Raw genomic sequence first — 56,951 nt, 5'->3', positions numbered from 1 at the left:
ATCAGCAGTTTTCGACGAAGCAGAGGATCGGTACAGAAGTCGAACATCAGATCAACCAACTCGCCGTCGTTGGGCATGTCTTTACTGATGTTCGGATGCGGCCAATCAGTGCCCCAGAGGACGCGATCTGGAGCAATCTCAATCAGTCTCTCTGCGAAAGGAGTGGCATCATTGAATGGTCGGCGGCCCGCTGATACTCGCTCTGCGCCACATACCTTCACCCACGCCAGCGGGTTTTCCATCAGTTGCTGTAACGCAAGGAAGGACTGCTGCTCAATGCCATCCTGAGCTTTAACCCTACCCATATGATCGATGATGAAAGGTACGGGTATACGGCTCAGTCTGTCCGCATAGGTAAGAATGTCTTGTGCATCAAGGTGCAGGACGACATGCCATCCCAAATCAGCAAGTCGATCCACAGTGCTGTCAAAGACGTCCAGATCTGGCGCGCCACCAAGATGTGCAACGAAGTTGAATCGCACGCCGCGAACGCCGCCAGCATCCATCTCAGCAAGTTGCTCGTCGGTTTCACTACCATCAACGATTGCTACGCCTCGATACCTACCTTCACTTCGCGCGATAGCATCCAGCATTGCGCGATTATCACTGCCGTGGCAGCTGGCCTGAACAATCACACCTCGAGTGAACCCCAAGTGGTCGTGCAATGACCGCAAAGTTTCAAAGGGAGCGTCAGGTGGTGTGTAGCTACGATCTTCGGCATAAGGAAATTCAGCCGCAGGGCCAAATACATGGCAGTGAGCATCCCAAGCACCCACAGGAAGTATCTGCGTGGGTTTTGTAGGATTAGAGTCAGGTGCGAGGCAGGTTTTCATCTCGTGTCCTTTAGTCATTGTTAGTGGAAGCGATAGCCCCGATGGTGGCCGTCTCTACGCACTACAACAACCGGATGCAGGCTCTAGCAGTTATGCTCATTTTGCATGCATATCTTCAGGCTATGCAGATCTCGCGAACCAATAGCATTGTCTGTTCTGCCAGACGAGACAGCGGACGCTGCTCATATGTGGCTATAAATAGGTGTGTCTGAATCGATGGGTCAACGATTTGGGCAGCTTTCAAACCTTCCATTTTTCCGTCGGAATTTGCCAAGGCCGAGCGAAAAAGTACGCCGTATCCCATGTCTAGATTGATGAGTTCCAGTAGGGACGGGATGCTATCGATCTCCAGACAAACGTTCAGATGCACGTCATGCCGAGACGCTTCACTTTCGATGAGACGGCGTATGGAGTGAGGTTCGCTAGGAGTGATCAAGGGGTAGTGCCCCAAGTCTTTCATGGCTACCTGGGAGGAGAGATTAGAGTGCTGGCTACCGATGAGCATCAGCGGCTCTGAGTGGATGTGCTCATATTGTAGTTGTGCGCTGTGACCGGGATTGAAGAGCAAAGCAAAATCCAGGCGACCCAGCAGCAACCATTCACGCATCGAATGTGTGAGACCTTCCTTGATCCCTAATATGCAGTTGGGAAAACGCTCACGAAAGGTAGAGACCAGGGCCACGGTGTGACGTCGGGAAATACTAGGGGGGAGTCCGATGACGACTTTGCCAGACAATGTATCGCGTTGTTCGCGCAGATCTTCACGAGCCACTTGCACCTGTCGCAAGATGCCTTTGCCATGATCGAACAAGCGTTGCCCGGAAGTGGTCAGCAAGACCCCCCGGCCATTTCGCAGTAGCAGATGCTCCTGCAGTTCGACCTCAAGCTGCCTGACTTGGCGGCTGACGACCGATTGAGAAATGTTCAGTACAGCGGCAGCTTTGGTGAAGCTTCCGAACTCGGCCACCCTGACGAAACATTCGAGCTGTTTTAGATCCATGAGTGCGACTCTGGGAAAAGGCTATGTTACCGCTTTTCCTCTATAGTGCTTTCCCGAGCAATTGGACTGCCATACAACGTGTCTATCAGGTTTAACCAGTCGAATGGCTCAAGGTTTGGGTAATCAATATCGGCATCAAGCATGGCATCGACAAGCCCTAGCTGAGCGCTGACGATGGCTTGGCTCATGTTAGGAACAACGTCAACATCGCGAGCGGTTTTTGCCACTTCCTTCATTTCCTCTGAACGACGCCGACCGTGCTCTGCTACGCGGCTTATCAAGTAGTTGGGGAGTGCACCATCCCAACCCATCTGCGGAAAACTCTGGTGCAATGATGCCAGCACCTCGTCTTCAGCATGGTATTGGCGAGCGGTGCTCAAGCATTCGGTGGTTAGTGCTTCCAGGCCTTTGATCATGATGCTCCGACACATCTTAATCGCCGACGCTACGCCAATCACCTCAGCCACTACCCGCACGTTCATTCCGAGCCCACTTAATCGTTCGGCAACCAGGTTAGCGTGTTGGCCACCTAACAGAATCGGTGTTTTCAAGCGTTGTGGTGGAACCGGCGCCATGACTGCCGCATCGATGTAATCAACGCCATACTGTTGCATCGCTGTAGCTGCCGCACGCTTAGTAGAGGGGGCGACGGAGTTGATATCGATGAACAGTTGACCACGCCTCATCAGTGGCGCCGCGTTCAGTGCGACCTCGAGTGCGTTATCCGCTGTGACTGCTGAAATGATCCACTCGCCAAGCGCTATTGCTTGAGCCGCACTCTCGCATAGCTGAACGCCACACCTGAGAGCGCGCTCCTGCAGTGCTGCTCGTTTGGTGGGGTCTTCAAGGAGTCGATCATAGGCGAAGATCTTCACGTCCAGCGCGGCAAGATCCTGGCCCAGAATGGCACCTGCTTCGCCGAATCCGATCAGAGAAAAGGTAGTGCTCATTAGGGTTTCACCGTGTTTTGCCAGACATCCCCAGGAATGAGCACGTTGCCTTCGAACAATAAACGTGTCGTGCGTACCAGCCCGCAACCGGATAACTGACCGTCACTCAAACGCAGCTCGACCGTAAACTCTCCGGTTGGATGCTCGACAGACAGCCGTATTCGTTCACCCGTGTCCACTTGGGCCAAACTGCTCGCTACTGTCCCTTTAACCTGGCAGGCCGAGGCGACACTGACAGCGCCGAACACCCCAATCGATGTGTGACAGCGGTGAGGAATGAAGGTACGACTGCAAATTGCGCCTCCATTGCGGGGTGCTGCTATCAGAGACATTTTCGGTACCGTGCGCTCGCGGACATCCCCAAGATTCATCAAGGGGCCAGCCTGCAGCCGGATCGATTCCAACAACGCTTTGAGGTCGATGTTGGCGTCCAGTTGCGCAGGGGTTTCATCGCCCGTGCACCCCACATCAGTAGCCCTGATCAGCACTACAGGCATACCATTGTCGATACACGTCACTTCAATGCCATCGAAGCGGTCAATGGCATTTCCGGTAGGCAAGAGCGCTCCGCAACTGGAGCCGGCAATGTCTTCGAACTCGACAATCAATGGAGCGCTGGTGCCCGGAACGCCATCAATGCGGGTATCACCAGCGTACTCGACGATGCGACCTGGTGTAGGAACGTTAGCCACAGCAATCTGGCCAGTATTCATCATGAAAATCCGCACGGTCGTCAGCGATTCGTCTGCGCTGATCAGCTCCCGCTCAAGTGAAAAGGGGCCGACACCTGCGAGGATGTTTCCACAATTCTGGCCGTAATCCACTTGAGCGTGTTCGACTGAAACCTGAGCAAACAGATAATCGACATCAGCGTCTGGGCGATTTGAACGACTGATAATGGCGACTTTACTGGTCAGCGAGTTCGCACCACCGATGCCATCTATCTGGCGCGCATCGGGTGATCCCATAACGGCCAGTAATACTTGATCACGCAGCTTGCCTTCGGGCGGCAGGTCGTCGGCCAGAAAGTAAGCGCCCTTGGATGTTCCTCCACGCATCATAAGACACGGAATTCGGGTCTGGCGCATGAAAGTCATCCTTGCACGTCAGTGAGGCTGTCGTAATAAGTGAGGCCCCGGTCGATAAGCTTTTGACGCATCTCGTAGATATCGAGGCCCAACTCGCCAGCAGCCAGGCGAACGCGTTTCTCCTCTTCGATGCGAGCGCGTTTTCGGCTTGTTTCAAACACGCCGGGTAGTTCTTCGCGGCGAACAATGACCACGCCGTCATCGTCAGCGACTACGACATCCCCGGGCTCGACCAACTGGCCAGCGCAGATGATGGGCACGTTGACTGAACCCAGCGTTTCCTTGACGGTGCCTTGGGCATGAACCGCCCGCGACCATACCTTGAAGCCCATGTCCCTCAGCGTTCGGGTATCGCGTACCCCCGCGTCAATAATCAGGGCGCGTACCCCTCGGGCCATCAACGAGGTGGCGAGTAAGTCGCCGAAGTAGCCATCGGTGCAGGGCGACGATGTCGCGACCACGAGGATGTCGTCCGGTTGGCATTGTTCGACTGCCACGTGAAACATCCAGTTGTCGCCCGGCGCGACCAGCACGGTCACCGCCGTTCCGCTGATGCTCTGGTTCTGCTGAATGGGACGAATGGCAGAATTCAACAGACCTTTACGCCCTTGCGCTTCATGCACGGTAGCCACGCCAAGGCGATCCAGTTCGTCGATCAACGCCGCGTCAGCACGCGGGATGTTGCGCACGACAATGCCGGTTTTTCCGATCAGTGTGCTCATGCCAGGTTCTCCGTCACCCGTGGGAAGATGCTTTGATAGCCCTCGGCATAAACGATGTTGCGGGTGGAGGCGATACCCACATTGCGCTTTGCCTGAACGCCGCGTTGCAGTGCGACGCGTGTGTAGTATTCCCAAAGATGCTCTTGGCCTGCCATGCACTGGATGGCGGCGTATTTCTTGTCCCAGACCTCGGTGATATCCAACAGTACATCCGGGCGCCATTCGCATTGCTCAGGCTGATGGGGTTCGAAGCTGTAAACGGGAGGGGCACCCACAATTTTTTCGCCAGGCTTGTAGCCCTCAGCTTGGGCGATGATGCGCGCTTCCTGGGTCAGGTTCATCGCTAACGGGTGATCGTAGTTGTACGGATCTTTAATCGAGTGGCTGAGGACGAACTCCGGCTGTACTCGACGAAACACATCGGCCAGGCGGAACAGCGTCTCTTTGTCGGCACGCATCGGGTAATCACCGATGTCGAAGAATTCCACGCTCGCGCCAAGGATCTCCGCTGCGTCTTCAGCCTCGCTGCGACGCGCGGTTTTGACCTTGTCTTCAGACATCTCGCCTTTGCGCCAGAGCTTGGCCGACTCACCTCTTTCTCCGTAGGAAAGGCACACGATGTGAACGGCGTGACCTTGTTGGGCGTGCAGGGCGATGGCACCACCTGCGCGCCAGACGAAATCGGCAGAGTGGGCGCTGACTACAAGTGCAGTTTTTGTTTTATTGATCATGGGAGGGCTCTTCTTGCGGCTGTTTGATAGAGCCCACATTCGCATTTGAGGTGAGTGATGAATAATGCGTTTGGCGGAAGGAGGTATGCGTTTTACTTATCGGGATGGGTTCTGCATGCTGTACGGTCAGTTCCTAAAAAGCCGACAGTTGAATATGCAAAGTCCTGAGTTGCCCAATCTGATGCAGGTTCGAGCATTCCTTCGTGTTGTCGAACACGGCAGTGTATCTAGGGCCTCCGCCGTGCTTTTCCGGGCTCAGCCCGTTGTGACTCGCGCCATCCTGTCCTTGGAGAAGCGCCTCGGCGTGGCGTTGTTTGAACGCAACGTCAATGGTATGCGTCTGACCGATTATGGTGAGAGAGCACTGCCTCGGGCTCGTCGGGCCATGGATGAGTTGCTCGCCTTACCGCCTTTATTCGGGCAGGCGTTGGGTCAGGCCGCCGAGCCGCTTTACTTATTTCAGACCAGGCGGCTGGAAGCGTTTGCGAAGCTCTGCGAAACCCACCATATGCAAACGACCGCCAGCATCCTGGAGGTCACCCAGCCAGCGATCAGCGCCGCTATCAAAATACTTGAGCAGGGTAGCGGCTGCAGCCTGTTTGAACGCACCCCCCACGGCTTGCTGCCGACTCGTCTATGCCTGGCAATGTTGGTGCGGGTACGCCGAGCCCTGAATGAGCTGCGTCACATCGATGCGGACATCGCTGCGCAGGGTGGTTCCCTTCAAGGCGTCGTGCATGTAGGGGCCCTGCCTCTTGGGCGCACGGGGATATTGCCTGAAGCCATAGTGCGCCTGACCCTGGAACACCCTCATGTACGAATCGTCACCAACGAAAGTCCGTTCGACTTGTTGGCCAGCGAACTGCGCGCAGGCGATGTGGATTTTGTGCTGGGCGCTCTACGTCCGTCGGCCTACGCCAGCGACCTGCATGGCGAGGCGTTGCTGCAGGAAGAAATGGCGATCCTTGTACGCCACGACCACCCTTGGTTGAAACGGAAGCCAGTCTATGAAGACTTGAGTGCCGCCCGCTGGATCCTGCCTCGTGCCGGTTCCCCGGCGCGACAACTGCTGGAAGCATTTTTTTTTCACATCGGTATCGCCGCACCCAGCCCCGTGATTGAAACGGGCGACCTCGCAATTTTGCGCGGTGTGTTGCTTCGCTCAGACATGCTCGCCGCTGTTTCAGCACACCAGTTGGAGTACGAAATGCTCAGCGGTGATCTTGTTCAGCTGCCGCTTTCCCTAAGCCATACCACGCGGCCAATTGGTTTTATCTCAAGGACGGGAGCGCTTCAATCACCGGCTGCGCAGGCGTTGATGGACAAGATTCGGGAGGTGGTAGGGGAGACAGCGACGAGAATGATACAGTCGACCTGACGCAGATTGGCTGCGGCTTGGCGCCACCATTCGTCAGCAAAGTGCCTTAACTCTTATTGACAGCCAAGCTGTCTGGGCAAATACTCGATTCAATATTCATATAGATGACTAGATAACAAGGTGAATAAAGTCGATGAATTCTCTATCCAGTGATGTTCGCCTGCCGCTTTATCAACGCCTGCGTGACCACTTGGCTGAGCAAATCGCCAACAATCGCTGGCGCCCGGGAGAGGCCATTCCCACCGAAGCGGCGCTTTCAGCGGAGTACCAACTGTCCACTGGCACCGTCCGCAAAGCAGTCGACGCATTGGTCAGTGAGGGCATTCTGGAGCGTCAGCAAGGCCGAGGAACTTTCATTCGCCGTCCTCAGTTTCAATCGTCGCTGTTCCGTTTCTTCCGTTTTCAAACCGCTGCCGGCGAACGCCAGGTGCCGGAGAGTCGCATCCTGTCCATAGAGCCGGTGTCCGCGCCCTCGGCGGTAGCCCAGGCGTTGGGGCTGCCACTCGACGCGCCGGTGATTCGCATTGTTCGTGTGCGTCTGCTCGATGTTCAGCCGGTGCTCGCCGAAGAAATCTGGTTGCCGCGCAACCGCTTTCAACCGCTATTGGAGATCGACCTGAGTCGCGAAGGGCCGCTGTTGTATCCGATCTACGAAGAGGTCTGCGGTCAGGTCGTCGCCTCGGCCGAAGAAACGCTTACTGCTGAATCGGTGAATGACGTGCACGCGCGATTACTGCAACTCCCGATCAACAGCCCGGTGGTGGTGATCGAGAGGCTGGCGCGTGATTACGCCGGCACGCCGCTGGAGTGGCGTCGTTCTCGTGGGCATGCCGAGCACTTCCGTTACAGCGTGGATATTCGCTAACCCGTGCCAGGGTAGCGGATCGTCAAGCGGTGAGGCGCTCGCCGCTGGTTTCAGCGTCTTGTTTTTCATGACTGGCCCCGTAGCGGTGCGGTTCGCTCTCGGCTGCCTCACGTTCCACTTATAAGGATAAGAATCATGTTTAGCTGGTATCGCCAAGTCACTCCTCGGGAGCGCAAAACGTTTTGGGCCTGCTTCGGCGGATGGTCGCTCGACGCGCTGGAAGTACAAATGTTTGGCTTGGCGATTCCGGCTTTGATCGCCGCGTTTGCCCTTACCAAGGGAGACGCGGGGCTGATCAGCGGAGTGACTCTGGTCACTTCAGCCATCGGTGGCTGGGTAGGGGGGACGTTATCCGACCGCTACGGCCGAGTGCGTACGCTGCAGTGGATGATTTTGTGGTTCTCCTTTTTTACTTTTCTCTCCGCGTTTGTGAGCGGCTTCAACCAGCTCTTGATCGTCAAGGCGCTCCAGGGTTTCGGCATCGGCGGCGAGTGGGCAGCAGGTGCAGTATTGATGGCCGAAACCATCAATCCGCAGTATCGCGGCAAAGTGATGGGCACCGTACAAAGTGCCTGGGCCGTGGGTTGGGGGCTGGCCGTCGGAGTGTTCACACTGATTTATTCTTTAGTGCCGCAGGACATGGCTTGGCGGGTGATGTTCCTGGTCGGATTGCTACCGTCGTTCCTCATCATCTGGGTACGTCGCAATGTCGAGGAGCCCGACAGCTTTCAGCGTCTGCAAAAAGAAAACGCCATCCCGCAAAGTTTTTTCAAATCCTTGGCCGGCATCTTCCGTCCCGAGTTGATCCGCGTGACGCTGTTTGGCGGTCTGTTGGGCTTGGGTGCGCATGGCGGTTACCACGCGGTGATGACCTGGCTACCGACGTTCCTCAAGACTGAGCGCAATCTGTCCGTACTGAACTCGGGCGGCTACCTGGCGGTGATCATCTTCGCGTTCTGGTGTGGGTGCGTGGTCAGCGGCTTTTTGATCGACCGTATTGGTCGTCGCAAAAACATCGTGCTGTTCGCGCTGTGCTGTGTCGTCACGGTGCAGTGTTACGTGTTCCTGCCGCTGACCAATACCCAGATGCTGTTCCTGGGGTTCCCGCTAGGTTTTTTCGCGGCCGGTATTCCCGCGAGCCTTGGCGCACTGTTCAACGAGCTGTACCCGGCGGATGTACGCGGTGCCGGTGTCGGTTTCTGCTACAACTTTGGCCGGGTGCTCTCTGCAGTATTCCCGTTCCTGGTCGGTCACATGAGCGACTCCATGTCCTTGGGTTCGGCGATTGGCATCGACGCAGGGATTGCCTACGGCGTGGCGGTGATCGCGGCACTTTGTCTGCCGGAAACCCGTGGACGCGGTCTCGAAGCTTCGAGTGCATCGATGCCAGCAACGATCAACGGCAACGAAAGTGCGCGGGCCTGATGCCCTTTACCTTCTATAGATGAACGCTATGACTGACACCTGTTCTACGCCGATCACTGGCATCGACTCCCATGCTCATGTGTTTAGCCGTGATCTAAATCTGGTCGGTGCACGGCGCTATACCCCTGATTACGACGCCACGCTTGAGCAGTATCTGACGCACCTGCACGCTCATGGTCTGAGTCATGGCGTACTGGTGCAACCGAGCTTTCTCGGCACCGACAATAGCTACTTGCTGGCGGCGTTGAGGCAAGCGCCGGGTCAGTTGCGAGGCGTGGTCGTGCTGGAACCAGGCATCAGTCGCGCCATGTTGAATGACATGAATCACCTGGGCGTGGTTGGCGTTCGCTTGAACCTGATGGGTAAGGCATTACCTGATTTTCGTCAAAGTGCCTGGAAAGCGTTTTTCAGCCACATTGCTGATCTGGACTGGCATGTCGAGTTGCATCGGGAGGTAAAGGATCTGCCGGGACTGATCCATCAATTGACGCCGTATGGTTTGAAGTTGGTGATTGACCACTTTGGTCGGCCAGATGCCAATTCGGGCGTCGATCAGCCCGGGTTTTGCGAGTTACTGGAGTTGGGATCGAAAGGTTCGATCTGGATCAAGGTATCGGGAATCTATCGTTTAGGAGGTACGCCGCAACAGAACATCCATTTCGCTCGAATGGCATTACCGCTGCTGGAACAAAGTTTCGGCCTTCGCCAGTTGGTGTGGGGCAGCGACTGGCCGCATACGCAGCATGAGCAAAGCATTGGTTTCAGCACCGTAGTCGATCAGTTGCAAGCTCTGGAGTGTTCGACGCAGGTTAGCTATTCATTGCTGGTGCAAGCCCCTAGAAGGTTATTCGGTTTTGCAACAGGCGAAAGCTGAAATTTACGCCTGCATTTGCAGATGACCATTTATCTCACCCATTTAACGTTATCGCGTGCGCCGACCGGCATTACGGTTTCAAACTTCTCTTTCAAATATGAGTGCAGTTTGAGCGCCAGCCCAACCGAGATCCTTTCATGACTCCCTTAGATATAGACCTCTTACTGACCGCATTGGTGAGCGTTCTGGTGCTGGTGGCGCTCATCGTGTCGCGTCTCAAAATGCACCCGCTCCTGGCCTTGTTAGTCGTTTCCGTTGGCGTTGGCTTTGCAACCAGTATGGAGCCGGAAAACATCGTCTCCCACTTGATGACCGGCGCCGGGAAGACACTGGGGGCAGTGGGGGTCGTAATTGCGCTTGGAGCGATGCTAGGCAAAATTCTTGCTGACGCAGGCGTCACAGAGCAGGTCGCCGAGGTCATCCTCAAGCGAACATCGGATCGGATGATTCCTTGGGCCATGATGATGGTTGCATTTGTAATTGGCATTCCCATGTTTTTCGAGGTGGGCTTAGTGATCATGCTGCCGCTGATATTCAGCGTGGCGCGAAAGCTGGAAAGCCAGGCACGCTTCAAAGGTTCAGCGTATGTGTATGTGGGTGTTCCGGTGATTGCGGCACTTGCAGCCATGCACGGGATGGTACCGCCGCACCCTGGCCCCTTGACGGCCATCGCCGCGCTCAAAACCTCGGTTGGGCCCACAATGCTCTATGGCTTCATTGCGGCTATTCCTGCAATGATTTTAGGCGGCCCGCTTTATGGTGCATTCATTTCGCCGCGCATGAGCACTCGGCCCGATCAGGTTTTGCTGGATCAGTTTACCCTGGCTGAAAAAGCCGACGATCAACCAAGCGCTAGCGTATGGCTAGGCGTGCTGGCAGCCTTGCTACCGGCAATCCTGATGCTGATTCATGCCGTCGCTGAGATGGTATTACCCAAGGGCAATGCGTTCCTGAAATTGGCTAGTTTCTTGGGAAATCCCCTGATAGCCATGCTCCTGGGCGTGCTGTTCGCAGGGGCAAGTCTGGTACTCGCGCGGGGCGGCGATGCGGGGCAGTTGCGCGATTCTCTGGGCAAGAGCCTCAAGCCAATCGCCTCAATCATCATGATCATCGCCGGCGGTGGTGCCTTTCAGGAGCTGCTGACCAGCGCCAAGGTGGGCGATGCCATTGTGCACCTGACCCAGCAGTCTGCGTTCCCTCCGCTGATCTTGGGTTGGTTGATCGCGATGTTGCTCTCGGTATCTACCGGTTCTGCCACTGTAGGTATCGTTGGTGCTGCTGGCTTGCTGGCGCCGCTTGCAGGTGCTGATCCCAGCCTCAACCTGCCTCTGCTTGCCTTGTCCATAGGCTGCGGCTCGCTGTTCTTCAACTATGCGAACCATGCGGGCTTCTGGATGGTGAAGGAATCCTTCGGCATGACTATGGGCGAAGCCACCAAGACCATTTCGGTGGTTCAATCCATCGTAGCCGTGGTCGGTTTGATTGTGGTGTTGATGTTGAATGCAGCTCTCACGGTGATTTGAGTCAGGATCTGTTCGCAGGTAGTTACTCTGCCCGAGCGAGTTAGCCGAGGGTGGGGGATAGAGTTACGTTTAAGGTCTATAAAAACCCTCACACTGGTGAAGTCGTCGAAACCAAGGTGGCAACCACAATCAACTGAAAGAATGGAAAGCTGAGTACGGTTTCACCACCGTTGAGTCCTGCCTGACCAAGTGATTTTGGTTTGAATACAAAAGGGCCCAATTGGGCTCTTTTTAGTGTGCAATACACCTACGCGCTTGCTATGAAACGCCGCAATGCTCTAATGATATCGAGTGCTGCCTGGTCAGTAATGCGTCCAGGATTCTGGTCGAACATGTGTGGAGCCCCCGGGTACACATGATGCTCTAAGGCTACGCCTGACCGAGAAAGTCTTAATGCAAAGGTGACGTCTTCCTCCAGGAATAAATCCAGAGCACCTACCGATATATAAGTCGGTGGCAAATCCCTCAGGTCTGCCTGCATCGCAGGTGAAAACAATCCTACTCTCTCATCATCAAGTTCATAGTTTCCGCGAAGGCAACTCCAGCAGAATTGGTTGGCGTTGGGCTGCCAGCCAATTGTGCCCGTGATGCTGTTCTTGTGAAGTGAGTCCTCTATGCCCGAGCGGTAATCCAGCATCGGATAGATTAGGACTTGGCCTGCGATGGGGTATACACCTCTGTCTCGAGCAAGGATAGACAGGGCAGCTGCCAAACCACCACCAGCACTGTGCCCCATTACGACCAATTTGCGAGTGTCGATATTGAGGGCGTGCCGATTCTCGAATAACCAGCCAAGAGCCGTGTGGCAGTCTTCGAGGGGAATAGGGAAGGGATGTTCGGGCGCAAGGCGGTAGTCTACAGCGACTATGACCGCCTTCAGCTCCTCAGCCAGATCGGCCAAATAGTCATCTGCCATTTCAGGTTGCCCGAGTACAAAACCGCCTCCGTGGATGTAAAGGATTACAGGAAGAGCTTTGCGCTCCGCTACGACATCAGGCCGGTGAAAGCAAAGGCGCAAACCCTCCCCGTCGTGAGTGGTCGTCCAAAAGATTTCACACCGCGCTAGTTCTGACGATTTGAACGTCGCATGGACACGTTTTCTGATGGCAGGCAGCGTATCCAGCGTCCACGTTTCCTCGCCAGGAGTCAAAAAGCTTCGGAAAGCGGGATCAAGCAGCTCATGTGGTTTCAACGTTCCGCCCCTTTTTTTCATGTGAGGAGGCGCCTCAAATCGAAGCGCCCTTCACGATGAACTACAACAAGATGGAGCTACAACCAGGCTTTGATTTGCGCACAAACGGCTGGCGTTGAGATGCCATATCGGTCGTGCAGAGTCGGTAGTGCGCCAGCGTCCAGGAATGCGTCGGGTAAAGCGATTTGCCGGAAGGTAGGCGTCACTCCATTACGCAGAAGTAGGCCGGCAACAGCCTCGCCGAGTCCACCGATAATTGAGCTGTTCTCGGCGGTTACTACCAGGCGTCCGGACTTGCGGGCCTCGGCCAGGATGGTCTGCTCATCCAGCGGCTTGATGGTTGGGACGTGCAGCACTGCAACATCGATACCGTCTGCCTGGAGCTGCTTTGCCGCTTCCAATGAACGCATCGTCATTAGCCCCGTAGAGATGATCAGGACATCGTTACCAGTGCGCAGAGTCTTGGCTTTGCCAATCTCGAATTTGTAGCCGTACTCGTCCAGCACCAACGGGACATTGCCACGCAGTAAGCGCATGTAGACCGGGCCTTGATGCGCAGCAATGGCGGGCACGGCCTGCTCGATTTCCAGTGCGTCGCACGGATCGACGATCATCAGGTTTGGCATAGCGCGGAAGATCGCCAGGTCATCAGTGGCCTGGTGGCTTGGGCCGTAACCGGTGGTTAATCCGGGCAAGCCGCAGACAATCTTGACGTTAAGGTTTTCCTCAGCGATGGCCATGCAAATGAAGTCATACGCACGGCGCGATGCAAACACCGCATAGGTAGTGGCGAACGGTACGAAACCTTCCCGAGCCATACCTGCAGCGGCGCTCATCAGCAACTGTTCGGCCATGCCCATTTGGTAAAAGCGATCCGGGTGAGCCTTGGCAAAGATGTGCAGGTCGGTGTACTTGGACAGGTCAGCGGAAAGGCCGACGATATCTGGGCGCTGATCCGCCAATACAGCCAATGCGTGTCCGAACGGGGCCGACTTAGTCGCTTGGCCTTCAGAGGCAATCGAAGCGATCATCGCCGAGGTGGTCAGGCGTTTTTTGATTGGCTCGCCAGTTGAAGTCGGCGTGTTAGCGGCGTTGCTCATTGGTCTTTTCCTTCTTCAAGGTTGCTCAGTGCCAGATCCCATTCGTGCTCTTCCACGCGGATGAAGTGGGTTTTCTCGCGGTTTTCCAGGAACGGCACGCCTTTGCCCATTTTTGTGTCGCAGATAATCACGCGGGGTTGGGCGGCTGGATGATTGCGCGCGGTATCGAAAGCGGCGACGAGCGCATCAAGGTCATTGCCATCGACGCGCTGAGTGAACCAGCCAAACGCCTGCCAGCGATCAACGATGGGTTCGAACGAGAGGATTTCGCTGGAGTAACCATCGGCTTGCTGGTTGTTGACGTCGACGATGGCGATCAGGTTGTCGAGTTTCCAGTGCGAAGCCGACATCACAGCTTCCCAGGTCGAGCCTTCATTCAACTCGCCGTCTGAGAGCAGGTTGTAAACGAAGGAGGGCGAGCCCTTACGCTTGAGTCCCAGACAGGCACCGACCGCGATGCCAAGGCCCTGACCCAGGGAGCCACCAGTGATTTCCATGCCCGGGGTGTAGGCGGCCATGCCCGACATCGGCAGGCGGCTGTCATCCGAGCCGTAGGTTTCCAGCTCATCGAGCGGGATGATTTCAGCTTCGATCAAGGCTGCATAAAGCGCAATGGCATAGTGACCGATAGAGAGGTAGAAGCGATCTCGCTCTTCCCAGTCGGGATCTGCAGGCCGATGGTTCATCGCATGGAAGTAGGAGACTGCCAGCAGGTCGGCAGCACCGAGGGCCTGGCCAACATAACCTTGGCCTTGAACTTGACCCATTCGCAGCGCATGGCGGCGAATGTTATGCGCGCGTTCAACCAAGGTCGTGGATGAAGCGAGTGAAGGATTAGTAGTCATGGTGAAACTCCATTAACTCAACGATTGACCAAAGCGGCGGGGATGCGCAGTACCAGAGCGGCGCCTGCGAACAGCACACCCGTGATCAGGTACATGCCAATGGCACTGGAGCCGGTGATAGTGGTGATCCAGCCAATCAGATAGGGCGAGCAGAACCCGGCAAGGTTGGCAAAGCTGTTGACCGCTGCGATGCCGGCGGCGGCGGAAACGCCTCCGAGTAATGTGGTCGGCAGCATCCAGAACAATGACGTCGCAGACAAAATGCCGGATGCGGCGAGGCAAAGGCTGAGGATGGACAGCGTTGGATTACCGCCCATTAGTGCCGCCAAACTTAGGCCGATTGCGCCGGCAATCATCGGCACGATGAGATGCCAGCGGCGCTCGCGATGTTTGTCACCACTGCGTCCCACCAGCAGCATGGCGGCAATGGCACAGAGATAGGGCAGGCTGGTCAGAAAGCCGATGTGCAGAGGGTCGGAAACGCCTGAATTACGCACCAGAGTGGGCAGCCAGAAGGTGATTGCGTACTGTCCCATCACCACACAGAAGTAGATCGCAGCCAGTAACCACAAACGACGGTCGCGAATGAATTCGCCGACGGAGGCATGGGTGACTTTCTGTTGGTCGTCTTCGGCCAGTTCTCGAGTGATCAAGGCTTTTTCTTCGTCGTTGAGCCAGGTGGCCTGATGCACCCCGTCCTTCAGGTAGCTCAAAACCAAAAGACCAACGACAACGGTCGGCACGGCCTCAAGAACGAACATCCATTGCCAGCCCGCCCAGCCATGCATGCCGGCGAAGTGATTCATGATCCAGCCGGAGAGGGGGCCTCCCACCATCCCCGACAGAGGAATGGCGATGAACCACAACACGGTCATGCGTGCGCGACGATAGGATGGAAACCAGTAGGTCAGGTAGAGCAAAAGGCCAGGCGCGAGACCGGCTTCGGCAATGCCTAGCAGAAAGCGAAGGGCATAGAACTGCCAGGCGGTTTCGACGAAGGCAAACATCGCCGAGACGATGCCCCAGGTGATCATGATGCGTGCGATCCAGACCCTCGCACCGACCTTGTGGAGAATGATGTTGCTGGGGACTTCACAGAGGAAATAGCCGATGAAGAACATGCCAGCGCCTAGTCCATAGACCGTTTCGCTGAGCGCCAGATCGTTCATCATCTGCAGCTTGGCAAACCCGACGTTGACGCGATCAAGGTAGGCGCACAGGTAGCACAGCATCAGAAAAGGCATCAGGCGCCAGGCCGTTTTACGGTAGGCATTGGAACGCACGGACGAAACCGCTTCGAGCGACAGGGTTGTCATGATGGTCTGATCTCTTGTTTTTATTGACCGCCGGGACATCAAGCCCGACGTGTCGTCGATCCAGAACCGCACGGGCCGCGCAGGCCCGCCCAGGTGTACTCAGTGAATTAGCATGCCGCCGTTCACATCCAGCGTGATACCTGTGAGGTAAGAGGACAGGTCGCTGGCCAAGAAGAGGGCTGCGTTGGCGACATCCTGTGCGGCGCCGAGTCGGCCCAGGGGAATACCGTCGATGATCGCGTGGCGGCGATCATCCTGCATCAGGCCCCCAGTGATGTCGGTGTGAATCAAACCAGGGGCGATGGAGTTGACGCGAATATTGTCCGGCCCCAGTTCACGTGCCATGGCTTTGCCCAGACCCAATACGCCAGCCTTCGCCGCACTGTAATGAGGGCCACCGAAGATGCCGCCGCCGCGCTGAGCAGAAACGGAAGACATGCACACAATGCTTCCGGAAGATTGTTGGCGCATGACTGGAATCACGGCCTGCGACATCAGCAGGGTACCGCGCAGACTGACGTCGAGCACCTTGTCGTAGTCTGAAGGGCGTATGTCCAGAGTCTTGAGTGGCTGAGTAATGCCGGCATTGTTGACGAGGACGTCAATGCGACCGAAATGCTCGATGATTTTGGCAACGACCTGCTGAACCTGCGACTCGTCAGCAACGTTGGCCGCCAGACCGAGATGACCTTCGCCTAAGGAAGCAGCGGCATCACGGGCAGCGGATTCATCCAGGTCAAGGATCACGACGTGAGCGCCTTGTTGCGCAAACGTGGTCGCTGTAGCGCGGCCAATGCCACGGGCAGATGCGGCACCAGTGATGATTGCGACTTTGCCTTGGAGAAGCATGGAGGAGTACCTCAAATTGTTTTTATTGGGTCGATCCGTCAAGAACCGATGACTCAGCTTGTTCTCCAAGGGTGGTCTGAGCAATAACGCGAATGTCACTCGATGCTGAAAAAAATTCAGCACTCGTCAAGGCAGTTGTCAGGTGATTGAATGAAAGACAAATCAAATAATCGTCAAAAAATGCAGTGGGGTGCCATGCGCACAGATGCTGATACACCAATCATCCTGCCACCGCTGAGAGCAATTCAGGCCTTCGAGCAAACGGCGCGCTTCGGAAACGTTGCCAGGGCAGCTGAAGTATTGGATTTAACGCCATCAGCTGTTAGCCACCAGTTGGCCAAGCTTGAGGGGATGATTGGCAGGCAATTATTCGTTCGAGCGGCCCGTGGTGTCTCCCTCACTCCGGTGGGGGAGCAGTACCTGAAAGAAGTCTCCGGGATCCTACATAGCCTTGCAGTGGCAACCGAACGCGCGGCCAGCGATGTCAGTCTCGATTGTCTGCGGCTGCACTCATCGCCCAGCTTCGGCCTGCTCTGGTTGATGCCGCGATTGGAAGCGTTCCGTGCAAGTCATCCCGATATCCAGCTCAACTTGTCATGTTCTTACGAGTCACTGCACTTCAGCCGGGACAAGATTGATGTGGATATCCGCCATGGGATGCCCAACTGGCCAAGCTATGAGGTTCGCACGGTTCAAAATGAAAAATTCGCCGTACTGACATCACCGAAATTGCTGGCGCTACGACCTGTCCGAGTGGCGTCGGATCTACTCGATTGTGATTTGGTACTGTCTGAAGCCACACTGCTGAAGTGGCCACAATGGTTCGCCCAACATGGTTTGGCTCGACCGGAAAGACCCTACACATTGAGTTTCGACCGATCCTATATGTCACTTGAGGCCGCTAGCCACGGGCTTGGATTCGCGTTGGAGAGTACGCTGCTCGCGCAAAAGTACCTCGCGTCCGGAGCGCTAGTAGAAGTTGCGCCAGAATCCCTCAGCGCTCCAGTGGCCGCTCACCATTTAGTCTTCCCAAAGGCGCATTCCGGCTTTCCGCGTGTGCGGCGCTTTTTAGAGTGGATGGAAAGTGAGTTGGGACATGAATTCACGTATTGAGTGGCGCGTAAGAATCTTAGAATAGAAAGTAAGATTCCGTGACTGTACTCAAGCCGCGTGCCTGCCGATGGCTCACGGACGGGAAGCCACCTCATCCAAGTGCCGCAGCAGTCCCAGAGGATCCTCGTAGACGCGGAGTGCACCAGCACGTTCAAGCTCTCCAGTGTCGTAACCACCAGAAAGCAGCCCTATACCCGTTGCCTTACAGCGGCGTGCGGCAAGCATGTCCCAGATGGCGTCGCCTATCACCAGGCAATCTTCGATGGGTACATTGAGTTTGCTTGCAGCGGCGAGGAAAAGGTCGGGATCGGGCTTGCCATACTTCACGTTATCACGGGTGATGAGATTGACCTCCGCGATATCCACGCCCAATGCCTTCAGATTGATCGCCGCAGTGTCCATGCCACCGCTGGTCGCAATACACCACTTGAGCTGATCGCGGTTTAGCGTATCGAGAAGCTCTACAGCGCCAGGGAGAGCGGTTATCTGGTCTTGCAGACCCTTGTAGGCTTCAGCATGTTTATCGCTGAGTCTTTTAGCTTGGTCTGGTTTGATTTCCAGGCCGGTCTCACGGGCTAACATCTTGAGCATCAGCCCGCCGCTCATACCGATTTTTCTGTGAATTCGCCACATGGCCAACGGTATGTCTTCTGAGTCGAGCGCGGTTTTCCACGCGAAAACATTCTGGTAAACGCTATCAGTCAACGTGCCATCAAGATCAAATATGAATGAGGTTTGCTGGCGCATACGTGACACCTCCGTAAAGCAAATTTCAGGTAGTAGATGTCGCGTATTGGAAATATGGGTCGCATCGAACACCAAGGGAGCTGACGTTAATCCTTGAGTCTTTCCAAGTCGGCTGGGCCGGGTTCCACACGTGGTTCGTCGCCAAGAAACTCATCTTCCCTAACAACTCGTTCGTCATCTGTTAAGCCTGTTTCTGACACGTCTGAGACGAGAGCAGAATCTTTCAGTGCTTTGCTGTTTTTGGATGAAACGGAGTTTTTTTTCAGTCATGAGATTTCTCCTCGACGCTCGAAATTTGAAGCGTTCAATTTTTCGAAAGCACATGGTCTGAGTCGTTCCGTCTTTCGCAAATTTCGAAACGCTGCAGCCGTAGAGCATGAATGGCAGTGCGGTTTGCTTTGCCTTGCTTCCGCTTTTTCGACGAGGTTTTTAGCGCGAACAGATTTGGTTCAAGTAGAAAAAGGGCCCTTGAAGGTCTTTTTTTATCTGCCGGCAGTGTTTATTGGAAATTTACCTTGAGCCAAAGGTTAATCAGACTCACGAAGCAAGCTGAACCATTCAGCATAAGGGGAGTTAGTGACCCGGAATCTATTGAAATCAGGACTGCCATCAGCCCACCAAACAGCGCCCCGCTCACCAAGCGCTACTTTGGCCACTTGTACCTTCTCCCAAGCGCGCTTTAGCTGCGATTCGTCCTCCGAATCTTTCGCTTTCTTCACCTCGCGTCGAGCTGCCATGAGTGCATCGACAAGACGCTGGCGCACGCCCTCTTCCAATGACGGGTTTGAACAGCGCCACAACTGCCCTTGGACAACGAAGTAACGACCGTCAGGGGTCACAGGATGCATTTTCTCACCTCTGATTTTTCCAAGGGCGCTGTACCAGGGAATTCACGAAGGACGACTACCTCAGCTTTCGGATAGGAAGGCGTTTAGCTTGTTTGACCCCAAAGAGTATTCCCAGTAATAGCGCTGCTCCCCCCGCCAGGAGTATGGGATAGGGATGTTTACCCGACATCCAGACGCCCTCAACTCCTTGTTGAACGCTTGTTGAAGTAGGGCGATGTCCCGATGACGATGGATTACGACTGATCGAAATGTCAGAGGGATCGATCTCTGCTTCGTAGGGCATTTCGTTCAAAGGTAAACGCGCACCGTCTGCAAGAATGAGGGTTAGGTCTTCTACAGTGCCGGCGAGTCGATTGGGGAATACTGGCTCACCCGTGGGATCAAGCTCATCGTAATAAAACTGCTGTCCTTCCAGCCAACCAATCGCCGTCATCAATTCGGGGCCAAGGTAATATTTCCCGTCGAGGAAGAAGCCTGGGAAATGTCGTGTGCGTTCGAGACTTTCTACGATGTAACGCTCGCCTGCCTTCATACCGGTTGCTGGGTTAATCATGATGAAGCCCTCAGATTCGCTGGTGTTGCGATAGAGGATGGGGTGTGGCGCAACGTTCCATCGAGATGACTGAAAGGCTGAGTGGCGGGGAGGTGACGGTCGGTAAGCCAATAAATCGAACACTCGAAATACAAACCCTCTCCAAGCTACATGCCCCCACCATTGAGGGTACTGAGAGGTGTGTATGAATAGCGATCCAAAGCTGCAAGGTGGGATGGGTGAGGATGACCCTATGCCGACATCGCCTGATCCATTGAGCCCAGGCCGCACCGAAGTTGATCCAATGAAAGAGGAAGGAGTTGACGAACTTCCGGATAACGAAGGTGAGCGCCCGCTTGATGATGACGACGTCGGGCTCGACCCTGAGCGTGTGCGGGAGGAGACGGATAATGCGGTGATGGATAATCAGCAGGATCCGCGTTAATCCTCGGACACCCCTTGCACAATCCTCAATTGAGTTGGCCAGGGAGGGCAAACTCGGATGGAGTGCATGCAGAACTGGACAGTTGATTACATATTTGGCGCAAAAAAAGACCCGCGATGGGGGACGGGCCGGGAATCACTAAAGGAGCTGTCACAACCGTACACCTGCAAATGTGAAATTATCGTGACGGGTGTTTCAGCGTTTTTCAGAATCAAGACTATTCAAGGATACGGGAGTGGCCTCCTGTAGCGAGCTCGGCAGCTGGTCTTCCAGTTTGGGGAGAGCTACTTCTACAAGGGGCCACTGGGTCGCGAAGCTCTGATTTTCTGTCGAAGCAGAAAGCTTGTGATGCAGATATTCGATCTGCTGCCTCACAAAATGAGCTGAGTACGCTGCGGTTGAGATGACGAATGCTACTCCTAGAATGGCAATCGTCCTGAGGGTTGACATGGCGCTTCCTTATGTAGAACCGTTAACTCAAGCGCGGTGCGTGCATTGGAAATGCGGCACAAGATCCTCGGAAGCCACCACGGCTTGATCATGAATTGCAGACAGAACGAGGTCGAACTTTACGATTGGCGTAGACGGAGGATTGCGTCAGTAATTCCCTGAGCATTTTTGTCGAGCGTTTCCATCGCTGCATTTGCGTTTGCTGCAGCGTCTCCAGCTCCATGTTCAGATAGCCACTTCGTAACCTCTTCAATGGCTGCGCATATTGCATGCTGGTTGTGGAGCAGCAGTGTGAGCGCGTCTGCTGTATTAACGTTTGCTTCAGAGTTAGCTCGCATCGTTATCGTCCGTAATAATTGATTCATTGACTCTGTCCATCGGTTGCGAGCATGAACTACACACCCGTTCAATTGATTCCCTAATTAACGTGATATCAGCTAACAATGGAGACCGGGCTCTCAGTTTTTTTAGCGTGGAAACAACATCGTAACGGCAAAACGAAACCCCCAACCCTGCGGCCCGTCCTCCGGACTATCGATCCAGTAACGGGGCCCGGCCTGCACTGTTAACGGCTGCCCCCCAATCTTCAACAACTGAGTAACGGTCAGGTTGATCGGCACCGACCATTCGCGCGATTGCCAATTGTAGGTAGATTCGGTGTTCACGCCCCACGTGGTCAATGTGCTTGTGGTGTAGGAAAGGAAAGGCTGCAGGAAGGTCTGATTGACTTTGTCCTTATCGTCCGGAGGGCTGCCGTCTAGGCCCCAGATGTGATTAGCGAGTATGCCGTGAGTCCAGCCGTTTTCCTGTTTCAACGCGACAGCAGTCGGGCCCAGTCCCCACTGTTCGCTACCGAGTAATTCATCGCTGCCCGTGGGAATCAGGATCGCGGGCCCAGCACCGAGTATCCAGCCACTCTCGGTAGGTTGTTTAGGTGAGAAGAAAAAGCTCTGCGTGATATCACCAACGCCGGACTTGTCCGCTGCACCGTCAGGCGCCAGACCATGTTGATCGATGACCGGTAAGATGGTGCGAGAAATGAGGTTCCAGTCGTCGTTGAGTGTGAAAGGCAGCACAGGTTGGATATTTGTGACGCTATGCATACCCTCACCTGTGGGCCCCATTTTTTGATCCCAGTTGTACTGCACTGGCAGGCTGTACATGGCCGCTACGGGATTGAGTGCTTTTTTGGCCAACTCTGCAGAATCTTCCGCTGCGGCGATAGGCATAAAGCACATCGAAGCGATCAAAGCGGGGCACGTGTACTTCAATTGAGATTTGATTTTCATTGCTGAGCACCTGGAAGCGGCGAAAAACGCGTGATGTGGAGACGGCTTAAGGTGTTGATGACATTGTTTGGAAGGCGCCTATGGAGCCTTTTGCAATACTCAATTTCTTCTACGTTCTACGGTTCAGAAATTGGTGTAGGTAGAGGGCCCAAAAACATTCTTTTCAAACGGCCATGCCCTAATGCACGTGCCAACTCCGACATGACGCAATACACAAATATTAGGGTAATGAGCAAAATCTGCACCGCCCAGAATTGAGGCCAGTTCATGGACGTCCACAACGCAGAGTTAGCATCCATGAAGGATGGTGCCTCTTTCCAGTATTCGTAGAGTCGTTCCAGATAGTGAACAACCAACGCGACCAAGGCGTACATGACTGTCTTCCAACTGACATTCCAGATCAGTGGCTTTTCAGGAAAGCGATTAATGAAGGGAAGCATATCAGCGACTAGGACGGACTTTCCGAGCACCAACGAGGCGAGCAAGATCGAACCTGAAACTGGAAGCGAAACGCCCGTACCCTTCATCATAAGTGCACGGATGGCGGCTACAATATGCAGTATTACGAAGAAGAAAATGGTTGGCGGTATCGCCTTCATTACTTCGTGCTTTATAGTTTGCATGACAGCTTTCATATTAAACCTCCAATAGTGCCGCAGACGCATCAGAGAATTGAAGTATCGTCTCAGAAGCGCCAGGTCGCTCCACCACCAATGATGTGCAAGGCCGAATTACGGTAGGTTCCCGAAAGACTTTCGCCCGAGCGCGACTTCGTTTGCTCGACCTCCATATCTCCCAGCCAAACCAATGTATAGGCCGCGTGTATGTCCAGCCCTTCATCGACTTGGTAGTTAATACCTGTGGCCAGACGCCAAGCTTCCCCCATAGGGTTGTCAACGGTGCGATCTTTATCGTCGACCGCCGAAGTGTCGTAACCCACACCCATGCTCCAGCGTAGCTTTGAGGTCGCCTGATATTGGGCACCAACAGAAGCGTGCCAAGTATCCTTATACTTCCGGTCAGCCGAACGGCTTACGTCGGCAGCGTTGGCGTCAACTTCAACCCCGATGTTGCCGAATTCGCTCCAGTCCTGCCAACCGAGACTGCCCAACAGCTTCCACTGCGGATCGAGATCGTGCGCGACACTGACCACAACCGTCTGCGGAACCGACATGTCCAATTCCAGAGAGTCAACATCCAAGCGGCGCAACGCTGCGCTGATGATCGGGTTATCGACTTTGCGCACGTCGGGCTTATCTTTGAACTCCAAGTCGATTTTGCTGGTATAGGCGAGACCAATCTGGGTGCGCTCGCTCAGCCTGTAGAGTAAACCGAAGTTAACCCCTACTCCGACGTCGGTATCCTTGTACTCAAGCTGACCATCAGGGCTATCGCGCAACCCAAGAAGGTTGTTGTTGATAGCTGTCTCGTTCCGGTAATAGCCGTACATGATGCGGGGGCCGATACCAATGGAGAGGTCATCTGTGAATTTGTGTGCGAGCGTTGGTTGAAATGAAATGCCGATGATCGCTGCTTCTTGGTTGAAGTAGCGACCAGCCCAATCATCGTCATAATCAAGTGCTAGCCCAAAGTTGCCATACATGCCGAAGCCAATGGCGGAGCGGTCATCGATTTGATGGCTGATAAAAAAACTGGCGCCTGGAAGGTATTGCAAGGCGTTGCCGCCTTCATTGCCGTCGAACTGATTGCGACTGTCGCGAGAGAAACCCAAATCCCCCAGAATGACCTGCGCATTTGCACTGATCTGGGTGCCTGACAACTGGGTAATACCCGCCGGATTGCTCATGAGCACGCTGGGATCGGTTGCGAGCGCTGCGGATCCTGCATTAGCCAGACCATTACCTTCCTGCCCCGCCTCATAAACCAGGATACCGCCTGCACAAGCGTCCCCTGCGATCAAGCTCAAGCCTAAGGCCAATGTAGAAAAGCCAAACCTGCCGGAGTGATTGTTTCGAAACATACGCATCCTCTGCGAGGGGTCATGCCCAGACGAAATTCGCTTCTTACTATTGAAGATCGGTGGAAAATACGGTCGTCAGCATCGTGTCTGCGTTGTAGATAGCGCATTGGTACGCTTAAGTTCGACAGAACAATCTGACGACCGGATTTCCATTACTTGTTTTTGAGTAAGTGGAAGGATTTGGCAATATCCTGAGCCCACACATCTAGCACGGCTTTAAAGTCATTCGCCTGCATGACTTGGGCGGAGTTATCCAGATCCGCACCCGCGCCCTTACGCACTACTTCTGCGACCACTCTGCTATCACTACCGTCGAGAAATGCAGCTTCGGTCGCTAGGCTCGTATCTTGGTCTCGGATACCGGTCGCGGCACTGACGCCTGCTGCGACCAAGGCGATTGGGATCACCTCGTAAGGACGAAGGCCTTTGGTTTCTGCGCTCACAGCTGTGATAGCTGGTCGCACCACAAGTACACCTGGGCCAGGTGCGGAGGCTAAAGTTAGCTCCCGCGAAAATGCATTTTTAAGGGTTTGATCGTAGTATTGGGTGATGCCTTGCAATGTTTTCAGCGGCAATTTCGCCGTAGGTTGAGGTTTAGGATAGAGCTGGCTCGGTTCGATATAGACGCTGGTGTATTGCTTTACATCCACTTTCGGATCAATCCAGCGCATAACAGCCGCTCCCGAAGGCGACTTGTCTTCTTTCAAAATACTGTAGTCCTTTAAAAATCCAGAATACTGAGTGGGATCGACGTATTTATCGGCGCATCCGGAGAGAGCCACCGTCAATAAAACCAAGGATGCGGACAATGATTTGATTTGCATATGAATGCTCCATACGATTCTATTCATCTTGCATGATGTCGGCAGCATTCTCACGCTGCCGACATTTCAAACTTCATGGCTACTTTTTAAGGCGTCACAATGTTGAACCAGAATTCGAAGTTGTCCATGTAGGACACCAGTTCCTCCAGTTTGCCTTGCGCACCGTCAACTTTGATATCACCGGAGGCTATTGCATCTTTCAAAGTAGTCTCCTTCAAAACGATCTTGTTAAGAGTGTCTCGAGTGAGAGTGATTTTTGCATCGGCGTCCTTGGCTTCAACGCCTTCAGTGTGATTGAGCACACCATTCTCCATTTCCACCGAGTATTTCTGTTTCAGGTCAGTGAAGTCGAAGTTGAGCGATAGACGTTTGCCATCGGCTTTTGACCCATCCAAGCGCATTGCCAGGAAGTCAAAGAACAAATCAAGATCCATGGCTCGCACGGTGTCAGGACTGGCGGTATCAGGTGTTGGCAGTTTCATCACACCTTCGCGCAGCTCTTTGGCACCGGTGAGATAGAAGTTACGCCATGGCCCACTTTCCGCTTGGTAACCCAGTTGTTCCAGTGCGTCGGCTTGCATATTTTTAGCCGCTTGGTTGCTTGGGTTTGCAAACACCACATGATTAACTACTTCCGCGACCCAGCGGAATTCGCCCTTATCGAAATATTCTTTCGCTTTCTTCAGAACGGCATCTTCGCCACCCATCATCTCGACATAATGTTTGGCACCTTCCACCGGTGGCAATTCGTTCAAGGTTGCTGGGTTACCAGTGAACCAGCCCATGTACAAAACGTAGGTCGCTTTGACGTTATGGTTCACCGAACCGTAGTACCCACGGTTGGAGAACTTGTTGGCGATTTCCTTCGGTAGTTTGAACTGCTCCGCGATCTCGACCATGGTGTAACCCTTGTTGATCATGCGCAGGGTTTCATCATTGATGTAGCGGTACATGTCGCGCTGGGAAGACAGTTGCTCGCGGACTTCCTTGTTGCCCCACACTGGCCAGTGGTGCATGGCATACATCACTTGAACGTCGTCGCCCCACAGCTTAAGTGCCTCGTTCAGGTATTTCGACCATGGCAGAGGCTCGCGGATCTTCGCGCCACGCAGCGAGTACGTGTTGTGAAGGGTATGGGTGGAATCTTCTGCAGTGTTGAGTGCTTTCTTTTCCTTGATGTAATAAAGCATCTCGGCTGGAGCTTCACTGCCCGGCGCATAGAGGAACTGATACGTCAAGCCATCAATGACGCGAGTTTCGCCAGTCTCCTTAATGATGTCGGTAGGAGGAATCAGTGACACCGTACCTGCCGACGTTGTGGTGCCCAAACCGGCGCCCAGTTGACCGGTTGGAGTAGGTGGCAGCAAGTTACCGTACATGTAGCTGGCGCGACGACTCATTGCCGTACCGGCCATTACGTTCTCGGATACTGCATGCTCTACAAACCCAAGCGGAGCATAAATCTTCACCTTGCCAGCCTTCACGTCCTCTTCGTTTACTACACCACGCACACCGCCGTAGTGGTCAACGTGACTGTGGGTGTAGATCACTGCCACCACAGGTTTTTTCGGGCGGTGTTGGTAGTAAAGATCCAGCGCGGCCTTGGCGGTTTCGGTAGAAATCAGCGGATCGAAAACGGTAATGCCGTCTTTGCCTTCAACGATGGTCATGTTCGACAGGTCGTAGTTGCGAACCTGGTAGATGCCATCGGTTACTTCGAAGAGCCCGGAGATATTGATCAGTTGGGACTGACGCCATAGGCTCGGGTTCGTGGTATCCGGCGCTTTTTCGCCTTCTTTGATGAAGTTGTATTTAGCCGGATCCCAGATCACATTGCCCGACTGACCTTTGATCACGCCGGTAGGCAGCGGCGCGATGAAGCCCTTGTGCGCCAGTTCGAATGAGGTTTTGTCATTGAACGGCAGCTCTTTGAGCAGCGCCTCATTGGCCGTTTTGGTGAATTGTGTTGCCGGTTTCGGCTTCTCAGCTTCCGCTGCAAATGCTTGGGATGCCAAGGCAAATGCCGCTACGAACGAGCACATTAGCCCTACGCCTCTGAGAGGTCGTGCAACCCCATGGGAATGAATCTGAGCTATTGAATTCTTCGCCAACTTCATCGTCCGTGCTCCTTGTTAGTCGGAATGCGCTAAACCTAAAGTGATAAGCGCAGGCACAAATAAAAGTAGTAGGCACTGGAAATTTGTCGAGAAATTCTTTCATTTCCTCACGTTACAGTCGCATACCGAGGAAAAAATGAGAACAGATCGACCATTTGTCACGAGGCTGTGGTGTTTGCAAGCCAGAGGTTTTTTTCGTTTTTTCCTCCCTTTTAGGGGAGAGTATTTAGCTAGATCGCGAGTTAAAGATAATGATGAGAACAAGACTCAAAAGCCTGTTGTAATTGGGGCAATATCAGCGTCCATCCTGCTTGATTCTTAAGGGAGAAGCCCATGGCCGATAAATCAGCGGCTGCGGTTTTCTTCGGAACTTCCCCCTAACTCTCCCCACTACTGCCTCCCCATTGCGTGCAGCAAGGAGAAAGCATGACAACGCACAGGCTAATAGCGAAGGGCTTGCAGTTGAATGTTTCTATCTGCGGGCAAGGCTCGCCGCTGCTTTTGCTCAATGGTTTAGGTGGCTTGATTCGTACCTTCGATCCGTTGCGCTATGAACTGGAAGACTTCACGACCATCACGCTGGACGTGCCAGGGGTCGGCAAGTCGCAAATGCCCCGTTGGCCCATTCGCCTGCCAAGCCATGCCGACGTGATTGCAGAGATGCTCCAGCAATTGGGAATCGACCAAGTGGATGTGTTCGGGGTGAGTTGGGGAGGTGCACTGGCCCAAGAATTCGCTCTTCGTTACCCGAACATGGTACGCAGGCTGATCCTCGCGGCGACCTCTCCAGGCCCAGTGCTGTTGATGAATCCCGCTGACGTTATGGATTTTTTCCGCAAGAGTAAAAACGCCAAAGTGCGCAAGCAAGATAGCTCCCGCAATTCAATTCACACGCTGCTGCGGCTCGGTGTGATGAAAGGCATGCTCTCTGTTAATCCGCGTACCTACTATTTCCAGCTCGCAGCCTTGATCGGTTGGACAAGCCTGCTTCGGTTGTCCCGGCTGCCTCAACGCACGCTGGTTCTTACCGGCGACCGCGATCCATTGATACAGGCGTACAACGCCCATATCCTGCGACGCACAATTCGCCGTGCCGAACTACACATTCTTGAGGGCGAGGGGCATTTTTTCGTGGTCACAAGCGCAAAGCGAACTGCCGAACTGATACGAGAATTTCTCTGCCAGCGGCACGATGACTTAGTCGAATCTTGCACTGCCAGCAAATCGAAAATACCGACGATCAAATAAAGCACTCCTCGGGCGGCGTACCCTCCCCGAGCGAGTATTACAACGCTGCGTTGCGCGGGCATGGGATCCATTTCCAAGAGTGATTCAAGCGCAGACCCACCTCGCTGAGTAGGGTTCTTTTCCTCTGGGTATGCTGCAACATATGATCCCCGAAGGTCAGGGGCAGGATTACTTCAGCCGCTAGACACGACCTCACTTAATGTCCCTTAAAAGGGACACTAACCTAGCTTTTGCCACTTAGTGACCCAGTTTAGGGTCATTAACGGATGTCTGTTTTGCGCTCAAAAATTAGCGCGGGGAGCGCTGCGACTGAGGCCGATTCCCTAGTGCCAAAATCTGCTGTCTCTAAATGCATAGCGGAAAATACCGGTTCGCGGCAAGTAGAAGACAGCTTTGTTAAAATAGCTGATTGGAAATGGAGCAATGGGGGGCTGGTCTAGTTCACAAGACGGGGTCGAGCACGATCTAATGCTGTCCTGCCATCGCTCCTTCGAGCCTACGGCTCGGCTCAGTACGTCAGCAAGACCGCAGATCTCAACGCACGAATCGCTTCAGTGACCGTCGACTCGCTATCACTTTCCCCCGTATCTCGTCAGGGTCAATCGACATGCCGCCATCAGGTGTCACGCGGAGCGACTGCAGCTTATTAAGGGCAGCTACGAAGGCGCGATCCCTCGCTTGCTCTGAGCCAGATCTTTTGTCAGGCCAAACGAATTCAACGCATCTTCTAAACAAGTTCATATCGTTCTCCATTGACGTCGACTGCTCATCACATAGCTTCAGCGAATGATATCTGGGATCTACTACTCTCAGCGACGGACGCTGATGTGCTGGGCCATAAAAGCTTAAGGCGCGGCGGTCAATCTTCATGCATTGACCGCCTGGCCGGCTTCACCGCAGGTGTTAGGTGAGTGAGCGATTAGCCGCTAGATATTGGACAGCTTGCTCGAGACCCGTTCTGCTTTTGATGAGGTCACGAGGTCGACTACACAAACTACGATTCTCGCTGCAGAGCCAGTTTCTTGCATTTCGCTCGTCACCAACGGCTGCGAGTAATGACTGATACACCTCAACTAAAAGCAAAGCACGGCTCCACGCGTCACTGCTCGGTCGAAGCAGTTCATGTCCATGGCGGAGAAGCAGCACCGACGAAACAGGCTCGTTCAAGACAGCTGAAAGTTCAGCGTCATCAAGCCCCAGCCCTTCGCCGGCCCGGATAAAAGCTTTGCCAAGTACAGCGCTTTCAGCGCTCGAAGCGGATTCCATGCTCCACCATATGGTCTGTGATAACTGGTCTGTAATGTCATTCTATGCTCTGTAACGCTGCTTACGTTACAAGTCAAAAGTTACGTTACTGTCTGTGATTAAACTCAAACGGCAAGCGGAGCGCGCAGGCGTGCGGGATGGGAGCCCGCAGGGCCGAGACGTGGCTTGCTACGGTTCGGTTCACGACAGCCCTCCGCCAACGGCGGCACGCCACTGTCGAGCCCAGCTTCAACCAACCCGAAAGAGGCTGAAATGACCCACGAAGAACTCCGGAAGCTGGAAAACACCAGGCGAAGAGCCCTTTGGGAGATTGCCAGATTCCTTCCTGGTGATTTGGAGGCAGCCGATGCCTTGGCCATCCTTGATGAACTCGACGAGGAAGAGCTAAACGGCAAACCCTTCACCGATAAGCCACTTGAACTCAACGACGTTCGTCACTCTGTCCCGGTGCAGCCTCACCAGTGCGGCATCGACATAGTATTGGAAATGAATATTCCCCAGCCATGGAGAGAGCGCTTCCTTCAGGCGAGCATCGGATCAACGCGACTCCCCGAAGCGCCATATGCTGGCGACTGGGAGAAGTTTCTGCGCAAGTGGGAATCCGAGATGGCCCACCTTGAGAGGCATAGAGCGCTCAGAGCGGACGTTGATAGCTCTAGCTAAAACAAGGAGGCCGTGCGGGGCATTACCGAACATTGCACCCTACGAATGCCCCCCCCTGCGCCAGAAGCTACTCATCCACCGCTGCATCCTGCCAGCTATCGCGAGCGCCACGTCTGTGTGCGATTAAGCTTTCTACGGCGTCGGTGGCTGATAAACCTTCGCGCTCCCGTACGAGTAAAAAAATCCTGGTCAAGCATTGCCTGGTTTTCAGCTACCAGTCTTGGAAAGGGGTAACAGTATCAGCAGGCGAGCGCCCGTCAGAGGCATACGACCTAACAGGGTCGACTAGAAAAATGTCTCCATTGGCCCGCTCTAGTAGAGCTACCCACAGCCCATGGGAAATGGTCGTGCGACTCTCATGTCGATGGCGATATGAGGGTACCCGCAGCAGCTCAGGAACTCGGCTAATGACGACTTCGCACGCGACGCGGAGCACCTCGAAGGGAGCGTCACTCATCCCTATGACCGAGCTGTGCTGCTGTTTGGGTATAGATTGGTAGGGCTCGTCTATTTTGACCGGATATTCGCAAGCTAACTGGAAAGCCAGAGCACCGAAGCGGTCGGCACTGAGCGATGAGGCGAGGCCTTCGATAGCCTCGAGCTCATGCAGGTTGCCCCGTGTCAAAGCTGTCAAATTCCCCGCACTTGCCCGGCAGCTCGATAAAACTGTTCACTGACTCGCTATCCTGCGGCCAACCACGCCATCCTGTGATCAAACATGCTGGCAACAATCGATTTAAGCTTCATCCAGCCAATGCGGTTAATGCATTTGAACTGAAAGGCAAGCGGAGCGCGCAAGCCGACAGGCTGAAAGCCCGCATGGCCAAGACCTGTCGTAGACATGGCTTGGTTAACGACAGCCGTCCCTGCTAGGGCATGACACCACTACCGCAGCGTTGATGATTACCGAAAGGTGCGATGATCAAATGATCGGGACACAACTCCCTGTGCGCAAAGATCATACGTTTTGCGCAACGCTACCTCGTCGCCAGAACAAATCCTCGGGTGCAGCATCTTGAGGTGCATCGTGTCGCGTGCCCTGTTAGTTAAGCTTAGGCCGGCAGATAGTGATCGTTGAGCTTAAGAAAGGCAGGGTGAAAGGGGGCGATTCAGCGAAGCGGATGAGGATCGTTTCGCACCACATACACGAGGTTGTAGGAATTTCAGGTGGTAGTTCCGTAAGTCCGGATCTGAGCGGGGGGTGGCAGGTAACTGCCATCCCCACAGCGACCTATTCGGTTTTTTTTGATTCAATTAGCGGAGGACTTCGTCAGATGCGAGATTTATCTATGCGGGTGGACGAAATCAGTTCAACCACGTTTCGTTCTTTCACCTTAGCCTTGAGCGTCTGATTCTCGTCCAGCAGTACCTCATTGATGGATGCGATGGTCGCGAGCTTGGCCCGAAGCTCCTCAATCTCATGACGGTAGCCCGCAGACTTCTGACGCTCAGCAATAAGATCTTGATGTTTGACATCTCGCATGGCACGACTGGATCGTCCCTGGAGCTCTCGTATAGCCTCTGCGATTGCTGGATAGTAATTATGGATGAGTGCCGTCGATACTCCGGCCTCACGAGCCACAGCGGCGATGGTCAGCTTTGTTTCGCCGCTACGAGAACGACCTTTTTGGATAGAATAGATGGCTAGCTTCAGATCCTTCGTTCGATCCACGGCAGGCTTGTAATTGGCTGATTTGTCCTTGCTCTTCATGCGCTTAGATCCTTTGGAGGCACGCCCAGCTGTACCAAAACCTCTCGGCAGCGCTTCAGGTCGCGCTCAACGCGTTGGCGACCTCCTTCACCAATGTCCTTGCAGTTCAGCAATTCTTTAAGGTCATCGTAGAGTCGCTGGTAGATAGGCGCGTGGGCGTGTCCGATCACTGAATGGTCGCAACCGCTACAGCGGGTACGTTCAAGTGTATTGCCGATGCAGCCGTCGTTGTCCGCCGTACACCAAGCATGGCCATTGCTGCGGATAGCAGTGCTTTCAGCGATGGATTTCAACATCGATGCGTGATCTTTGAAGATCAGCAGATTTTGCGGCTCCCGCTGCCATCCTTTGATGGCGCGCCCGTAGCCTCCTGCCAACGATTCTTCCCCCATCCAATTGTCGACGACGCCTAGTTTGATATCTTCCAGCTCATCTTGGATTTCCATGTACAGCTCAAGATCCAGATGCTGTCCCCAGCTATCGTCCATGGCATAACCGAGCGTCATGTCCATTGACCAGTGAGCGTAGTGCTCCTTTAGGTAGCGCAAGTCGCCAAAACGGCTGTGCGCTGCGTAGTTAGCGAACTTTCTCCGAAATTGATGGCTGGCTAGGCTCCAATTCAACCCGCAATCGTTGGCGAATGCTTTCAAGAGGGCGCCCCAACTGGTGATCGATAGTGTGCGGACTTGGTTGCCCTCAGTCATATAGACTCCTAGGAAAAGCGAATTACGATGTCTGTAAGCCTCAGCGATTTCTGAATCCTGCGGATTGATTCGACGCCGTTGAATGATTTCGTCGGCGATCATCGTTTGGAAGGGCGCAGCCCAGCGTTCCATAACGCGCAAAGCTCGCACTGCGGCCTCTGGGATCATCCAGTCATGAGTTCCTTCACCGGTTTTTTCGGATTTAGAACGCATCCAGTGATAGATCGTCCCCTCGTCGTCCTCAGTACGGCGGTGCGCTCCCGATTGCAGGTTGGACAACTCGTGATTGCGGCAACCTGAGGTGCTCGCGAGGACGATGTAGCAAGCCGTGCGCAGGTCTAAGAGTGACTTATTGAATATCTTCAAGCCTCCTGCCCAGCCCATGGCAGCCAGATGCCGGTTTTTACTTCGTATTACGTCAAAGATGTTTTGGGCCCCAACCTTCGATGCGATGCCCTTCAAATCATCGCGCAGGTCGAGCAATAGCTTGCCTCGTTCCACTTGCTGATGAGCCTTTTCGAACAAGGTGCAGAACACGTCATCCGGGATCAGGGGCGTTTTCCCTCCACTGACCCTACCGATAATTCCCGCTAAACCTTTTGCAGAGGTGTCGGGCCAGGGATGTTGCAGTATTGGGTCGTCGGTGTATTGGCTGAGCTCATAGATCGCCTCTACCGCTCGGTAGCGCTGACTTAGTGAGTCTAGCGACAGTGGCTTGCTCGATTTGGGGAGCCTATGAGCCCTGCAGGCCGCCAGATAGGTCGCTGCGATAATGGGAGTGACCGCACCCATATGTTCGATCCCTAGCATGTCCAAATGCCGCAAGAATGGGACTGCACAATCAAAGTATAGGCGAAGAGTCCCGCCCTTAGGCCGATCCGCTCCGCTACGCCCACGTCTCATATATCGATAGATGATCGCCTTCATCGTCGCGCGGAATGCCGGTGGCAGGCTGCCGAAGATGAGTTGCCTCCTGCAGGCCGGGACGTTGCTAGGCAAACCGTTAAGCTGCCAAATATCGTCACTGTAGCGGCTGAGGATGACCCATTGTCCGTCGACCTGGGTGGCGGTGATGATCAGGTTGTCGCGATCTGAGTCGGAAATCCCACGCACATCGCCAGGCTGAGCGGTGATTATCGACCAAGCTAATTCTTCCGAGGTGTTGTCACTCATGAAAAGACCTCCAGGCTGTCGATGAGATCAACTGACCAGAACGGGTGTGGTTGGATACGGGCGCGCTCACGAGCGGAATCAACTGCTGCAGCCTTGAATGTGCCACGACGCAGTCCTTCGGCGACGATGTAATGGTCTATTAGACGAGGGATGTGTGCGTAATCGCGAGCCCAGCGCCGCTTGTCCACTCGGGAGCGTTCACTCAGTACGCGGAAGTAGAAGCTAAAAAGTTTGTACAGGTCTTCGGCGGTCACTGCGTAGTGTTTACAGCGCAGGCAGTTCATGAAGTTCATGCAGGTCGCGCCTTCACGTTTTGGGGCGAACTGACCATTCACTGGGTCGCCACAGCGACCTAGAGGAGTGTCTTTGTAGGTCGCGCCGATGGTCGCAGTCAGCAACTCCTGCACTAGCATTTCTCCCATGAACGTCCAGTTTCGTCGGGCATCCTCACTGGGCGCTAGATAGTTTTGATCGGCTACCCGTGGGGTGTTGCCAAGTGCGGAGGCGGTGGTGGCGAGATCGCCATCCGTCAGCTCGAAGATTCGGTTGGCAAAGGTTTTACGCAGGCGGGATATGTTGATGCGCAGTGGATTTCCGTCGCTATCCTTTAAGTCATATTTGGCTACAAGGCGATCAATAGGTAACTCCAAAGAGTTCTTAACCAGCGTTGTAACTTGGCCTGATGAGTGTATCGAGCAGTTGCGGAACAGCCACACGCGTCCTTTGAGGTCATTCGGAGCCTCTGAATCCAATGGCTCAGTCAGCACCATTACTCGGCGGATCAAGCGTTCTACGTTGGTTCTGACGCTGGGCATTGCCTCTAGCAGACGCTCAGTTTTCGATTCAGCCCGCAAAACTACTTTACTTGTGTTGTAGCCACGCCGCTTCCACAGCACCAAGAAGACGGAGTCCTCTTTAGGATGCGGGCGCAAGCAGTTGCGGCCCATTTCCAGCAAGGGAGTGAGATTACGTCCAGTGTGTAGAGCTATGACAAGTAAGGCATATACCAACAGGTCGCTAGTGATCGGAGTGCCATCGATCCATATGGGTTTGATGCTATGTCGCAATGCCGCCGCAAATTCTTGCCGCTCGCGCTTCGAGAGCGCTATCTCGCCCTTCATCTTGCGGTTGGAGTTCGGAAATGGATTGCGGGGAAAAGTGGCTGCATCGCCAGATGCGATCAAAGGCAAGAGCCCACGCCGTGCAAGAGCAAGAAGAACTGCTTTGGTTTTTGAGTAGTAGTTTTTCTGAGTGGTAGTCGATGTGCCCCGTCCAGATAGGTGGCCAAGAAAGCCATCGATAAGGATTCGGTTCACATCATTCAACGTTAGGTCGCGCTCGAACGCTGTCGCTTGGAGAGTGCAGTAATCGAGGAAAAACACCAATCCACAGTTGCAGTAGTTTACAACAGTAGCACCCGAGACAATGCCGTCTTGACCCGCCAAGAAACGCTCAATTTGACGCTGACAGGAGTAGGTGATGGCATCGATTCCAGCACCGTACCATCGGGCGAAATCGAATCTCCTGAGGGAGCTTGAGTTGCGCCCAAAGTTAACCATAGTGATTTGCGGAGGGATAGCGTCGGGCAAGATGACCACGTTGCCTGCAGTATCGAGGCTGTGCTCGACTTGCGGGACGCTAAGGTCAGTCTTAGTAAATACTTTGCGCTTCCCCATCAGGCTGCTCCCGCCATTTCATTCAGCTCGTCGTCATACGCAAGCACGGCTTCATCGGCCATTTCGTTGATCAGGTGCAGATACACCATGGTGGTCTGAATCGAGCTGTGTCCAAGTTGACGCTGCAGGTACACCAGGGGATCGAGTCCGTTTTGAGGGTTACGCTGAAGGTTAACCAGGGTGTGGGTTGCGTAGGTGTGCCGCAGCATGTGCGTATGGACTTCAATTCCAGCTAGCTTCCCGGTCTCGCTGATGATCCGGTTCAGGCTCTTGCCGGCGCTTCCGTAGGTCTCTCCGAGATGGTTGAGGAGCAGTGCCTTTTGGTTTTTGCTCAGAGATGCGCGCTCGCCTCGTACCTTGGACACGTAGCGGTAGATTTCGGCCATGAATTTGCGGCTGACCCAGATTTTTCGTTCCTTGCTACCTTTGGTCTCCATGCCGGTACCATCGCACGGGTCAAGCTTAATTCGGAGATTGCGCTCGGTTCGCCCTGCTTTGTCAGGGTCAAAAACATATGCCACTGGAAAGGTGGCAAGTTCGTTACGACGCAATCCCGTATGCAACGCTAACCGAATCATCATCCGGTGGTGTGGGTTCTCCGCTGCCGCCAGGAGCGACTTGGTCTGGGCCATGCTCAGGAACTTGGGCAATGGTTTGTGACGACGCGGCATCACGTCATTCACCAGCGCTTTACCTCCACTGGCACCAACATGCTCCAGGAAGCTGGTCTCGTGCGTTACGGTGCGCTCTTCATGGCCGAACGGCAGGCGCTTGACCCAGCCTTTATCCAGGGCGAACTCGTAGAACTTGCAGATGTACGTTAGTCGCTGGCGAGTAGTGTTCCGGGCCAGCCCGCAATTCTCTAGGCAGTAGTCTCTGTAGGCAGCAGCAAGGCTTTTGGCTTCACCGCGATCTACGTCTCGCCAATCCAGATCATGGGCTTGCAGGAAGCAGAAGAAGTCGTACAGCGCCCGTCCGGTATTCGGCCAGGATTCCTTTGAACCAATTGCCCCACGAAGGAGGTAGTAGCGGAAGAATTGGTTGGCTTGGCTGCAGCTCTCCATGGAGTCCCACAGCAGAATCGGAAACCCTTGATAAGGTTGCCCGGCGATCACGAAATCTTTGGTTCCCCAAATAAGTTCCATCTTTCACCCTGTTGCCGACCAATCAATCTGAGGCTCTGTCTGCGTGGATGGTGTGAAGGCTTCTACTGCAGCCCTTCACTCCCAATCCTCAGAGCTATTATTTAGATATCACATAGATCTAACTGTCGCAACGCTCCAGATCATAGCGTGTTCCTCAAGGTTTGCAGGTGGGCAACCTGACGGCAGAACTCGGCGCTGGACAAACGCTGGTTCGGAACCGGGCTCAGGGCCTGGCTGATGGCGCGGGTGGGCTGACGGGTCAGGCGTGACAGTGCCAGCCATTGTTCGGCAACGTTCAATCGATCAAAACCGGGATGGCGACGGCGCGCGCGACGCAACACGTCTTGTTGCAAGGCTTGCAGCAGCGCTTGCTGACCGTTGTGGCGCAGCAGGAAATCCGCGCTGGCACGCAGGTGTTCCTGCAATTGTCGGCGGCCGCTCGGCGCCGGTGCCTGAAGCGAGCCGTGGCGCACACCGACATGCCACAACCACAGGCCGATCAAGGCGAGCAGGGCGACGATGGCCTGCGGGAAGTAGCGCCAGAGCAAGGTCAGCAAACCGTCGTGTTCGCTGTTGTAGATCAGCGTGACGTCGGTGTCGGCGCTCAGGTACCAGAGCAGCCAGGCATTGTCGTATTGCGCGATGGTCTGGCTTTTCCACAGCTCGGCGTCAGTGACCACGGTGATCGAGCCGAGGCTGTAAGGCAGTTGCATCATGTGCGTGGCTTTGCCGCTGTTGGCCCAGGCTTGCGCGAGGTTTTTCGGGTCGTCGAGGTGGAAGTCCGTGTCGAACCCGGCATAGGCCGGCGCGTCTTCATCCTCCACATACAGCTTGGTTAATTTCGGGAAGGGGTCTTGCTCAAGGTCTTTGGGCGGATCCTTGAGATCCTTGCTCAGGGATTGATGCAGTTGAACGCGATCGAGCAACAGGTCGTTGCTCTGTCTGGTCTGTTCGTCCCATAACGATTCAGCGACAAACACCAGTCGCCCGCCGGCCCGCGTCCAGTTCAACACTTGCTCGACCTGACGTGGGGTCATGCGTGAACGGTCGTTGAACAGCAGCAGCGTGTGTCGGCGTGGGTCGATATCCGGCAGTACGGAAAGGCTTTCGGCATGACTGACTTTGAGGCCGCGCTCACGCAAAAACATTTCCGCCGCCAGATACGGCTTGGCTTGGGCAGCAGGGGACGGGCCGTGATCGACTTCTTCCTGATAAGGCTTGGCCTTGAGAAACAGAAACACGCTCAATGCGATCAGCAGTGCGACGAGCACTGCGCCGACCCACCACAGGGTACGGCGATTCAACGGGCAGCTCCGTGGCCAAACAAGGCGCGCCAGCCGTCGCACAATTCCTGTTGCAGATGCGCTGCCGGGATTCGATGCCCGTAGGCCATGCTCTGCCAGTGCACAGTGAGGTTGCGACTGAAGGCGAGCAACTCCGGTCGCTGCAGTTGTTCTACGCGCGCCAGCACCTGATTTTCGGTGTCGGCAGGTTTCAGCGTCAGATCGAAGTCATGCAGCAGATGGCTGAGCAGACCGCGATAGAGCAGGCTCAACGCCGCGCGCGGTTGGCTGAGCCAGAGTTGTTCGGCGCTGGCGGCGATGTCGTCGGGCAAGGTGTCGCGGTTCAAATCCAGACCGAACGCTTGCTGCGGCACCGCTCGTTTTGGCAGCGCTGGCAGTTTCGGCCGGCGACTGACGAAGGCCCGGAGAAACTCCCGGTAATGCCAGATCAGCCAACCGATCAAGGCAATCAGCACACCCCACAACAGCACCTCGATCAGCTTGGCCAGCCCATTGAAGTGTCGACCGTCGAGCCAGCCCAGCAGGGTTTTCAGCCATTGCGGTGCGTCGCCGGGTTTTGCGTCTTTGGCCGGCGCTGCCGGGTCTTCGCCAAAACGATAGCGGGTGACCGATTCCTTGTTCTTGAACGGCGGTTGTTCGAGCAAAGCCTTGATGCTGTCGTGGGAGGCCTGACTGGTCAGCGGCTGATTTAACAAGCGCGGTGCATCCGGACGGGTGTCGGGTTCAGCCGCCCAGACCGAGGGCACATTCGGCAGCACCAGACAGATCGCCAGCAACAGACCGAGCACGCCGTTGTTCAGGCGCTGGCGCAAACGCCGGAACACCAGTTCGATGTCCCACGCTTCGAGTTGCGTGCGGCGGTTCAGATACAGGCTGAATCCGCAGGCGACGTAGATCGGTTCCCACACCACCAGCACCAGCGCATAAAAAGCGTTGGTCAGGTGTTCGAGCCAGCGCCATTCGTGATCGGCCGAGAGAATCAGCGACTGCCAGTCCCAATCGGTTTCCACTTGCTGCGGCAGCAACAGATAGAACAGCACCATCAAGCCGATCCACAGCGCAGTCTCCAGATGCACGCCAATGATGGTCAGCCATTGCGCCGCGCCGGCGTTGCGCTGCAACAGCACTTGCAGGCGTTGTTGGCGAGCGTTGCCGTCGAGGCCTTCGAGTTGCACCACCGGCAGCAGAAAGCTGCGACTGAAGCTCAAGCGGCGCCAGGTCAGGCTGGCCAACAGTTGCGGTTTGAGCAGGCGCGGCCATTCGCGCAGCGCTTGTTTGAGGGTGGGCGTTTCGCCGAACAGCGCTTTGGACAGGATGTACAACGGCAGGCGTTCGTACGCCGGTTTCAGCCACCAGAAAATAAACACGGCCAGCGTCGGCGAATCCCAAAACACCAGGCTGAGCAGGGCGAACAGCGGCAAGGTGACGATGGCCCAACTGGTCATCAGCAAGCATCGATGTTGCTGGCACATGAGCACGCCCAGATCCATGGCTTCCCAAGTCGTGCGCGGGCGGATCACCACGGTGGCGTCACTCAGGCGCATGGCGTGTCCTTCCGGCGAACAGCAGGTAGCACGCGACCAACGTCCAGAGTCCGGCGCCGACCAGGTATTTGGTCAGCGGCGCGACACTGGTTTTCGATGACCAATAGGCCTCGATAAACGCCGCGATCAGCAGGAACAACATCACCCCGCAGACCAGCAACACGCTTTTGCGCGCCGCGCGTTTCAAGGCTTCGGCGCGGGTCAGGCGCGCGGGCGCGATCAACGCCCAGCCGAGTTCCAGACCGGCCGCGCCGGCGAGAGCAATCGCCGTTAGTTCGAAAGCGCCATGGGCGATGACGAACGACCAGAAGGTCTCGCCGAAACCGATCTCGGTCAGATGCCCGGCCACCGCGCCGATGACCAGGCCGTTGTAGAACAGAAAGAATGCGCTGCCCACGCCCATCAACAATCCGCTGGCGAAGGTCTGAAAGGCGATGCCGATGTTGTGCATCACGTAGTAGCCGAACATCACCCAGTCTTCACTGGCTGCGCGTTCGGCGGGGCGCCCGAGGTGGCCGGCGACCGGGTCATACATGCCTTGCATCTCGCGCACTTGATCGGCGGGAATCAGGTTGTAAACGAGGTCGGGAGACACATACACCAACAGCCCGACGCCGATCAGGCTGCCGAAAAACAGCAGCGCGGCGACCAGCACAAATGGCCATTCGTCGCGCACCAGTCGCGGGAAGTCGGCAAGGATAAAACTGAGCAGGTTGGCGCCAAGGCGACTGCGATGGCGGTACAGCTGTTGATGGCCGCGCAGCACTTGTTGCTGCAACGAGTCGATGAGAAAACTGCTGTAGCCGCGTTCCTGCGCCAACGCCAGATGCTGGCAAAGACGTCGATAGCTTCTCGGAAATCCGGCGATTTGCGAGGTGTCCTTGCCGCGTTCAAGGCGTTCGAGGGCCAGCGCAAAACGCTCCCATTCGGCCTTGTGGCGACTTTCGAAAAGGCTCTGCTTCATGTCGGGCCCAATAAACCGCGCGCGATGCCATTGAGTTCGGCAACGGCTTTGGGCGCGGAGATATGCAGCGGCTGGGCGAGCAGGGCGGCCAGTTCATTGACCCGCGCCGGTGACAGTTCGCCTTGACGTTCGGCAAAACCGAGCACTGCACGTTGTTCGCTGAGCGTCAGCGGCACGGGCGAGCGCCGGGGTTCGGCGTCAGGCAATCGCGGACGCGTCAGCGGGCGTTCGCTGTAAACCACCAGCGTGCCGGCAGCGATGTCGCCGAGGCGTTTGAAGGTCGGGTGTTGCAGGCAACTGAGGCTGCCGAGGAAGTAGCCGAACGGCAGCAGATCAACGAAGCGCAGCAGATTGCGCAACAACGAGGCCGACCAGCCGACCGGCGTGCCGTCGTCGTGTACCACGCGCAGGCCCATCCACTGTTTGCCCGGCGAGCGTCCCTGCCGCAGCACTTCGAACAGCACCATGTACCACCAACTGATCGCAAACAGCAGCAGCGAACCGAGGCCCATGCCGAGCTTGCCGAGAAACGCCAACGCGATAAACAGCACGCCCATGATCACACCGCGAATGCCCAGATCGATGGCGAACGCCACGGCCCGTACCATTAACCCGGCAGGGCGCAGGGGCAGGTCGATGCCTTCCGGCGTTTCGACCTGATGCCGCGTATCCAGCGGCGGGGCCAGCGGTGCTTTCCTTGGCGGTGCTGTGGGCTCGAGCATGGGCTACCTGATGTCGCCTGTTCTGAGTGCAAGTGCGTCCGATGCTAGCAGCCTCTCGGGGGGAAACGACATAACTATGTATGGCACAGCATGTGTCGCCAGGTGTTTGAATGTTTCAAGACTGGCCGCGACGGCGGTTGAGCGCCTAGACTTTGCCGATCTTCAGTTCAGGATCCGCCCGTGACTTCAATCTTCTGGTACGACTACGAAACCACTGGCATCAATCCGCGTAACGACCGCCCGCTGCAGGTCGCCGGGATTCGCACCGACCACGAGCTCAACGAAATCGACGAGCCGGTCAACCTTTACTGTCAGCCCAGCGAAGACATCCTGCCGCACCCGGCGGCGTGCGCAATCACCGGCATCACCCCCAGTCAGCTCGCCGAAAAAGGTTTGAGCGAAGCCGATTTCATGACCCGGGTTCACGCGCAATTGGCCGCGCCCGGTACGTGCGGCGCGGGTTACAACTCCTTGCGTTTCGACGACGAGATGACCCGTTACAGCCTGTATCGCAATTTCTTCGATCCCTACGCCCGCGAATGGCAGGGCGGCAACAGTCGCTGGGATTTGATCGACGTGGTGCGCGCCGCTTACGCCTTGCGCCCGGACGGTCTGGTGTGGCCGACCGATGACGAGGGCCGCGTCACCCTCAAGCTCGAACGCCTGACCGCCGCCAATAACATCGATCACGGCCATGCCCACGAAGCGTTGTCGGACGTGCGCGCGACCATTGCGCTGGCGAAACTGATCCGCGAGAAACAGCCCAAGCTCTATGACTGGCTGTTCCAGTTGCGCAGCAAACAGAAGGTGATGGATCAGATTCGCCTGTTGCAGCCGCTGGTGCACATCTCCGGACGCTTCTCGGCGGCGCGCAGTTATGTCGGCGTGGTTATGCCGCTGGCTTGGCACCCGAAAAACCGCAACGCGCTGATTGTTTGCGACCTGCACCTTGATCCACAGGGCTTGCTCGATCTCGACGCACAAACCCTGCGCCAGCGTCTGTACACGCGCCGTGAGGATTTGCTTGAGGGCGAATTGCCGGTGCCGCTGAAGATTATTCACATCAACCGTTGCCCGGTCGTCGCGCCGTTATCGGTACTGCGCGCCGACGATCAACAACGATTGGGTCTGAACATGGCGCTTTATCAGGAACGCGCGCTGCGGCTAACTGACGCACAACAAGTTTGGAAAGATAAAATTGCGGCTATTTATGCCAGCGAAGATTTCACCCCGAGTGAAGATCCGGAACAACAGTTGTACGACGGATTTATCGGTGATCGTGATCGGCGTCTGTGTGAGCAAGTGAGAAACGCGGATCCGGCACATTTGGCACAAGAGCAATGGCCGTTCGATGATGAACGTTTGCCTGAATTACTCTTTCGATATCGCGCACGTAACTTTGCCGATACGTTGAATTCTGAAGAACAGGCACGCTGGAAATTATTGTGTCAGCAACGTTTGTCGGCCCCGGAATTCGGCGCGCCGAATACCTTGAAATCTTTTAGCGAGGCGGCCGAGCAATGGTTGCTTAGTGCTACGCCAGAGCAGAGCGCAGTGCTCAATGAATGGCAGAGTTATGTCCAGGCATTGCGCAAACGTTTGGGTCTTTGAAATCGAACATGTTTGTTACTAAACGTCAGGCATAAAAAAACGCCAGCATTCGCTGGCGTTTCTTTTTTCGCGGATCGCTCTGCGAAGGCGTTGCGGCTTAGCCCAGCAGGGTAGCCCAGCCTTCAACCACGTCGCCGCCCCACTTGGCTTTCCACTCTTTCAGAGTTTTGTGGTTGCCACCTTTGGTTTCGATGACTTCGCCGTTGTGCGGGTTTTTGTATTGTTTAACTTTGCGAGCACGCTTGGTGCCGGTAGTTTTTACTGCGCCGCCGCGTGGTGCTTTGGTTTTCGACTCTGGGTCCAGCAGCGCGATGATGTCACGCAGCGACTTGGAGTATTCGCCCATCAGGGTGCGCAGTTTGCCTTCGAATTCCAGCTCGGTTTGCAGTTTGTCGTCTTGCGACAGGTTCTTCAAACGGGCTTGCAGCTCTTTGATAGCTTCTTCGGTGGCGCGATATTCGTTGATCAAGGACATGATTACTACCTTAGTAGAATGCTGAATGACAGGGGACAGTGGCGCAATAATAGTCAGGCTGTTTCATCAAGTAAACATTTAACCGGGGTTTTTATTTAAATTAGTTACGAGAAATAGCCGCAAATTGATTGTTCAGTTAAATAGTGTGAAGCCGTCAGCACAGATATTCACAAATGTCTGTTTAACAATGCCAGCAAAGCGCCATCCCTCTGGCGTTTGTTTCCGTCAAAAAAGTGTGGGTATCAGGCGCCGGCCATGCCAGCGCTCATCAATACTGCAGTTTTCCCGCGCAGTCGCTAGAATGGCGGCCTTTGCGAAGTTCTGGAGTCTTCCCCTCATGCGCACTTTTCGTCTGGTGATTTCTTGCCCGGACCGCGTTGGCATCGTTGCCAAAGTCAGTAATTTTCTGGCAGCCCACAATGGCTGGATCACCGAAGCGAGCCACCACTCGGATAATCAGGTGGGCTGGTTCTTCATGCGTCACGAAATTCGTGCCGATTCGCTGCCATTCGGTATTGAAGTATTGCGCGAGAAGTTTGCGCCGATCGCCGAAGAGTTCTCGATGGACTGGCGCATCACCGACACCGAGCAGAAGAAGCGCGTAGTGCTGATGGCCAGCCGCGAATCGCACTGCCTGGCGGACTTGCTGCACCGCTGGCACAGCGACGAGCTGGATTGCGAAATCTCCTGCGTGATTTCCAACCACGACGACCTGCGCAGCATGGTCGAGTGGCACGGCATCCCGTATTACCACGTCCCGGTCAATCCGCAGGACAAGCAACCGGCGTTCGACGAAGTGTCGCGTCTGGTCAAACAGCACGACGCTGAAGTAGTGGTGCTGGCGCGTTACATGCAAATCCTGCCGCCGGACATGTGCCGCGAATACGCGCACAAGGTGATCAACATTCACCACAGCTTCCTGCCGTCGTTCGTCGGTGCCAAGCCGTACCACCAGGCGTCGCTGCGCGGCGTGAAACTGATTGGCGCGACCTGCCACTACGTGACCGAAGAGCTGGACGCCGGCCCGATCATCGAGCAGGACGTGGTGCGTGTCAGCCACAGCGACAGCATCGAAGACATGGTGCGTTTCGGCCGTGACGTCGAGAAGATGGTGCTGGCTCGCGGCCTGCGCTATCACCTCGAAGATCGCGTGCTGGTGCACGGCAACAAGACTGTGGTGTTCTGATCGAACACACGCAGGCTTGAAAAACCAAGGGTCTGGGCGTTCAATCGCTCAGACCCTTTGTCGTTTAAGCCTCGAGGAAACTTACATGAGTGATCCACTGGACAAAGCCACGTCCAACGCACCGGCGACGTTGGGCGAAGGTTGTTTGAGTCGCTACGACCCCGAGGACATGACCCCGGAAGATGGCACCGAGTTTCCCGGTGCGGCCGAGTTGTGGGAACAGTTGCAAGAGTCCGACGATAAACAAAACGATGCCTGAAACGCGATCCCTGTAGGAGCTGCCGAAGGCTGCGATCTTTTTACGTCTGCGGCACTTTCATCAATTTGCGCAACAACGGCCGCCCCAACATCATCAAAAACACCGGCCCCCCCACCAGCAGATAAAAGTAATACGTCACCACCCGCCAAATCAGAATCGCCGCCGCTGCGGTGGATTTCCCCACCATCGGCGCCAACAGTGCCGCCGAAGTCAATTCCGCCGCCCCCGCGCCACCCGGCAATAAACTGAACTGCCCGGCCCCCAGCGAAAGTATCTGCACCAGAAAACTCCAGGCCCACTGCAAGTCTGCGCCCAACCCGCGCAACGCCAGATACAACACGCTGTAACGCAATAACCAATGCACACACGTCAGCGCGAACACCTTGATCAGGGTTTGCCAGGGCAACTTCAACGTGTCGGTAAACGCCGCGAGAAAGTGCAGCAACTTGCGCGCCCAGCGACGGCGAGTGCCCGGTTTAACGTTCATCCTCACCAATAAGCGGCCACTCAAACGAATCAACGCGCGGTGATAACGCGCAATCAACACGCAACTGAACAAGCCGCCAAACAACGAAATCGCGCTGACTGTCAGCAGCCATTCCAGGCGATCGCTCAGATGTTGAAACAACGCATAAATCAGAATTCCACTGAGGGCGCAGAGAAAGAACAGCAAATCGCTGAGTTGATCCATGGCAAACACCGCGCTACCACGGGCCGGACGCACGCCGCAGCGGGCGAGCAACGCCATGATGGTCAGCGGCCCACCGCTGCCACCGGGCGTGGCGCAATAAGCGAACTCGGCGGCCATTACCACGCCGAGGCTTTTCAGCGGCGTGATGCGGTCGCGCTGATCGCCGAGTAACAAGCGCAGGCGCAGGGTATTAATGCCCCAGCAGAGCAGGATCATGCCGAACATGATCAACAGCCATAACAGTGGAAAACTTTGCAGGCGCGCCCAGGTTTCGCCGCCACCGAGCACCACCGGGATCAACACCGCCGCGAGCAGGCCGATCAACAACAGAATGCCGCGACTCATGCAGCGGATCCCAGTTGACCGCGCTGTTGGGCGAGCCAGTGGATTTTGGTCATCGGTACGCGTCCTTCATTCAGTAGTCGCTGCAAGGTGTGCAGCCAGTAATCGCGGGAAAAACCGTGGCGCATGTCCACTGGGTGCAAGCCTAGCCGAATCACCGGCGCCTGGCGCCAACGCTGTTGCCGCTGCTCACTGACAATTTTCGATAAACCGCGACGCCAGGCGCTGCGGGCACTCCAGACCAGACCCGGCGCGTCGATGGCGGTGAAATCCGGCAATCGATAAAGATGCTGTGGATCACTGGTGTAGCTCAGCGGTAATTCACGCAGGGCTTGGCGGGTGCCGTCGCTCATCAACCACGCCGGGGCGACGAACCCGTGCAACGGCCAGTCGTGGCGCTGGAAGACTTCGATGCCATCGCGCAGACGGGCGAGGGCGGTTTCGCGGGACAAACGATAAAACTCGCCTTCGTGGGTGTAAACACGGCGCATGAACCAGTCGCGCGGGGTGGTCGGGCCTGGTTCATGGTCATCGTGGAAAAAACCGTGCAAGGCTAACTCATCGCCGCGGGCAACACGCTCATCGAGCAATCGACAAAACGCCGGATGCTCGTTGAGGGCGTTGCGCCGATGGAAATCGGGGACGACCAGCCAGGTCATCGGCACGCTGCCCAGTGCGTCGACGGCTTCGACAAACGGTTGGTAATCCGCCCACGTCGACGGTGCCACGTCATGCAGCACCAACAACACGGCGGGGCGATTCAGCGCCTCAGCCATTGGCCACCTTGGGCAGCGCATGGCCGAGGACGGCGTGATAGTGGCCGAGCAGACTGTCGACCACCGTGTCCCACGCGTAATGCTGTTCAACGTGCTGTCGCGCTTGCTCGCCCAATTTCACAGTGCCGCGACTGAACACTTCGCGCACGGCATTGGCCATCGCCTGTGGATTATTCGGTGCACAGAGCAAACCGCAGGATTCGTTGACGATTTCTTCAAACGCCCCGGCCGCCACCGCCACCACCGGAATGCCGCAGGCCATGGCTTCGAGAATCACCAGGCCGAAGGTTTCCTGATCGCCGGCATGGATCAGCGCATCGGCGCTGGCCATCAATTGTGCGACGCGCGGTGCCGGGCAGAATTCATTAATGACGCTGACATTGTCCGGCACCACGGCGGGCATCGACGAGCCGACCAGCAGCAAGTGATAGCGCGGGCCGAGGCGTTGCATGCATTTGAGCAGCACTGGCAGGTTTTTCTCTTTTGAACCGCGCCCGGCGTAGATCAGCAGGCGGGTGTCGTCGGCGATGCCCAGTTCTGCGCGCAGATTCGGGTCGCGGGCCTCGGGGTGAAAGGTTTGCAGATCGACGCCCAGCGGTTGCACGAAGACATTGCGCACGCCGAGGCCGGTGAGCTTGTCGGCCATCACCTGACTTGGCGCGAGCACGCGGTCGAAGTTGCCGTAAAGCTTGGTGACATACGCTTCGACATTCGGCGTAACCCAATGGCCCATGCGATTGCCGACCAGCAGCGGCAGATCCGAGTGATAAAAGCCGATCACCGGCACATCCAGTTGCCGTCGGGCATCCAGTGCGGCCCACGCGGTGAGGTAGGGATCGCCGACTTCGATCAGATCGGGCTGCAAATCCTGCAGGACGTTTCGCCACGGCGCGAGGCGCAGCGGGAAGCGATAGCCTTTACCGAAGGGCAGGGCGGGGGCGGGAACCGTGTAAACGCCGTCGTGTTCGCCGAAGCGGGCGCCGGGGATCAGCAGGCTGTGGCGAATGCCGGGTTTGATCCCCAAACGACGATGTTTGGCATCCAGATACGTGCGCACGCCACCGCTGGCCGGGGCGTAAAACATGGTGATGTCGGCGATGTGCACGGTGAACAACCCTCCGCTGCGTGGTACTCCCTTGGTTGACCTATGTGCGCAATGGATGGTTCGGTCGGAATCCGCGCTGAAGCGGCCCCTCACCCTAACCCTCTCCCGAGGGAGAGGGGACTGATTGGGGTGGATGTTGGAGATATGCCGACGTGAGAGACCTGAGTCGAGCTCAGGTTTTGAAAGGCTTGAAGATCTGCTCCCTTTCCCCTCGCCCCCTTGGGGGAGAGGGCTGGGGTGAGGGGGTAAAGCTCTTGATCTTAAATCCTGAAACTACCCACCAACTGCTTCAACCGCGAAGCCTGCTGTTCCAGATCGGAGCACGCCCGCAACGTCGCCTGCAGATTTTCCACCCCTTCCTGATTCAGCGTATTGATCTCGGTGATATCAACGTTGATCGACTCAACCACTGCCGTCTGCTCTTCCGTCGCCGTCGCCACTGACTGGTTCATCCCGTCGATCTCGCCAATCCGCAGGGTCACGCTGTTCAAACGTTCGCCGGCAAGGTTGGCAATCTCGACGCTGTCCTGACTGTGACGCTGACTTTCACTCATAGTGCTCACCGACTCCCGGGCGCCGACTTGCAACTCCTCGATCATCGTCTGCACCTGCTGCGCCGATTCCTGCGTGCGATGCGCGAGGTTGCGCACTTCATCCGCCACCACCGCAAAGCCACGCCCGGCCTCACCGGCACGCGCCGCTTCGATCGCGGCGTTGAGCGCCAGCAGGTTGGTTTGCTGGGAAATGCTGGTGATCACTTCAAGGATCTGGCCGATGTTCACGGTTTTGCTGTTCAGCGATTCGATATTGCTGCTCGACGCACTGAGCATGCTCGACAACTGATTCATTGCCTTGATGCTGCGATCCACCACTTGCTGGCCGTCTTCGGCGAGGCCACGCGCATCGCTGGCCTGGTTCGAAGCCTGCGCGGCATTGCGGGCGATTTCCTGAGCGGCGGCACCCAGTTGATTGATCGCTGCGGCGACGCTGCTGGTGCGCGAGGCTTGCTGATCGGAGTTGTACATCGACGAGTTCGACGCGGCGACCACGCGCAGCGCAACTTCGTTGACTTGCCCGGTGGCCGACGATACTTCGCGGATCGAGCCATGAATGCGCTCGACGAAACGGTTGAACGCGGTGCCCAACACACCAAATTCATCGTTATTGACGATGGTCAGGCGCTTGGTCAGGTCACCTTCGCCGTCGGCGATGTCTTCCATGGCGCGGGTCATCACGTGCAGCGGCTGGATCAGAATGCGGATCAGCATGCCGAGCAGGGCGAGGATGATTGCCACCGCGATCACCGTCGCAATCACCGCCGAGGTGCGGAATTCGCTGAGCATGGCGAACGCCTGATCTTTATCTACCGACAGACCGATGTACCAGTTCACCGACGGCAAACCTTTGATCGGCGCGAAAGTGACGATACGGGTTTTGCCGTCGACAGTGACTTCGCTGAAGTCGCCGCTGATGCGCGGGGTGTCCTGCGGGAAGGCGTCTTTCAGTGATTTCATCACCAAGGCCTTGTCCGGGTGCACGAGGATCTTGCCGTCGGCGCTGACCAAAAACACATAACCCATGCCGTCGAAATCTCGGGCGGCGAGGGTGTCGATGAGCGATTGCAGGCTCAGATCGCCGCCGACCACGCCGACGCTTTGGCCGGCCTTTTTCGAGGCGGTGGCGATGGAGATGATCAACTGCCCGGTGGCCGCATCGATGTACGGTTCGGTCAGGGTCGAGGTGCTGCTGCCTTCGGCACCTTTATACCAAGGGCGCACCCGTGGATCGAAACCCTCTGGCATCTTCGTGTCCGGGCGGATGGTGAAGTGGCCGGTGGCGTCGCCGAGGTAGGTGGCCATGAACGTCGAGGTCAGGGTTTTCTGTTCCAGCAGGCTGGCGACGTTGGCGGGCTCGGGGTTGATAGAGATGTTCTGGGCGGCGTTCTCGATCAGCAAAATGCGACCGTTGAGCCAGGTTTGAATGTTTCCGGCAGTGACTTCGCCCATCTCGTTGAGATAGTTGTTCAGGTCATCGCGGATCGCGTTGCGCTGCAACCAGTCGTTGTACAGCGTAAACGAGGCGAAAGCGGCGATGACGATGAGGGCGGCGGCAAGCAAAATTTTATGGCTGAAGCGCAGATTTTTGTTCATGGCTTGGGGTTCCGCTAAGGTCTTAATGTCCTGGGCGTGCTTTTATAAAGGCGCGCACTATGGGCAAGGGTGAGTACACGTGAATATTTCCGTCTCTCCTTAGGGAAATGTCCTACCGACTTTTCAGCCAGGTTCACGTTTTATCTATCGGCCAAAGCGAATCAAAGATTAACCATGGGTGACAAAATGCCTGACTCATCGCAACTCGTAATCGGCGCCGATCTCACGGGGCAACCGATTGGCCAGGCCATGCGCCTGGCGAACCGTCACGGGCTGATCGCCGGCGCGACCGGTACCGGTAAAACCGTGACCTTGCAGCGTCTGGCTGAAGCGTTCAGTGATGCCGGCGTGGCGGTGTTCGCCGCCGACATCAAGGGCGATCTGTGCGGCCTCGGTGCCGCCGCCAACCCGAAGGGCAAGATCGCCGAACGCATCGCCGGCATGCCGTGGCTCAACTACACGCCGCAGGCTTACCCGGTGACCTTGTGGGATATCCACGGTGAGTCCGGTCATCCACTGCGCACCACGTTGAGTGAAATGGGCCCGCTGCTGATCGGCAGCCTGCTGGAACTCACCGACAGTCAGCAGTCGGCGCTGTACGCGGCGTTCAAGGTCGCTGACCGCGAAGGGTTGTTGTTGCTGGATCTGAAAGATCTGAAAGCGCTGCTAAATCACCTCAAGGAAAATCCGCAGCTGTTGGGCGAAGACGCCGCGCTGATGACCACCGGTTCCAGTCAGGCGCTGTTGCGCCGTTTGGCGACCCTCGAGCAGCAGGGCGCGGAAGCTTTGTTCGGCGAGCCGGCGCTGCAACTCGAAGACATCCTGCAACCGGCCGCCGATGGCCGAGGGCGTATTCATTTGCTCGACGCCAGTCGTCTGGTGCATGAAGCGCCGAAGGTTTACGCGACGTTCCTGCTGTGGCTGTTGGCCGAACTGTTCGAGCAGTTGCCAGAGCGCGGCGACGCCGACAAACCGCTGCTGGCGCTGTTTTTCGATGAGGCGCATTTGTTGTTTGGCGATACGCCGAAGGCTTTGCAGGAGCGGCTGGAGCAGGTGGTGCGCTTGATCCGTTCGAAAGGCGTGGGTGTGTATTTCGTCACGCAGTCGCCGGCAGACTTGCCGGATGACGTGTTGGCGCAGCTCGGTTTGCGCATCCAGCACGGTCTGCGCGCGTTCACTGCCAAGGAACAGAAATCCCTACGCGCGGTGGCGGACGGCTTCCGGCCGAATCCGGCGTTCGATACGTTGTCGGTGCTGACGGAGCTGGGGATCGGCGAGGCGCTGGTCGGCACGCTGGCGGAGAAGGGCACGCCGGAAATGGTGCAGCGCGTGCTGGTGGCGCCGCCGCAATCGCGGATCGGGCCGTTGACTGAGACCGAACGCACCACGCTGATCGCCGGCTCGCCGTTCAAAGGCCGCTATGACAAGCCGATTGATCGCGAGTCGGCGTATGAAATCCTGATGGGTCGCAAAGGCCTGGCGCCGGAGGCTGAGACACCTGCCGGAAAACCCGTAGCGGAAGAGCCAAGCCTCGCCGACAGAGCCGGTGAATTCCTCGGCACCGCCGCCGGGCAAGCACTGAAATCCGCCATGCGCCAAGCCGCGAACAACCTCGGCAAACAATTGGTACGCGGCCTGATGGGCTCTTTATTAGGCGGCAGCAAACGCCGCTGATCCTGCTTTTGTAGGAGCAGAGCTTGCTCGCGAAGGCGTCATGTCAGACACAACATAGGTTGAATGACACACCGCTTTCGCGAGCAAGCTCAGCTCCTACAAAGGGCGGTGTCAGGACTTGTCTTTAGCGTGCGCCGCCAGCCGCTCCAGTGCCGCACGCAGGCCCGGATCACTGATCCCGTCCGCTGTCGCCTGAATCGTCGCCGCGGCATCCGTCGACAAATCCATGGTATTGCCCACCACCGCCCGCTGAATCGTCGGCGGCTGCACCTTGAACAAAATCCGCGTCAAACTGGCGAACTCATCAAACATCTGCAACTGGCGCTGCAAACGCTTTTGCTGATAACGCAGACGCGTGGCCCAATGACCATCGGTGACAATCAGCAACAAACTGCCTTCACGCCACGACGCCACATGGCAATGCTCGCGGGCGGCGGGTTGCAGTTGGCTTTCGAGCAGGCGTTGCAAATGCCCCAGTCGTTGGGCATGGCCGAGGATGGCCTTGAGCGGTTTGGCTTCGCGAAGCAGAACGGCGGGTGCTCTGGCCGTAAGAGGGCGAAATGCCATGATCGAACACCTGAAGTAACAGAAACGCCATGGTAGCAGAAAGCGGACTTTTCACTCGCCCATTGCAATTGCCCCTGCTTTACCCATTAAATCAACGACTAACTTCTTTTCCGTACGACTTGAAGTTGAGCAAAACGCCCCTATTTTAAGTGAGCCCCGTCAAAGCGCAGTGCCAGCATCGTGGAACATCGCCACTTTCCTCACCACCGTTTCCGGGTAGAATGCTCGTTCGCATGCGGCCATGAGGGCTGCTCGGGCGACTCACGGGGCCGCCCTCCATCCCTTTAGTGTGGAAGATCCTGCCGATATGTTTGCGCCTTTGTTAAAGAAACTTTTTGGAAGCAAGAACGAGCGTGAAGTCAAACGCATGCTCAAGACGGTGCAGCTCGTCAATGCCTTCGAAGAGCAAATGGTGGCCCTTTCGGACGATCAATTGCGCGCCAAGACCGACGAGTTCAAGGCCCGCATCGCCAAAGGGGAAACCCTCGACAAACTGCTGCCAGAAGCCTTTGCGGTCGCCCGTGAAGCCGGTAAGCGTGTCATGGGTATGCGTCACTTCGATGTCCAGCTGATCGGCGGCATGACCTTGCATGAAGGTCAGATCGCAGAAATGCGTACCGGTGAAGGCAAGACCCTGGTGGCAACACTGGGCGTTTACCTCAACGCACTGTCCGGCAAGGGCGTGCACGTTGTGACGGTGAACGACTACCTGGCCCGCCGTGACGCCAACTGGATGCGTCCTCTGTATGAATTCCTCGGCCTGACCGTCGGCGTCGTGACGCCGTTCCAGCCGCCGGAAGAGAAGCGTATCGCCTACGCCGCCGACATCACCTACGGCACCAACAACGAATTCGGTTTCGACTACCTGCGCGACAACATGGCGTTCAGCATGGAAGAAAAATTCCAGCGCGAACTCAATTTTGCCGTGATCGACGAAGTCGACTCCATCCTCATCGACGAAGCGCGTACCCCGCTGATCATTTCCGGTCAGGCCGAGGACAGCTCCAAGCTGTACATGGAGATCAATAAACTGATCCCGCAACTGGAACTGCACGTCGAAGAAGTTGAAGGCGAAGTCACCAAGGCTGGCCACTACACCGTTGACGAGAAGACCCGTCAGGTCGAACTCAACGAAGCCGGTCACCAGTACATCGAAGACATGCTTACCGGCGTCGGCCTGCTGGCTGAAGGCGAGAGCCTGTACTCGGCACATAACCTGGGCCTGCTGACCCACGTCTATGCCGGTCTGCGTGCGCACAAACTGTTCAACCGCAACATCGAATACATCGTGCAGGACGGCCAGGTCGTACTGGTCGACGAACACACCGGCCGTACCATGCCGGGTCGCCGTCTGTCCGAAGGTCTGCACCAGGCCATCGAAGCCAAAGAAGGTCTGAACATTCAGGCCGAGAGCCAGACCCTGGCCTCGACCACGTTCCAGAACTACTTCCGTCTGTACACCAAGCTGTCCGGCATGACCGGTACTGCTGACACCGAAGCGTTCGAATTCCATCAGATCTACGGTCTGTCGGTCATGGTCATTCCGCCGAACAAGCCGCTGGCGCGTAAGGACTACAACGACCTGGTGTTCCTGACGGCCGAAGAGAAATACACGGCAATCGTTGCAGACATCAAAGAAAGCATGGCTGCCGGTCGTCCGGTGCTGGTGGGTACTGCCACCATCGAAACCTCCGAGCACATGTCTGCACTGCTCGAGAAGGAAGGCATCGAACACAAGGTTCTCAACGCCAAGTTCCACGAAAAAGAAGCTGAAATCATTGCGCAGGCCGGTCGTCCGGGCGCGCTGACCATCGCCACCAACATGGCCGGTCGTGGTACCGACATTCTGTTGGGCGGCAACTGGGAAGTGGAAGTCGCTTCGCTGGAAGACCCGACCCCTGAGCAAATTGCCCAGATCAAGGCCGACTGGCAGAAGCGTCACCAGCAAGTGCTGGAATCCGGTGGTCTGCAGGTGATTGCTTCCGAGCGTCACGAATCGCGCCGTATCGACAACCAGTTGCGTGGTCGTGCCGGTCGTCAGGGTGATGCCGGTTCCAGCCGCTTCTACCTGTCGCTGGAAGACAGCCTGATGCGTATCTTCGCCTCTGACCGGGTGAAGAACTTCATGAAAGCCCTGGGCATGCAGCCGGGCGAAGCGATCGAGCACCGCATGGTGACCAACGCGATCGAGAAGGCGCAGCGCAAGGTTGAAGGCCGTAACTTCGACATTCGTAAACAACTGCTCGAGTTCGACGACGTCAACAACGAACAGCGTAAAGTGATTTATCACATGCGTAACACGTTGCTGGCCGCTGACAACATCGGTGAAACCATCGCCGACTTCCGTCAGGACGTGCTCAACGCCACCGTCAGCGCACACATTCCGCCGCAATCGCTGCCGGAACAGTGGGACGTTGCCGGTCTGGAAGCGTCGATTGCCAGCGATTTCGGCGTAACACTGCCGATTCAGCAGTGGCTCGACGAAGACGATCACCTGTACGAAGAAACCCTGCGCGAGAAGCTCATGACCGAGCTGATGGCGGCGTACAACGAGAAAGAAGATCAGGCCGGTGCCGATGCACTGCGCTCCTTCGAGAAGCAAATCGTTCTGCGCGTGCTGGATGACCTGTGGAAAGACCACCTGTCGACCATGGATCACCTGCGTCACGGTATCCACCTGCGTGGCTACGCCCAGAAGAACCCGAAGCAAGAGTACAAGCGCGAGTCGTTCACGCTGTTCTCCGAACTGCTCGATTCGATCAAGCGCGACTCGATCCGTGTGCTCTCGCACGTTCAGGTTCGCCGCGAAGATCCGGAAGCCGAAGAGCAACGTCTGCGTCAGGAAGCCGAAGCACTGGCCGCCCGCATGCAGTTCGAACACGCTGAAGCGCCAGGTCTTGAGCAACCGGAACTGCTCGGTGAAGAGGTCGATGTGGCCCTCGCCGCCGCCCCGGTTCGCAACGAACAGAAGCTGGGCCGCAACGAACTGTGCTACTGCGGTTCGGGCAAGAAATTCAAGCATTGCCACGGGCAGATCCAGTAAAACCCGTTATCACTGCTGAAATACCCGCGCCGCGACCGGCTTATGCCGTCGCGGCGTTTTGCCATTTAAACCACCGTCGCTGCGCGTGGCGGTGCTGACATCATTGAGTAAGGAGCGCATTCATGGCTGTTGGTCTTGGTCCTTTGCCAACGTTGCACCCGGTTGCCGGTTTTGAACTCGGTATCGCCTCGGCCGGCATCAAGCGCCCTGGGCGCAAAGATGTCGTTGTGATGCGCTGCGCCGAAGGTTCGACCGTGGCCGGCGTGTTCACGTTGAACGCCTTTTGTGCCGCGCCGGTGATTCTGGCGAAGCAACGCGTACAGAACGCCGTGCGTTATCTGCTGACCAACACCGGCAACGCCAACGCGGGCACCGGCGAGCCGGGCCTGGCCGCTGCCGAGCGCACCACCGCCAGATTGGCTGAGCTGACCGGCGTCGATGCCAGCCAGATTCTGCCGTACTCCACCGGTGTGATCGGCGAGCCGCTGCCCGTCGAGAAGATCGAAGGTGCGCTGCAAGCTGCGCTGGACGATCTCTCGGAAAACAACTGGGAAGCCGCTGCCACCGGCATCATGACCACTGACACCTTGCCAAAAGGTGCCAGCCGTCAGTTCCAGCATGACGGCGTGACCATCACCGTTACCGGCATCAGCAAAGGCGCGGGCATGATCCGTCCGAACATGGCGACCATGCTCGGCTACATCGCCACCGACGCCAAAGTCTCCCGCGACGTGCTGCACAACCTCATGCTCGACGGCGCCAACAAATCGTTCAACCGCATCACCATCGACGGCGACACCTCGACCAACGACTGCTGCATGCTGATCGCTACCGGCAAGGCTGCACTGCCGGAAATCACCCGTGCCGAAGGCGAGCTGTTCGCCAAGTTGAAGCAAGCGGTGTTCGAAGTGTGCATGGACGTGGCCCAAGCCATCGTGCGTGACGGCGAAGGCGCGACCAAGTTTGTCACTGTTGAAGTGAATGGCGGCGGCAATCATCAGGAATGCCTGGACGTTGGCTACACCGTGGCGCACTCGCCGCTGATCAAGACCGCACTGTTCGCCTCCGACCCGAACTGGGGCCGTATTCTGGCGGCCGTCGGTCGTGCCGGCGTGCCGGATCTGGACGTGAGCAAGATCGACGTGTTCCTCGGTGACGTGTGCATCGCCAGCCGTGGCGCGCGCGCGGCGACCTACACTGAGGCGCAAGGCTCGGCAGTGATGCAACAGGAAGAAATCACCATCCGCATCGAACTGGGTCGCGGCGAATGCAGCGAAACCATCTGGACCACCGACCTGTCGCATGAGTATGTGAAGATCAACGCTGAATACCGCACTTGATCTAAAGAGTAGGAGCGGGCTGCCGGCCTCATCGCGGGCAAGCCTTGCTCCTACCGGATAGCGTTGACTTGTAGGAGCAAGGCTTGCCCGCGAAGACGGCAGTCCAGACACCTCAGTCCCAAAGTTTCACTCTGACGAAAAGGCGCCACACCATGTCCTTGCACCTGATCATCGGCGACAAACTGCTTTCCTCCTGGTCTCTGCGCGCTGCCTTGGCGCTTGAACTGACCGGCGCTCCTTACACCGAAGAACTGATCAAACTCGGCAAGCCCGACACCCGCGAGCGGCTGCTCAAGCATTCGCCGACCGCCAAAGTGCCGCTGCTGCAAACCTCACGCGGCACGGTTGCCGATTCGTTGGCCATCGCCGAATACCTGGCCGAACAGTTCCCGTCCGAGCAACTCTGGCCGAGCGACATTTTCGCCCGCGCTCAGGCCCGATCCGCCTGCGCACAAATGCACAGCGGCTTCTTCGCCATGCGCAATCACATGCCGTTCAACCTCAGTCATGACGCGCCGCTCAACCCGGTGCCGCCTGAGGTGAAAGTCGATATCGAACGCATGCTCGCGCTGTGG

Annotated in this window: 52 protein-coding genes and 3 pseudogenes (2 of these 55 running past the window's edge); 17 read left to right on the top strand and 38 right to left on the bottom strand. The window is 56.2% G+C overall.

Annotated features, from left to right (window positions below; translation table 11 throughout):
* The 6 genes from AD669_RS20830 to galB all read right to left on the bottom strand — a co-directional run.
* Positions 1-833, bottom strand: the 5' portion of a protein-coding gene (locus AD669_RS20830; protein WP_053123188.1) for an amidohydrolase. It extends 31 nt beyond the left edge of the window; the window shows 833 of its 864 coding nt (coding positions 1-833); it begins with the start codon at positions 831-833; its stop codon lies off the left edge, out of view.
* A 115-nt stretch (positions 834-948) separates the two neighbouring features.
* Complete coding sequence (locus AD669_RS20825) at positions 949-1,833, bottom strand: LysR family transcriptional regulator (protein ID WP_053123186.1); 885 nt, start codon at positions 1,831-1,833, stop codon at positions 949-951.
* 26 nt (positions 1,834-1,859) lie between these two features.
* The gene (locus AD669_RS20820; protein WP_053123184.1) at positions 1,860-2,783 is read right to left on the bottom strand and encodes an NAD(P)-dependent oxidoreductase; all 924 of its coding nucleotides are present in this window, start codon (positions 2,781-2,783) and stop codon (positions 1,860-1,862) included.
* Positions 2,783-3,871, bottom strand: a complete 1,089-nt coding sequence (locus tag AD669_RS20815) for a 4-oxalomesaconate tautomerase (protein WP_053123182.1) — start codon at positions 3,869-3,871, stop codon at positions 2,783-2,785. Before AD669_RS20815 ends, AD669_RS20820 begins: the two co-directional genes overlap by 1 nt.
* A 5-nt stretch (positions 3,872-3,876) precedes the next feature.
* Positions 3,877-4,593, bottom strand: a complete 717-nt coding sequence (locus tag AD669_RS20810; protein WP_053123180.1) for a 4-carboxy-4-hydroxy-2-oxoadipate aldolase/oxaloacetate decarboxylase — start codon at positions 4,591-4,593, stop codon at positions 3,877-3,879.
* Positions 4,590-5,324 (bottom strand): 4-oxalmesaconate hydratase, encoded by a 735-nt coding sequence (galB, locus tag AD669_RS20805; RefSeq protein ID WP_053123179.1) that lies wholly within the window; start codon positions 5,322-5,324, stop codon positions 4,590-4,592. The genes AD669_RS20810 and galB overlap by 4 nt, the downstream gene beginning before the upstream one ends.
* 154 nt (positions 5,325-5,478) lie before the next feature.
* Between galB and AD669_RS20800 the strand changes: the two genes are divergently transcribed.
* From AD669_RS20800 to AD669_RS28660, 6 genes and pseudogenes are all read left to right on the top strand, one after another.
* Entirely contained in the window at positions 5,479-6,702 is a 1,224-nt protein-coding gene (locus tag AD669_RS20800) for a LysR family transcriptional regulator (protein WP_053123322.1), read from the top strand.
* Between the two features lie 133 nt (positions 6,703-6,835).
* Positions 6,836-7,567, top strand: a complete 732-nt coding sequence (locus AD669_RS20795) for a GntR family transcriptional regulator (RefSeq protein WP_053123177.1) — start codon at positions 6,836-6,838, stop codon at positions 7,565-7,567.
* 135 nt (positions 7,568-7,702) lie between these two features.
* Entirely contained in the window at positions 7,703-8,992 is a 1,290-nt protein-coding gene (locus tag AD669_RS20790; RefSeq protein WP_053123175.1) for an MFS transporter, read from the top strand.
* A 28-nt stretch (positions 8,993-9,020) separates the two neighbouring features.
* A complete protein-coding gene (locus tag AD669_RS20785) occupies positions 9,021-9,866 on the top strand; it encodes an amidohydrolase (RefSeq protein ID WP_053123173.1) in 846 nt (281 codons plus the stop codon).
* 137 nt (positions 9,867-10,003) lie between these two features.
* Complete coding sequence (locus tag AD669_RS20780; RefSeq protein WP_053123171.1) at positions 10,004-11,389, top strand: GntP family permease; 1,386 nt, start codon at positions 10,004-10,006, stop codon at positions 11,387-11,389.
* 71 nt (positions 11,390-11,460) lie between these two features.
* Positions 11,461-11,582 (top strand): annotated as a pseudogene (locus AD669_RS28660) (transcriptional regulator); the annotation flags it as partial.
* Positions 11,583-11,636: 54 nt separating this feature from the next.
* Here AD669_RS28660 and AD669_RS20775 read toward each other — a convergent pair.
* The 5 genes from AD669_RS20775 to AD669_RS20755 form a co-directional block, all read right to left on the bottom strand.
* Positions 11,637-12,581 carry an alpha/beta hydrolase gene (locus AD669_RS20775; RefSeq protein ID WP_156316180.1) on the bottom strand — a complete coding sequence of 315 codons (945 nt, stop codon included), beginning with the start codon at positions 12,579-12,581 and terminating at the stop codon, positions 11,637-11,639.
* Positions 12,582-12,658: 77 nt separating this feature from the next.
* On the bottom strand, positions 12,659-13,681 hold the full coding sequence (locus AD669_RS20770; RefSeq protein ID WP_053123168.1) for a transketolase family protein: 1,023 nt from the start codon (positions 13,679-13,681) through the stop codon (positions 12,659-12,661).
* Positions 13,678-14,526, bottom strand: coding sequence for a transketolase (locus AD669_RS20765; protein WP_053123166.1), 849 nt, complete (start codon positions 14,524-14,526; stop codon positions 13,678-13,680). Before AD669_RS20765 ends, AD669_RS20770 begins: the two co-directional genes overlap by 4 nt.
* A 17-nt stretch (positions 14,527-14,543) precedes the next feature.
* On the bottom strand, positions 14,544-15,842 hold the full coding sequence (locus AD669_RS20760; protein ID WP_053123164.1) for an MFS transporter: 1,299 nt from the start codon (positions 15,840-15,842) through the stop codon (positions 14,544-14,546).
* Positions 15,843-15,941: 99 nt separating this feature from the next.
* Positions 15,942-16,691, bottom strand: a complete 750-nt coding sequence (locus tag AD669_RS20755) for an SDR family NAD(P)-dependent oxidoreductase (protein ID WP_053123162.1) — start codon at positions 16,689-16,691, stop codon at positions 15,942-15,944.
* Positions 16,692-16,886: 195 nt separating this feature from the next.
* On the opposite strand from AD669_RS20755, the gene AD669_RS20750 reads away from it, so the two are divergent.
* Positions 16,887-17,804: a LysR substrate-binding domain-containing protein gene (locus tag AD669_RS20750; RefSeq protein WP_053123320.1), complete on the top strand. Its 918-nt coding sequence runs from the start codon at positions 16,887-16,889 to the stop codon at positions 17,802-17,804.
* A gap of 72 nt (positions 17,805-17,876) precedes the next feature.
* On the opposite strand, the gene AD669_RS20745 is transcribed toward AD669_RS20750, so the two are convergent.
* From AD669_RS20745 to AD669_RS20735, 3 genes are all read right to left on the bottom strand, one after another.
* The gene (locus tag AD669_RS20745; RefSeq protein WP_053123160.1) at positions 17,877-18,551 is read right to left on the bottom strand and encodes an HAD family hydrolase; all 675 of its coding nucleotides are present in this window, start codon (positions 18,549-18,551) and stop codon (positions 17,877-17,879) included.
* Positions 18,552-19,078: 527 nt separating this feature from the next.
* Positions 19,079-19,399, bottom strand: a complete 321-nt coding sequence (locus tag AD669_RS20740) for a hypothetical protein (RefSeq protein WP_053123158.1) — start codon at positions 19,397-19,399, stop codon at positions 19,079-19,081.
* Between the two features lie 55 nt (positions 19,400-19,454).
* Positions 19,455-19,952: a hypothetical protein gene (locus tag AD669_RS20735; protein WP_053123156.1), complete on the bottom strand. Its 498-nt coding sequence runs from the start codon at positions 19,950-19,952 to the stop codon at positions 19,455-19,457.
* 184 nt (positions 19,953-20,136) lie between these two features.
* Here AD669_RS20735 and AD669_RS20730 point away from each other — a divergent pair, with 184 nt between their 5' ends.
* Positions 20,137-20,376 (top strand): hypothetical protein, encoded by a 240-nt coding sequence (locus AD669_RS20730; protein WP_042559149.1) that lies wholly within the window; start codon positions 20,137-20,139, stop codon positions 20,374-20,376.
* 195 nt (positions 20,377-20,571) lie between these two features.
* On the opposite strand, the gene AD669_RS20725 is transcribed toward AD669_RS20730, so the two are convergent.
* The 7 genes from AD669_RS20725 to AD669_RS20695 form a co-directional block, all read right to left on the bottom strand.
* Entirely contained in the window at positions 20,572-20,826 is a 255-nt protein-coding gene (locus AD669_RS20725) for a hypothetical protein (protein WP_053123154.1), read from the bottom strand.
* 119 nt (positions 20,827-20,945) lie between these two features.
* Positions 20,946-21,164, bottom strand: a complete 219-nt coding sequence (locus tag AD669_RS20720) for a hypothetical protein (RefSeq protein ID WP_053123318.1) — start codon at positions 21,162-21,164, stop codon at positions 20,946-20,948.
* A 129-nt stretch (positions 21,165-21,293) separates the two neighbouring features.
* The gene (locus tag AD669_RS20715; protein ID WP_256218903.1) at positions 21,294-22,064 is read right to left on the bottom strand and encodes a transporter; all 771 of its coding nucleotides are present in this window, start codon (positions 22,062-22,064) and stop codon (positions 21,294-21,296) included.
* A gap of 167 nt (positions 22,065-22,231) precedes the next feature.
* Positions 22,232-22,750 (bottom strand): hypothetical protein, encoded by a 519-nt coding sequence (locus AD669_RS20710; protein ID WP_053123151.1) that lies wholly within the window; start codon positions 22,748-22,750, stop codon positions 22,232-22,234.
* A 50-nt stretch (positions 22,751-22,800) separates the two neighbouring features.
* On the bottom strand, positions 22,801-24,096 hold the full coding sequence (locus AD669_RS20705; RefSeq protein WP_156316177.1) for an OmpP1/FadL family transporter: 1,296 nt from the start codon (positions 24,094-24,096) through the stop codon (positions 22,801-22,803).
* Between the two features lie 152 nt (positions 24,097-24,248).
* Positions 24,249-24,920 carry a DUF3313 domain-containing protein gene (locus AD669_RS20700; protein WP_053123147.1) on the bottom strand — a complete coding sequence of 224 codons (672 nt, stop codon included), beginning with the start codon at positions 24,918-24,920 and terminating at the stop codon, positions 24,249-24,251.
* An 86-nt stretch (positions 24,921-25,006) separates the two neighbouring features.
* Positions 25,007-27,037: an alkyl/aryl-sulfatase gene (locus AD669_RS20695; RefSeq protein WP_256218899.1), complete on the bottom strand. Its 2,031-nt coding sequence runs from the start codon at positions 27,035-27,037 to the stop codon at positions 25,007-25,009.
* Positions 27,038-27,463: 426 nt separating this feature from the next.
* On the opposite strand from AD669_RS20695, the gene AD669_RS20690 reads away from it, so the two are divergent.
* The gene (locus tag AD669_RS20690; RefSeq protein ID WP_053123143.1) at positions 27,464-28,285 is read left to right on the top strand and encodes an alpha/beta fold hydrolase; all 822 of its coding nucleotides are present in this window, start codon (positions 27,464-27,466) and stop codon (positions 28,283-28,285) included.
* Here the strand turns inward: AD669_RS20690 and AD669_RS28840 are convergent.
* A pseudogene (locus tag AD669_RS28840) lies at positions 28,234-28,347 on the bottom strand (DUF1206 domain-containing protein); the annotation flags it as partial. The gene AD669_RS20690 and the pseudogene AD669_RS28840 overlap by 52 nt on opposite strands.
* Before the next feature lie 841 nt (positions 28,348-29,188).
* Positions 29,189-29,551 carry an antitoxin Xre-like helix-turn-helix domain-containing protein gene (locus tag AD669_RS29085; RefSeq protein WP_082341480.1) on the bottom strand — a complete coding sequence of 121 codons (363 nt, stop codon included), beginning with the start codon at positions 29,549-29,551 and terminating at the stop codon, positions 29,189-29,191.
* 252 nt (positions 29,552-29,803) lie between these two features.
* Here AD669_RS29085 and AD669_RS20680 point away from each other — a divergent pair, with 252 nt between their 5' ends.
* Positions 29,804-30,214 (top strand): hypothetical protein, encoded by a 411-nt coding sequence (locus AD669_RS20680; RefSeq protein WP_053123140.1) that lies wholly within the window; start codon positions 29,804-29,806, stop codon positions 30,212-30,214.
* A gap of 1,270 nt (positions 30,215-31,484) precedes the next feature.
* On the opposite strand, the gene AD669_RS20670 is transcribed toward AD669_RS20680, so the two are convergent.
* The 8 genes from AD669_RS20670 to AD669_RS20635 all read right to left on the bottom strand — a co-directional run bounded on the left by AD669_RS20670 (position 31,485) and on the right by AD669_RS20635 (position 41,157).
* Positions 31,485-31,925 (bottom strand): hypothetical protein, encoded by a 441-nt coding sequence (locus AD669_RS20670; RefSeq protein ID WP_053123136.1) that lies wholly within the window; start codon positions 31,923-31,925, stop codon positions 31,485-31,487.
* Positions 31,922-33,802, bottom strand: a complete 1,881-nt coding sequence (locus tag AD669_RS20665; protein WP_053123134.1) for an integrase — start codon at positions 33,800-33,802, stop codon at positions 31,922-31,924. Before AD669_RS20665 ends, AD669_RS20670 begins: the two co-directional genes overlap by 4 nt.
* Positions 33,799-35,478, bottom strand: a complete 1,680-nt coding sequence (locus AD669_RS20660; RefSeq protein WP_053123133.1) for a hypothetical protein — start codon at positions 35,476-35,478, stop codon at positions 33,799-33,801. The genes AD669_RS20665 and AD669_RS20660 overlap by 4 nt, the downstream gene beginning before the upstream one ends.
* Entirely contained in the window at positions 35,478-36,623 is a 1,146-nt protein-coding gene (locus tag AD669_RS20655; RefSeq protein WP_053123131.1) for a site-specific integrase, read from the bottom strand. The genes AD669_RS20660 and AD669_RS20655 overlap by 1 nt, the downstream gene beginning before the upstream one ends.
* A gap of 140 nt (positions 36,624-36,763) precedes the next feature.
* Positions 36,764-37,927 carry a DUF4350 domain-containing protein gene (locus AD669_RS20650; protein WP_053123129.1) on the bottom strand — a complete coding sequence of 388 codons (1,164 nt, stop codon included), beginning with the start codon at positions 37,925-37,927 and terminating at the stop codon, positions 36,764-36,766.
* On the bottom strand, positions 37,924-39,471 hold the full coding sequence (locus tag AD669_RS20645) for a DUF4129 domain-containing protein (RefSeq protein ID WP_053123127.1): 1,548 nt from the start codon (positions 39,469-39,471) through the stop codon (positions 37,924-37,926). The genes AD669_RS20650 and AD669_RS20645 overlap by 4 nt, the downstream gene beginning before the upstream one ends.
* The gene (locus AD669_RS20640) at positions 39,458-40,435 is read right to left on the bottom strand and encodes a stage II sporulation protein M (protein ID WP_053123317.1); all 978 of its coding nucleotides are present in this window, start codon (positions 40,433-40,435) and stop codon (positions 39,458-39,460) included. Before AD669_RS20640 ends, AD669_RS20645 begins: the two co-directional genes overlap by 14 nt.
* The gene (locus tag AD669_RS20635) at positions 40,432-41,157 is read right to left on the bottom strand and encodes an RDD family protein (protein ID WP_053123124.1); all 726 of its coding nucleotides are present in this window, start codon (positions 41,155-41,157) and stop codon (positions 40,432-40,434) included. The genes AD669_RS20640 and AD669_RS20635 overlap by 4 nt, the downstream gene beginning before the upstream one ends.
* A 180-nt stretch (positions 41,158-41,337) precedes the next feature.
* On the opposite strand from AD669_RS20635, the gene sbcB reads away from it, so the two are divergent.
* On the top strand, positions 41,338-42,768 hold the full coding sequence (gene sbcB / locus AD669_RS20630; RefSeq protein ID WP_053123122.1) for an exodeoxyribonuclease I: 1,431 nt from the start codon (positions 41,338-41,340) through the stop codon (positions 42,766-42,768).
* Between the two features lie 97 nt (positions 42,769-42,865).
* On the opposite strand, the gene mvaT is transcribed toward sbcB, so the two are convergent.
* Positions 42,866-43,243 (bottom strand): histone-like nucleoid-structuring protein MvaT, encoded by a 378-nt coding sequence (gene mvaT, locus AD669_RS20625; RefSeq protein ID WP_007933316.1) that lies wholly within the window; start codon positions 43,241-43,243, stop codon positions 42,866-42,868.
* A 337-nt stretch (positions 43,244-43,580) separates the two neighbouring features.
* On the opposite strand from mvaT, the gene purU reads away from it, so the two are divergent.
* Together purU and AD669_RS28635 are read left to right on the top strand one after the other, a co-directional pair.
* Positions 43,581-44,429, top strand: a complete 849-nt coding sequence (gene purU, locus AD669_RS20620) for a formyltetrahydrofolate deformylase (protein ID WP_007912774.1) — start codon at positions 43,581-43,583, stop codon at positions 44,427-44,429.
* Between the two features lie 85 nt (positions 44,430-44,514).
* Positions 44,515-44,688, top strand: a complete 174-nt coding sequence (locus tag AD669_RS28635) for a hypothetical protein (protein WP_172680144.1) — start codon at positions 44,515-44,517, stop codon at positions 44,686-44,688.
* A 40-nt stretch (positions 44,689-44,728) separates the two neighbouring features.
* On the opposite strand, the gene AD669_RS20615 is transcribed toward AD669_RS28635, so the two are convergent.
* The 5 genes and pseudogenes from AD669_RS20615 to AD669_RS29075 all read right to left on the bottom strand — a co-directional run.
* On the bottom strand, positions 44,729-45,724 hold the full coding sequence (locus tag AD669_RS20615; RefSeq protein WP_053123120.1) for a lysylphosphatidylglycerol synthase transmembrane domain-containing protein: 996 nt from the start codon (positions 45,722-45,724) through the stop codon (positions 44,729-44,731).
* Entirely contained in the window at positions 45,721-46,497 is a 777-nt protein-coding gene (locus tag AD669_RS20610; RefSeq protein WP_053123118.1) for a DUF2334 domain-containing protein, read from the bottom strand. The genes AD669_RS20615 and AD669_RS20610 overlap by 4 nt, the downstream gene beginning before the upstream one ends.
* On the bottom strand, positions 46,490-47,581 hold the full coding sequence (locus AD669_RS20605) for a glycosyltransferase family 1 protein (RefSeq protein WP_172680150.1): 1,092 nt from the start codon (positions 47,579-47,581) through the stop codon (positions 46,490-46,492). Before AD669_RS20605 ends, AD669_RS20610 begins: the two co-directional genes overlap by 8 nt.
* Before the next feature lie 281 nt (positions 47,582-47,862).
* A complete protein-coding gene (locus AD669_RS29080; RefSeq protein ID WP_371262383.1) occupies positions 47,863-48,627 on the bottom strand; it encodes a methyl-accepting chemotaxis protein in 765 nt (254 codons plus the stop codon).
* 93 nt (positions 48,628-48,720) lie between these two features.
* Positions 48,721-49,752 (bottom strand): annotated as a pseudogene (locus tag AD669_RS29075) (cache domain-containing protein); the annotation flags it as partial.
* Positions 49,753-49,938: 186 nt separating this feature from the next.
* Here AD669_RS29075 and AD669_RS20595 point away from each other — a divergent pair.
* Positions 49,939-51,426: a helicase HerA-like domain-containing protein gene (locus AD669_RS20595; RefSeq protein WP_053123312.1), complete on the top strand. Its 1,488-nt coding sequence runs from the start codon at positions 49,939-49,941 to the stop codon at positions 51,424-51,426.
* Between the two features lie 111 nt (positions 51,427-51,537).
* Here AD669_RS20595 and AD669_RS20590 read toward each other — a convergent pair whose 3' ends face one another.
* Positions 51,538-51,993: a DUF721 domain-containing protein gene (locus AD669_RS20590; RefSeq protein WP_053123114.1), complete on the bottom strand. Its 456-nt coding sequence runs from the start codon at positions 51,991-51,993 to the stop codon at positions 51,538-51,540.
* Between the two features lie 307 nt (positions 51,994-52,300).
* Between AD669_RS20590 and secA the strand changes: the two genes are divergently transcribed.
* From secA to AD669_RS20575, 3 genes are all read left to right on the top strand, one after another.
* Positions 52,301-55,036: a preprotein translocase subunit SecA gene (gene secA / locus AD669_RS20585; protein ID WP_053123112.1), complete on the top strand. Its 2,736-nt coding sequence runs from the start codon at positions 52,301-52,303 to the stop codon at positions 55,034-55,036.
* Between the two features lie 122 nt (positions 55,037-55,158).
* Positions 55,159-56,376: a bifunctional glutamate N-acetyltransferase/amino-acid acetyltransferase ArgJ gene (gene argJ / locus AD669_RS20580; RefSeq protein WP_053123110.1), complete on the top strand. Its 1,218-nt coding sequence runs from the start codon at positions 55,159-55,161 to the stop codon at positions 56,374-56,376.
* 152 nt (positions 56,377-56,528) lie between these two features.
* On the top strand, positions 56,529-56,951 hold the 5' portion of the coding sequence (locus AD669_RS20575; protein ID WP_053123108.1) for a glutathione S-transferase family protein. It continues 210 nt past the right edge of the window; the window shows 423 of its 633 coding nt (coding positions 1-423); its start codon is at positions 56,529-56,531; its stop codon lies off the right edge, out of view.

This window comes from Pseudomonas sp. P1.31 (assembly GCF_001269815.1).
GTDB classification, from domain to species: Bacteria; Pseudomonadota; Gammaproteobacteria; order Pseudomonadales; family Pseudomonadaceae; genus Aquipseudomonas; species Aquipseudomonas rustica.
This window is presented reverse-complemented; position numbering and strand designations above follow the sequence as displayed.

What these genes read in the sequence shown, in the direction of transcription:
- AD669_RS20655 (WP_053123131.1), bottom strand. Translation starts at nt 36,623, where the DNA reads ATGGAACTTATTTGGGGAACCAAAGATTTCGTGATCGCCGGGCAACCT.
- AD669_RS29085 (WP_082341480.1), bottom strand. Translation starts at nt 29,551, where the DNA reads ATGGAATCCGCTTCGAGCGCTGAAAGCGCTGTACTTGGCAAAGCTTTT.
- AD669_RS29080 (WP_371262383.1), bottom strand. Translation starts at nt 48,627, where the DNA reads ATGTACAACTCCGATCAGCAAGCCTCGCGCACCAGCAGCGTCGCCGCA.
- AD669_RS20735 (WP_053123156.1), bottom strand. Translation starts at nt 19,952, where the DNA reads ATGATTAACCCAGCAACCGGTATGAAGGCAGGCGAGCGTTACATCGTA.
- AD669_RS20740 (WP_053123158.1), bottom strand. Translation starts at nt 19,399, where the DNA reads ATGCATCCTGTGACCCCTGACGGTCGTTACTTCGTTGTCCAAGGGCAG.
- AD669_RS20680 (WP_053123140.1), top strand. Translation starts at nt 29,804, where the DNA reads ATGACCCACGAAGAACTCCGGAAGCTGGAAAACACCAGGCGAAGAGCC.
- AD669_RS20720 (WP_053123318.1), bottom strand. Translation starts at nt 21,164, where the DNA reads ATGCGAGCTAACTCTGAAGCAAACGTTAATACAGCAGACGCGCTCACA.
- AD669_RS20610 (WP_053123118.1), bottom strand. Translation starts at nt 46,497, where the DNA reads ATGGCTGAGGCGCTGAATCGCCCCGCCGTGTTGTTGGTGCTGCATGAC.
- AD669_RS20810 (WP_053123180.1), bottom strand. Translation starts at nt 4,593, where the DNA reads ATGAGCACACTGATCGGAAAAACCGGCATTGTCGTGCGCAACATCCCG.
- AD669_RS28635 (WP_172680144.1), top strand. Translation starts at nt 44,515, where the DNA reads ATGAGTGATCCACTGGACAAAGCCACGTCCAACGCACCGGCGACGTTG.
- AD669_RS20635 (WP_053123124.1), bottom strand. Translation starts at nt 41,157, where the DNA reads ATGCTCGAGCCCACAGCACCGCCAAGGAAAGCACCGCTGGCCCCGCCG.
- AD669_RS20765 (WP_053123166.1), bottom strand. Translation starts at nt 14,526, where the DNA reads ATGACTACTAATCCTTCACTCGCTTCATCCACGACCTTGGTTGAACGC.
- AD669_RS20670 (WP_053123136.1), bottom strand. Translation starts at nt 31,925, where the DNA reads ATGAAGAGCAAGGACAAATCAGCCAATTACAAGCCTGCCGTGGATCGA.
- AD669_RS20605 (WP_172680150.1), bottom strand. Translation starts at nt 47,581, where the DNA reads ATGTTTTACGCCCCGGCCAGCGGTGGCGTGCGCACGTATCTGGATGCC.
- AD669_RS20770 (WP_053123168.1), bottom strand. Translation starts at nt 13,681, where the DNA reads ATGAGCAACGCCGCTAACACGCCGACTTCAACTGGCGAGCCAATCAAA.
- AD669_RS20790 (WP_053123175.1), top strand. Translation starts at nt 7,703, where the DNA reads ATGTTTAGCTGGTATCGCCAAGTCACTCCTCGGGAGCGCAAAACGTTT.
- AD669_RS20665 (WP_053123134.1), bottom strand. Translation starts at nt 33,802, where the DNA reads ATGAGTGACAACACCTCGGAAGAATTAGCTTGGTCGATAATCACCGCT.
- AD669_RS20640 (WP_053123317.1), bottom strand. Translation starts at nt 40,435, where the DNA reads ATGAAGCAGAGCCTTTTCGAAAGTCGCCACAAGGCCGAATGGGAGCGT.
- AD669_RS20815 (WP_053123182.1), bottom strand. Translation starts at nt 3,871, where the DNA reads ATGCGCCAGACCCGAATTCCGTGTCTTATGATGCGTGGAGGAACATCC.
- AD669_RS20750 (WP_053123320.1), top strand. Translation starts at nt 16,887, where the DNA reads ATGCGCACAGATGCTGATACACCAATCATCCTGCCACCGCTGAGAGCA.
- AD669_RS20795 (WP_053123177.1), top strand. Translation starts at nt 6,836, where the DNA reads ATGAATTCTCTATCCAGTGATGTTCGCCTGCCGCTTTATCAACGCCTG.
- AD669_RS20725 (WP_053123154.1), bottom strand. Translation starts at nt 20,826, where the DNA reads ATGTCAACCCTCAGGACGATTGCCATTCTAGGAGTAGCATTCGTCATC.
- AD669_RS20780 (WP_053123171.1), top strand. Translation starts at nt 10,004, where the DNA reads ATGACTCCCTTAGATATAGACCTCTTACTGACCGCATTGGTGAGCGTT.
- AD669_RS20590 (WP_053123114.1), bottom strand. Translation starts at nt 51,993, where the DNA reads ATGGCATTTCGCCCTCTTACGGCCAGAGCACCCGCCGTTCTGCTTCGC.
- AD669_RS20615 (WP_053123120.1), bottom strand. Translation starts at nt 45,724, where the DNA reads ATGAGTCGCGGCATTCTGTTGTTGATCGGCCTGCTCGCGGCGGTGTTG.
- AD669_RS20785 (WP_053123173.1), top strand. Translation starts at nt 9,021, where the DNA reads ATGACTGACACCTGTTCTACGCCGATCACTGGCATCGACTCCCATGCT.
- AD669_RS20695 (WP_256218899.1), bottom strand. Translation starts at nt 27,037, where the DNA reads ATGAAGTTGGCGAAGAATTCAATAGCTCAGATTCATTCCCATGGGGTT.
- mvaT (WP_007933316.1), bottom strand. Translation starts at nt 43,243, where the DNA reads ATGTCCTTGATCAACGAATATCGCGCCACCGAAGAAGCTATCAAAGAG.
- AD669_RS20690 (WP_053123143.1), top strand. Translation starts at nt 27,464, where the DNA reads ATGACAACGCACAGGCTAATAGCGAAGGGCTTGCAGTTGAATGTTTCT.
- AD669_RS20595 (WP_053123312.1), top strand. Translation starts at nt 49,939, where the DNA reads ATGCCTGACTCATCGCAACTCGTAATCGGCGCCGATCTCACGGGGCAA.
- AD669_RS20760 (WP_053123164.1), bottom strand. Translation starts at nt 15,842, where the DNA reads ATGACAACCCTGTCGCTCGAAGCGGTTTCGTCCGTGCGTTCCAATGCC.
- AD669_RS20730 (WP_042559149.1), top strand. Translation starts at nt 20,137, where the DNA reads ATGAATAGCGATCCAAAGCTGCAAGGTGGGATGGGTGAGGATGACCCT.
- AD669_RS20745 (WP_053123160.1), bottom strand. Translation starts at nt 18,551, where the DNA reads ATGCGCCAGCAAACCTCATTCATATTTGATCTTGATGGCACGTTGACT.
- AD669_RS20755 (WP_053123162.1), bottom strand. Translation starts at nt 16,691, where the DNA reads ATGCTTCTCCAAGGCAAAGTCGCAATCATCACTGGTGCCGCATCTGCC.
- AD669_RS20700 (WP_053123147.1), bottom strand. Translation starts at nt 24,920, where the DNA reads ATGCAAATCAAATCATTGTCCGCATCCTTGGTTTTATTGACGGTGGCT.
- purU (WP_007912774.1), top strand. Translation starts at nt 43,581, where the DNA reads ATGCGCACTTTTCGTCTGGTGATTTCTTGCCCGGACCGCGTTGGCATC.
- AD669_RS20820 (WP_053123184.1), bottom strand. Translation starts at nt 2,783, where the DNA reads ATGAGCACTACCTTTTCTCTGATCGGATTCGGCGAAGCAGGTGCCATT.
- secA (WP_053123112.1), top strand. Translation starts at nt 52,301, where the DNA reads ATGTTTGCGCCTTTGTTAAAGAAACTTTTTGGAAGCAAGAACGAGCGT.
- AD669_RS20825 (WP_053123186.1), bottom strand. Translation starts at nt 1,833, where the DNA reads ATGGATCTAAAACAGCTCGAATGTTTCGTCAGGGTGGCCGAGTTCGGA.
- AD669_RS20800 (WP_053123322.1), top strand. Translation starts at nt 5,479, where the DNA reads ATGCAAAGTCCTGAGTTGCCCAATCTGATGCAGGTTCGAGCATTCCTT.
- AD669_RS20710 (WP_053123151.1), bottom strand. Translation starts at nt 22,750, where the DNA reads ATGAAAGCTGTCATGCAAACTATAAAGCACGAAGTAATGAAGGCGATA.
- argJ (WP_053123110.1), top strand. Translation starts at nt 55,159, where the DNA reads ATGGCTGTTGGTCTTGGTCCTTTGCCAACGTTGCACCCGGTTGCCGGT.
- galB (WP_053123179.1), bottom strand. Translation starts at nt 5,324, where the DNA reads ATGATCAATAAAACAAAAACTGCACTTGTAGTCAGCGCCCACTCTGCC.
- AD669_RS20715 (WP_256218903.1), bottom strand. Translation starts at nt 22,064, where the DNA reads ATGTGCTTTATGCCTATCGCCGCAGCGGAAGATTCTGCAGAGTTGGCC.
- AD669_RS20660 (WP_053123133.1), bottom strand. Translation starts at nt 35,478, where the DNA reads ATGGGGAAGCGCAAAGTATTTACTAAGACTGACCTTAGCGTCCCGCAA.
- AD669_RS20645 (WP_053123127.1), bottom strand. Translation starts at nt 39,471, where the DNA reads ATGCGCCTGAGTGACGCCACCGTGGTGATCCGCCCGCGCACGACTTGG.
- AD669_RS20705 (WP_156316177.1), bottom strand. Translation starts at nt 24,096, where the DNA reads ATGTTTCGAAACAATCACTCCGGCAGGTTTGGCTTTTCTACATTGGCC.